The organism is Paenibacillus phyllosphaerae, from assembly GCF_014192105.1.
GTDB lineage: Bacteria > Bacillota > Bacilli > Paenibacillales > Paenibacillaceae > Paenibacillus_Z > Paenibacillus_Z phyllosphaerae.
The window spans coordinates 414,066-470,746 of sequence record NZ_JACHXK010000002.1; the positions used below are offsets into that span (position 1 = coordinate 414,066).

Consider the following 56,681-nt stretch of genomic DNA (forward strand, 5'->3'; position numbering starts at 1 on the left):
GTCTATTCGACTGACCCTCGCGTGGTCAAATGCGCTCGTAAACTGGATGAAATCTCTTACGATGAGATGCTGGAGCTGGCCAACCTCGGTGCGGCTGTCCTTCATCCGCGCGCGGTCGAATACGCCAAGCATTACAATGTACGCCTTGTAGTGCGTTCGAGCTTTACGCAAAACGAAGGTACGAGTGTGAAGGAGGAAGCAGTCATGGAGCAAGGAGTTGTCGTCCGCGGCATCGCATTTGACAAGAACGTAGCAAGAATCAGTATCCTTGGCGTCGAGGACGAGCCGGGCGTTCTGGCCAAAGTGTTCGGCGCGCTCGCGGATAACGGAATCGACGTCGATATTATCGTACAAAGCGGTGTTCAAGGCGGCAAAGCTGACTTCTCGTTCACCGTGTCGCTCGACGACGAAGAGAAAGCCAAACAGGTCGTGGAGAGTATCCGTGGTAACGTTCCTTACCGTGAAGTGACTTCTGAAGTCGGTCTCGTGAAAGTATCGATCGTAGGTGCCGGCATGGTCAGCAATCCAGGCGTAGCCGCGAAGATGTTCGACGTGATCTCGAAGCTCGGCGTCAGCATCAAGATGGTCAGCACATCGGAGATCAAAGTATCCTGTGTCATCGCTGCCGAACAAGTCCAAGACGTCATTCGCGGCTTGCACACGGCATACGGATTGGATACGGCTGAGCAAGTATTCGTTGGCGGACCGCAAGATCGCCGTTAATCCCTATCGTAACGCGTATTAGAAAAGCCGGTCTCGCTGGCAGTCCAATGAAGGGCTGCTAGAGACCGGCTTTTTTTGTGCTGCATGGTTACATCTTTCCTGCAATCATGGTGAAAATCTTGAACAATATGGCCGTAATGCCTGCTGCCATCAGGGGGCCGACCGGAATGCCGCGGAAGAAGACGATCCCGATGATCGAACCGACGACTAGACCGACGACAAGCTGGGGGTCCAGCCTTAACATTTCGAGTCCCTTGCCATTGACGTAGGTCGCGACCGCACCGCCGGTCAGCGCCAGAATGCCGGGCCAGGAGGTTAGCGCATTAACGATATCCTTCATCGTAATTCGGTCCGTAGCGAAAGGGACGAGTACGCTGAAGGTAAGGAACAGCAAGCCGAGCTCGAGGCCTCGCCGTTCGATCGTCGGCATGAACCGCTCAAGATGAATAAGCTTGACGATAAGCAGCACGCACGCTGCGGTTGATATGATAGGCGATCTGCCTATAAGACCGACGATGATAAGGATAACAAGAATGATTTGCCCATTCATACCCGTACGACCCCATCCCCCGAATACGTGTAACGCGTCTTGGCCGCAGGAAGCGGGAGAAAGTGGTCCTCGCGTTCACGGTCGACAGACCAGGTAGGGCTGCACTGTCCTCAAGGCTTGGCGCGTTCATAGCTTACTCTATGAAACAAGCCCTTCAGTTATGTCAGCTCAGCTGCAGCGTATCCCCTTGCAGGCGAGGAACGGCTTGACTGCAGTCAATCTGCGCGCAACGTTCCACATCGCGTGAACATCCCAGCTTAATGAGCCGCTTCCCGGTTGTTCCGGACAGCAAGGTTCCCACGACGTTGTGCTGGGCGTGTTGGTAGAACCCGTGCATCGCCGTTCCGAAGTCGTCGGTTTCGACGTTCTGGCCGCAGAATGATTTGATTTTTGAAATGATAAGTCCGGCGCACAACCCATCTTCCAACGCGAATTCGTCATGACTGCCGGCGCAGAGGAGGACGACATCACGTCTTAACTCTGCCGCGGCTTTGGCGCAGGCTGTTGCGTTCATGAGACAACCGGCCAGTACGTGATCTGCCCGAAGGGACTTGTGCAGCGCACGCGTGCCATTGGTAGTCGTAAGCACGACTCTGCGGTTCCTGACCACCTCTGGCGTAAATTCATATGGAGAATTGCCTAACTCGAAGCCGGCAATCTTCCGGCAAAAACGTTCTCCGGCGAGCAAATCGCCTGACCGTCCGAGCGCTCTTGCTTCCAGTACAGTCTCGACCGGAACGACGCCGCAAGCGCCAGCCTCAAGCGCCGTGACAATCGTGCTGGTCGCCCGGAGTACGTCAATGACGATAGCCGTCCGCTGAGCCAGCCGGCCTTCTCTGGCTTCGTTTACGGTGGATATGACTTCAATATGCATAGTCTTTCGACTCCGCCTTCCTTATTCGCTCTCGCTATAGGCCTTGGAGAGCGGCTAAATCATGTAATGTAGGGCTTCCGCCGATAACTCGCGAACCCCAAATTTGAATGTATCCGAGCGAAGTCCTCTCCGCATGGTCTCCAGAGCCAGCGCTTCGCCTGGCTGAATATTGCCCAGATGCACATTAGGGCCGAACTTCTGCAGCAGCAGCACCTGTTGCTGTTTAAGCGGCGCTTCCCACATCAGCATGTGCGTCTCCGGAAAAATCCGGCAAACCGACTCCAACGCATCTTGCCTGCAATCGCCCTGATTGTCGAACAGGCCAACCCCCACGCCAGATTCGCGGGCTTCGATCGTGACCAACGACGCGCCTGCCTCCAGATCGCTATCTGCCGTAACCGCCAGTTCCGAGGCATCGACAAGGGAGCCGGAGAGCTTCTTCCCGTACTCGGTCACAACGCGAAGGCCGTGCCGCAGACCTTCCTGAATTAATTCGGTCCGTTTCGCACGCGATAGTTCGATCGTCCCGTCCGAAACTTCAATCGCCGTAAATCCCAGCCGGCAGGCCGTCTCGAAGAACAACGGTACGATATCCTGCGAAACGGCTGTTTCAAGCAGTGTCCCGCCTGGCATGACGTGAAGACCGTGCCTTTTGGCCAGCTCGATTTTATACAGAAGCAGGTCCGTTTTATATAGAGGCGCCGTGCCGAAACCAAGTTTGATACAGTCCACGAAATCGGCGCTCGTCTCGATCAGATCATCGAAGGCATGGCGCCCCAAGCCTTTATCGATGATCATTGTCTGCCCGCGTTCGGTAGACCGATCCGCTTCACACTTTGGGCTGCGCTGCTCACTCGGGTCATGCAGCTGATTCGGCCATGCCGCACGTTGGAATGATTTCATTCACAATCTCCTCGCTTCTTGTCATCCTTTAGACAATGGTGGTCGTAACATGAGCATCATATGCACGGCGTACCGGGCATGTGCCCGCCCTGATTCCTACCGACAACCTTCTTTCATTTCGTCATGAACCATAGACAAGCTTGCATATGCTTATAGCAAAGCAAGGCATTCACAGGTTGGTTTGATAGAGTAGCTTGGCGATCAAGCGAAGAAAGGAGGGGGAGATGTGATTAATAAAATCGTGCTCAGCATGGCCACTTTGCGGATCCTTTCCGGTTCGATCGAAATCATAGCGGCGCTTATTATGTTAAGGCTTAATCAGATTGACAAGGCGCTAGTCGTGAATTCGTCGCTGGCTTTCGTCGGTCCGCTTATTCTGATTGCGACGACGACGATCGGTCTTGTCGGCATGTCGGATAAATTGTCCATGGGCAAACTGGCATGGATTATAGCGGGGATAACGTGCCTGATGGTCGGTATTCTTAAAAAATAGATTCGATATTGCGAGAAAAGGCAAGGAGCTTGTCATACTAGGCGGGTTGTCCGCATAGGATGGAGCAAGTTATCGATTCGCAACAGGCAAGACTTGGATGGATCAAAGGAGGGAACCGCAATGCTGACGCGCGTGGTACACCTGCTCCCGGCAGAACTAGCCGCCGTGCTTGAACGCATGCCGCAGCGGGTTAAGCTGACCGTTGAGGAGATTCGCGTAAGGGAGAATCGTGCGCTGGAGATTGGGTACGAAGGCAGCTTTCGTTTTGTCGGATCGGACGGAGTCCTCCATACACGTCCTGAAGCAGCGTACAAGCCCGGGACCGACATTTGCCGGAAGCTGCTGGAGCGAGTCACGAACCATTCGCTGTATGCGATGGAAGAGGAGCTGCGCCGCGGTTATATTACGGTCGGCGGCGGCCACCGAATCGGCATTGCGGGTAGAACCGTGCTTGAAGCAGGAAGCGTAAGAGGCATCCGTGAGGTAGGGGCGTTCAACGTGAGGATCGCGCGTGAGGTTGTCGGGTCAGCCGCAAAGGTGCTTCCGAAGCTGCTCGATTTCAGCCGACGATCGGTTCTCCCCACGTTAATCGTTGCTCCTCCGCAGCAAGGGAAGACCACGCTCGTTCGCGATCTGGCCCGGTCGGTCAGCTCTGGCGCTTGGGGTCATCCGGCGGCGGCAGGATGGGAAGGGAGAAAAGTCGGCATCGTGGACGAGCGCTCCGAGATCGCGGCATGCATCCGCGGCGTTCCTTCCTTCGATATCGGGCCTCGAACCGACGTCATGGACGCGTGTCCCAAAGCCGAAGGCATGATGATGATGCTTCGTTCGATGTCGCCGGAGGTACTCATTGTCGACGAAATTGGCCGTCCGGAAGATGCGGACGCCATCTTGGACGCCAGCTATGCCGGCATTGCTGTCGTCGCTACCGCACATGCCAAAGATTTGGAAGAGGCGCGCGGACGCCCGGCACTGCGCAGGCTGCTCGAAGCAGGAGCATTCGAGCTATGCGTTGAGCTGCAGCGAAGCGAAGAGGGGCTAATCAGCCGCGTAGTTCGTACAGGCCCTGCGGCACGATCGCCGGCGGCCAGAGAGCGCGCCCCAGCGACAGGAGGCAGTGTCCATGGTTAAGTTGATCGGCGCCGTGCTGATCTTGTTCGCCGGTACGATGATCGGCTTTCAGCAAGCGTCCAGATTCGCGGCCAGGCCGCGTCAGATCCGCCAGCTGATTCATGCGCTTCAGCGTCTCGAGACCGAGATCGGGTACGGCTACACGCCGCTTCCGGAGGCCATGTCCAATACAGCGATTCATCTTCCTGAGCCGATCAAGAGCATGTTCCATGAGGTGTGCCGATTGCTTGCTCAGGATAACGAATTAAGCTTTCGGGAGTGCTGGGAGCAAGCGGTCGTGAAGCACTGGCCGTCGACGGCGATGAAAAGCGCTGAACGCTCGGCGCTCATTCGGCTCGGCACGTCGCTTGGCATAAGTGACCGAGACGACCAAATCAAGCATCTGAAGCTTGCGGAGACACAGCTCGGTGCGGAAGAGGAGGCGGCAAGAGATGAACAAGCGCGCTATGAAAAAATGAGCAGAAGCCTTGGCGTTCTGGTTGCAGCGCTTGTCGTCATATTGATCGTTTAGTGGGGTGCCGGGTGAATGAACATAGATGTTAGCGCCATTTTTCAAATTGCCGGAATCGGTATTATTATCGCCATGATCCATACCGTTCTGAAGCAGATGGGCAAAGAAGATATGGCGCATTGGGTAACGCTCATCGGATTCGTTGTCGTGCTGTTCATGGTCGTCCGGTTGCTGAATGATCTGTTTCAGGAGATCAAAGCGATATTCCTATTCCAATGAATGAAAAAGGCAGGCGAGGTGAGGTGAAACCCGAATGGATATAATTCAAATCGTCGGACTTGGACTCATCGCAGCCGTGCTTACGCTCGTCGTTCGGGAACAAAAGCCGATGTTCGCCTTCCTGTTGGCCGCATTCACTGGATTATTCATCTTCCTATATATGATTGGCAAGATCGAGGCGGTGATCAGCGTGTTGGAGCAATTGGCCGACCGCTCGGGGATCCCTTCGATCTATCTCAAGACCATTCTTAAGATCATCGGCATCGCCTATATTGCCGAATTCGGCGCCCAGATCGTGCGGGATGCCGGGCAAGACAGCGTCGCTTCCAAGATCGAATTCGCTGGCAAAGTGCTCATTCTCGTAATGGCTGTCCCGATCATCGGCGTTATCGTGGAGACGGTAATCGGACTGCTCCCGGCAGGAGGTTGATCGGCGATGAAGCATACAAGGCTGATCTTCAAGGTCCAAGCGTGTCTCGTCGTTCTCTTGTTGGCCGTGCTTACTCTCATGCCGCTATCGGAATTCGTCTTCGCAGGAGAAGAGGGGGCGCCGCAAACGGAAGCTCAGCCAGCCAATCCGAATGCGATTGCGGACGAGCAGCTCAGCGGCATCGATACGGAAGCGGTGGAGTCCTATTGGAATAAGCTGATGGACGAGTATGGCGGGTTATTCCCGGACCGCGAAGTCCCGAGCTTCATGGAGATGATCCTCCCTGGCGGCGAAGGGCTGAAGCTGACCACGATTCTGCGCGGGCTGATGGAATACGTGCTCCATGAGATTCTCTACAACGGCAAACTTCTCGTCACGATCGTCATGCTCACGGTGTTCAGCATGATTCTGGAGACGCTGCAGACCGCATTCGAACGCAACACGGTCAGCAAGGTCGCCTACAGCATTACGTACATGGTCATGATCGTCATTGCCGTCAACAGTTTCAACGTCGCCATCGGGTATGCCAAGGATGCGATTGCAGGCATGATCGAGTTCATGATGGCGATGATCCCGCTGCTGCTCACGCTGCTGGCGAGCATGGGCAACGTGGTGACGGTTTCGGTCATGCATCCGCTGATCATCTTCATGATCCATGCGGTCGGAACGGTCATCTACACCATCGTGTTCCCGCTGTTGTTCTTCTCGGCCGTGTTGCATATCGCCAGCGCGATTACCGACAAGTTCAAAGTGACGCAGTTGGCAAATGTCTTGCGTAATTTCGCGATCGGACTCATGGGCGTCATGCTTACGATCTTCCTGGGCGTCATCTCCGTCCAAGGAGCAACCGGCTCGGTGACGGACGGCGTCACGATGCGCACCGCCAAATTCGTCGCCGGCAACTTCGTGCCTGTCATCGGACGAACCTTCTCCGATGCTGCCGATACCGTCATGTCCGCTTCCTTACTGGTGAAGAATGCGATCGGCCTTGCAGGCGTGATCATCCTGATTCTGCTCTGCGCCTTTCCCGCGGTCAAAATATTGACGCTGGCCTTGATCTACAACGTATCAGCTGCGGTTATGCAGCCGCTCGGCGACAGTCCGATCGTCGGCTGTCTACAGACCATCGGCAAAACGCTTATCTATGTATTCGCTGCTCTCGCTGCCGTCGGGCTGATGTTCTTCCTGGCCGTAACGATCATCCTGACGGCCGGTAATGCTGCGGTCATGATCAGATGACGTCACGCACAAGACAATGAAGTAGGTGATCCCATGCTGGACTGGCTCGCGGCTTGGCTTCGGCAGATAATCGCAGTCGTGCTGCTCGCTGGAATTGTAGACCTGCTGCTGCCGAACAAGTCCATGCAGCGATATGTCAGGCTGGTCGCGGGGCTGATCATCCTGCTGACCATTCTCTCGCCGGTCATGCGCGCGCTGCAAGGGGATTTCGGCACGAAGCTGCACGAGAGCTTCGACGCTTGGCTCGATTCTCCGAATCAGGTCAAATACAAGATGCCAACCTTGCAGGATATCCAGCGGGACGCGGAAGAGCTTAAGCGCAAACAGGACAAGGCAGCGGATGCCTTAACAGAAGCCAGGTTAGGCGAAGCGATGGTGCTCGAGATCGAGCAGCGGACCGGACTGGCGGTGCAGGCGGTGCAGGTGAATCTGGTGCGGGAAGACGGCGCTGCCGAACCGGCCATTGAACAGGTCGTCGTTACCTTAGCGACTTCCGAGGAGGAGTCGGATAAGCTGACGGCTGCAGACGATATCGGCGTCACGACGGAGGAGATCGCCGATGTGCCCGATATCGAGCCGATTACGATCGATGCAGAGGCGTCACAAGGAGATCAAGCCTCTGCGCCAGTTGATCAAGCCGAGGAAGCGATGGCTTCGGTCGAAGAGGGGAAAATGGTTGCCATTCGGTCCGTTCTGCAGGAGAGTTTCTCCATTAATCCTTCGCTCGTCGCAGTGCGTGGGTCGGCTGCGGAAGAGAGCTGAATATACAGACAGATTCCAAGAAAGGGGTGAATATAAGTGGCCAAATGGCTGGAGGGTTTCGAGAAGCTCATCGGCGGAGGGCCGGGGGGCGCGAAGCGGGTGAACACGATGAGATGGCTGCTGTTGATCGGCGCCATCGGCATAGGGCTTGTGTTGTTCAATTCCTTTCTAACCTTGCGGACCATTGACCCAGCCTCCGCGCAGACGCAGCAGCAGGAATCCCAGATTGAACCCTCCGATCAGGCGGCGTTCAAAGGCGGGGGCAGTGAGGAAACGCCATTCGATGTGATCGAACGGCCGCTCGAGAACCGGCTGAAGGACATACTGGAGAAGATCGTTGGGGTCGGCGAGGTCGATGTGTTCGTTACGATCGATTCGACGGAAGAGAAGATCCTCGGACGTAACGAGAAGGAGTCCCAACAGATCACGAACGAGAAGGATAAGAACGGCGGCAGCCGCAATACGACTTCGATTACGAAGGACGGTCAGATCGTGCTGTACCAGTCCGGAGGGGACGAGGAGCCGCTGGTGACCAAATATATCAAGCCGCAAATCCGCGGTGTCATGATCGTGGCCAAAGGGGCGGAGAATCAGACGGTAAGGCGCCTCTTGCTGGACGCGGTGCAAAAGGGGCTGAACGTCCCGATTACGAACATATCGGTTATTCCGCGCAAGCATGCTTCATAATCCGAGAAGAAGATAAGGGAGGCAATTATTCATGAATTCCAAAAGACAAACGGTATGGCTCGTTTCGATGCTCAGCTTGATGGTGATTCTGTCGGCGTACTACTTGTTCACCGAGGACGTCAATCCGTCTTCGAATCTGCTGACCGACGGCACGCAGCAGGAGCAGCAGCTGCAGGACGGCGCAACTGAAGTGACGGCAGACGGCGCCAAAGAAGAAGGCATCGTCGTGGACAAAGTCGAGCAAGCGGACGGAACGGCAACGGCAGAGGCAGGCACGACGGCTGAAGCCGAGCAAGCGGATCAAGAAACGTTGGAACAGATCGAAGCGCAAGGGCTGGCAAGCAATGCATTCGACGAACTGCAATACAAGCGCGATCAGAAGAACGCGGCAGAGAATGACCGTCTGATGTCCGCCCTCTCGGCGCAGGACGAAGAGACAGCGACCAAAGCCGTGGATGAGCTGGCGCAACTGGAAGACAAAACAGCGAAAATGACAAGCCTCGAAGAAGAGCTGGGCAAAGAGTTCAAAACGGTTCTGATTACTCCGCAAGCCGGGAACAAATACAAAGTCGTCGTGCAAAGCGAAAAGTTGGATAAGAGCCAAGCAGACAGCATCATCATTCGTGTAATGGATGAACTGGGCCTGAAGGCGGAACAAGTATCGGTACAGTTTATCTCGTAATACGAATAGCTGATGCAAGCCCTCTACTCGGCTGGTCCGGGCAGGGGGCTTGCTCTATTTCTCCGGAGTGAAACTTGTCTCGCCGCCATAGGACGGCGAAAGCCGTTTCACCTTGAAATATAAGCATTTATAAGTTTACTCTTTATAAATCGTCTTCCATTTCTCCGGAGTGAAACTTGTCCCGCCGCCATAGGACGGCGAAAGCCGTTTCACCTTGTTATGACCAACTACTAAATTTTTCAGTTCGTGTTCAGATGGGTTTGTGCTATAATAACTCTGTTATGTGCAAGTTTTGGCATTTGCAATCGTTTTATTAAGGTCTAGGACTAGCTGCTGCTTAATGGACAGCCTGTCGTGACTTTGCGCTTAGGCAGATGCAGCTTAATACCAATTTCCGCAAGTTATGGAAGCCGGTCGCAGCACAGAAACCTTTTAGGAGTGAAATCATGTTTAAGCTGAACGAAATTAAAGAATTGATCGAACTGGTCGATAAAACGTCCGTCCACGAGGTGGAAATCGAAAATGAAGGCGCCCGTTTATTGATCCGCAAGCCGGGCAAGACCGAAGTGGTTAATGTTCAGACAGCGCCTGCAATTCCTACATATACACAGGTTGCACCGGTTGCTACTGCACAGCCGGCCGCTACTGCGCAAGCGGCGCAGCCTGCTGCACAGCCTGCAGCGAAAGACGCGAATCTGCATACGATTACATCCCCGATGGTCGGGACATTCTACCGCGCTTCTTCGCCGGATAACCCGCCATTCGTCAGCGCAGGCGATCGCGTCAACGAGAAGACGGTCGTATGTATTCTTGAAGCGATGAAGCTGATGAACGAACTCGAAGCGGAAGTGCGCGGCGAGATCGTAGAGGTTCTGGTCGAGAACGGCCAGCTCATTGAGTTCGGGCAGCCATTGTTCCTGGTGAAGCCGGAGTAAGCTTGATTGCGTACAAGCTAAGCATTAGGCAGCCAAGATCGAGGCGTGAAAGGAGCTCATGAACGTGAAATTCAACAAAATATTGATCGCCAACCGCGGCGAGATTGCCGTTCGGATCATCCGCGCGGCTCGCGAGCGGGGGATCCAGACGGTAGCGGTATATTCCGAAGCCGATCGGGACTCGCTGCACGTGCGTTTGGCCGATGAAGCGTATTGCATCGGTCCGGTAGCGTCCAAGGACAGCTACTTGAACCTGACGAATATTATGAGCGTGGCTACGCTTACCGAATGCGACGCGATCCACCCGGGTTATGGTTTCCTGGCGGAGAATGCGGGATTTGCCGAAATTTGCGAGTCATGCAATGTCACATTCATTGGACCGTCCCCTGAAGCGATCAGCAAGATGGGCGATAAGGCCGTAGCTAAGAAAACCATGAAAGCAGCCGATGTGCCGGTCATTCCGGGTTCCGAAGGTTTGGTCGAAGATATGGATGAAGCGATTCGCGTTGCGCGCGAAATCGGTTATCCGGTCATTATCAAGGCAACTGCAGGCGGAGGCGGCAAAGGCATCCGGATTGCAGAGGACGAAGAATCGCTCGTATCCCAGATTACGACAGCACAGCAGGAAGCCCAGAAGGCTTTCGGCAATGCAGGGGTATATCTGGAGAAGTATCTGACCGGGATGAAGCACGTCGAGATCCAGATCATGGCCGACAAGCACGGCAATGCCGTCCATCTCTTCGAACGGGATTGCTCGGTACAGCGTCGCCGTCAGAAGCTGGTAGAGGAAGCGCCTTGTCCGGTGCTGTCGCCAACGCTTCGTGAGCGTATGGGGCAAGCGGCTGTTCGAGCGGCATTGGCCGTTAACTACGCAGGAGCAGGTACGTTGGAGTTCTTGCTTGGTCCGGACGGGAACTTCTACTTCATGGAGATGAACACCCGTATTCAGGTCGAACATCCAGTTACCGAGCTGATTACGAATGTCGATCTGATCAAGGAAATGATCTCCGTCGCCGAAGGCAATCCGCTTTCATTCAAGCAGGAGGATCTGAAGATCAATGGCTGGGCGATCGAATGCCGCATTAACGCCGAGGATTCGGATCGGAACTTCATGCCATCACCTGGCACCATCAACTTCTATCTCCCGCCGGGCGGACTTGGCGTTCGTGTCGACAGCGCGGCTTACCCTGGCTATACGATTTCGCCGCACTATGATTCCATGATTGCGAAGCTGATCGTATGGGGCGAGACGAGAGACGAGGCGATTGCCCGGATGAAGCGGGCGCTTGATGAATTTGCGATCGAAGGCATTCGCACGACGATCCCGTTCCATCAGAAGCTGCTGAATCATCCGATGTTCGTGAAAGGCAACTTCGATATCAAGTTCCTCGAAGAACACGACGTTAACAATCCGGGCCGAGACATCTAAATATCTTGCGCAATGAACGATAGCGACATCGTCAGAATGTCGCTTTTCGTTTGCTTGCCCGGATTATAAGATGATGGCGGACCTCACCTGAAGAATTGTACAGGTTTGTCATAATTCCCGCCGGATGCTATAGTATAGGAATAAGAAGCGGATGAGCCTTTCGGTTAACAGGCCGGAAGTTACGCTACTTTACGGGAGGTGTAAGAAGGACCATGAGCACACTTGCTGCGGACTATGAGAAGACAGACATGGGCACGATTCAGATTGCACCCGAAGTCATTGAGATCATCGCAGGACTTGCGACGATCGAGGTTCCAGGCGTCGCTGGCATGAGCGGCGGTTTTGCGGGCGGCATTACCGAGCTGCTGGGCAGGAAGAACCTGGCTAAAGGCGTTAAGGTAGAAGTCGGCCAGCGCGAAGCGGCTGTCGATGTCTCCATCATTGTGGAATACGGCAACCGTATCCCGGAGATCGCATCTGACATTCAACGCAATGTCAAACGTTCGATCGAGATGATGACAGGCTTGCATGTCGTAGAAGTGAACGTCCATATTCACGATGTTCATTTCAAGACGGCTGAGAAGCCGGAAGAGGAAGAAGCGACTCATCGCGTGAAGTAACACCCGGCGTCATGACAATTCATGTTAAGACCCCCTGGAGATCGGCTTGCCGCTCGGCACTAGGGGGTTTTGTTCAGTCCGGGCCAAGGAGGAAGGGCAATCGTGATCAGAGTATTGGACAAGCTTCTATTGTTTGTTTATAGCCTTGGTATCGGCACGCTTGCGGTGCTCGGCTTTTGCGCTGGCTTCGGATGGATTCCTGAAGATATGATGGAGCAATTCATTGGCGATCTGTATGGCGGCGTTGAATGGCTGCAGCCGACAGTGATTATCGTTTCGGCCATCGTGTTTCTCGTTAGCCTTCGTTTCTTCTATGTTTCATTGAGAAGAAGCAACGCGGCAGCGATGTCGATCGATCAGCGTACCGACTTCGGCGACATCCGTATTTCGCTCGAGACCGTAGAGAATCTTGCGCTTAAGGCTGCTGGCCGGCAACGCGGGGTCAAGGACCTGAAGGCAAGAATCCGAATGAATGAAGCGGGGATCACGGTAACGATTCGCGCGATCGTGGATGGAGAAACGTCCATTCCCGTATTAACGGAGGATATTCAGCGTTCGGTCAAGACTCATGTGGAGGAAATAACGGGTATACCAGTTGCGGATGTTTCGGTATTCGTGGCGAATATAATCCAGACGGCAAACTTTAAGAGTCGCGTAGAATAGGGGTGATGCCGATGTGGAGAGAAATATGGGAATCCTATGGGGGCCGGATCGTCGGCGTAGCCGCAGGCATTATACTCGGTATTTTATATTTTATTGTTGGCTTCTGGGATATGCTGTTTTTTGCGTTATTGCTTTGTATCGGTTACACCATCGGGAAGAGCAAGGACGAACGAACCGGCCCGATTATCCCTTGGGACAGGCTCACGGAATGGCTGATGCAGCGATGGAGGCCATTCAAGTAGCGGTATGATCTCCTCCGTACTCCGGACGAACGATGAAGCGGTACCGTTCGGGGCAGGGAGGAGATCATATTTTTGAGGCAAGGCTAAACGGTGCTTGTTAATGACTATGCTAGGGAGGACCTATGAAACGAAGGCTTGCACGGGAAATTGCGGTACAGAGCTTGTACCATATGGAAATGAATGAGGTAACGGCTGGAGATGCCGTCAATATGTTGTCCGACGAGGCGCAAAACGAAGAGAACGAGATCGGTGCGAACGCGGCCGATATGAAAAAGATCGACGAATATGTTCGCGAGCTTGTATCCGGCGTAACCGAGCGCAAGGCCGCGATTGACGATATGCTCCAGCATTATTTGACGGGCTGGCAGGTTGACCGTCTGTCGCGCGTAGACCGCCAGATTCTGCGTCTCGCTTGTTATGAGATGGTATTCCGCAGCGATGTGCCGCCCAAAGCGGCGATCAATGAAGCGATCGAGCTGGCGAAGCATTTTGGCACCGACGAGTCCGGCAAGTTTGTTAACGGCGTGCTAGGTAAGCTGCTTCAGGCATTGGACGAGCTTAAACCGAAAGCGTAGGGGATTTCCTTACGCTTTCGTTTCATACTTTTTTATCGATTGAATCTGGAAGAAGCGTTTCTCCCATGGGGAAGTAAAGTCGGTACATAAGGAGAGGTATGCATGGTCGCACAACGTATTGAAGGTAAACAAATCTCGGATGAAATCCGTTCCGAACTTATTCACAAGACGGCTGAATTGGCCAAACAAGGGGTTGTGCCAGGATTAGCCGTCGTCTTGGTCGGGGAAGATCGGGCTTCGCAAGTGTATGTGGCAAGCAAAGCGAAAGCATGCGAACAACTGGGGTTCTATTCTGAAGTACATCGCCTGGAAGCTTCGACCACGCAGGAGCAACTGCTGGCGCTGATCGACAAGCTGAACAACCAGTCGAATATCCATGGCATTCTCGTACAGTTGCCTTTGCCTTCGCATATTGAAGAGAAAGCTGTTATTGACGCAATCGACGTGAAGAAGGACGTTGACGGCTTCCACCCGATCAGCGTGGGCAACCTTGTGATCGGTGACGATAGCTTGCTGCCATGCACGCCGGCTGGCGTAATTGAGCTGATCAAGCGCAGCGGCAACACGATTGCCGGCAAACATGCGGTTGTCATCGGCCGGAGCAATATCGTCGGCAAACCTGTGTCGATGCTGCTGCTGCGTGAACACGCGACAGTGACGATCTGCCATTCGCGGACAGCGAATATGGAGGCGATTGCACAAACGGCCGATATCCTTGTCGTTGCGATCGGCAAGCCGCAAGCGATCGGCGCAAGCTTCGTGAAGCCGGGCGCAATCGTGATCGACGTAGGTATTAACCGTCTGGAAGATGGCAAGCTTGTTGGTGACGTGGATTATGAAGATGTACTCGACACAGCTGGTTTTATTACCCCAGTTCCCGGCGGCGTAGGTCCGATGACGATTACCATGCTGCTGGCCAATACGCTTAAGGCTGCGGAGCAAGCGAATCGAATCGGGGGGTAACCCGTTATGAAGCAAGATAAGAAGATATATTCCATTAAAGAAATAACCCGTTACATCAAAATGAAGCTGGAGTCGGATATCGTGCTTGGCGACGTATGGCTGAGGGGCGAAATCTCGAATTTCACCCACCACTCCAGCGGTCATATGTATTTTACATTGAAAGACGAAGGCAGCCGGTTAAAATGCATCATGTTTGCCTCGCACAATCAGCGCCTTCCTTTTAAGCCGAAGGAAGGGGCTAAGGTGCTGGCCAGAGGCAATTTTTCCGTCTACGAGCGAGATGGCAATTATCAATTCTATGTGACGCAGATGCAGCCGGACGGAATCGGAAGCCTCTACTTGGCTTACGAGCAGTTGAAGCAGAAGCTGGATCAAGAAGGGCTGTTCTCGCCAACTAGAAAACGGGCCATACCCAGGTTTCCCAAGGCGGTTGGCATCATTACATCCCCGACCGGTGCCGCTGTCCGGGACATCATCATCACACTGCAGCGCCGATACCCTTCCGTGCCGGTGCTGCTTTTTCCCGTTCTTGTCCAAGGGAGCGGAGCTGCGCCTGCAATCGTGAAGGCGATCGAAACAATGAACCGATTGGCTGAAGTCGACGTATTAATTGTTGGGCGGGGCGGAGGCTCGCTGGAAGAGCTTTGGGCATTTAATGAAGAAAGTGTTGCCCGCAGCATCGCTGCCTCCGAGATTCCAATTATTTCAGCCGTAGGACACGAAACCGATTTTACGATAGCAGATTTTGTAGCCGACCTGAGAGCGGCAACGCCAACGGCCGCAGCAGAGCTGGCAGTGCAGAACGTTCAAGAACTTAGGTCACAATTGGCTTCGCAGCAGGCTAGGCTGATTCAATCCCTTCGCGGCGCGGTTAGGTCAAGGAAGGAGAAGCTGGGGCGGTTGCAGCGTTCGCCAGTGTTCATCAACCCGAGAAGATATTTGCTTCAACAGGCAGAACGGCTGGACCGGCTGCAGGAACGGCTAGCCTCACGTACCCATAGACAGGCGGAACGCAGCCGGGATCGTCTGCTCCGGCTTCAGACGGCTTTGGCGGCGGCCTCTCCGCAGGAACGCGCCTTTCGTGAAGGCCGCCGAGTCGAACAGGCCGAGCGCAGGCTGCAATTGGCCATGACGGGCACGCTTAAGGCCCGCAAGCAGGAGCTTGGCGCAGTGCTGAAACAGCTGGATGCGCTTAGTCCGCTGAAGGTTATGGCGCGCGGCTATGGACTTGTCTACGACGAGCAGGAACAGCGGTTGATCAAGTCCATTGAGGACGTTCAGTTAGGCGATATGGTGAAGGTAAAGTTGGCCGATGGGCAGCTGGACTGTCAGGTTTGGTCAATGAAAGGGGAAGAATAGTAATTATGGAGCAGGAGCAGATCAGTTTTGAAGAGGCCATGGAACGGCTGGAGACGATCGTAGGAAAGCTTGAGAACGGCGATGTGCCGCTCGAAACTGCCATTGAGCTGTTCCAAGAGGGGATGAAGTTGTCCCAACTCTGCGGCGCCAAGCTCGAACAGGTGGAACGCAAAATCGAAGTGCTGATCGAGAATGAGAATGGCTTGCACAAAAAACCGTTTGCAGGCGCAAACGAAGATAGAGGAGAATAAGCTTGAACGTTTCAACATCGATTAAAGACTATCTGAAGTCTATAGTTGTGGAAGTTGAGGAAGCGCTCCAAGATTCATTCCCGTCTGAGCTTGGCGTTCCCGGCCAGCTTCAGGATGCGATGATGTATTCGCTGGAAGCAGGCGGCAAGCGGCTGCGCCCGGCGTTAGTGCTGACGGCTGCAGAAGCTGTCCGCGGCAATGCCGCAGCTCGTGAAGCAGCAATGCCTGTTGCTTGCGCGATCGAGATGATCCATACGTATTCGCTAATCCACGACGATTTGCCAGCGATGGATAACGATGATTTTCGCCGCGGCAAACCGACCAATCATAAAATCTTCGGCGAAGCGATGGCGATTCTTGCGGGCGACGGTTTGTTGACGCACGCATTTTATGCCGTCACGCAAGCTGCCAAACGAGGCGTTCCGGCGGAGACGGTGCTGGCGATCACTTCGGATTTGGCGATGCTGGCAGGCGCACCGGGGATGGTAGGCGGCCAGGCAGCCGATATTCTAGGCGAGCAGGGCATCACTTCGCTGGGAGAACTGGAATATATCCATTTGCGGAAGACAAGCGACCTGATGGTGTTCTCCGTGACCGCCGGTGCCCGTGTAGGAGGAGCGACTCCGATCCAACTTCTGGCCTTGGGGGAATTTGCCCGCAAGCTCGGTCTGGCCTTCCAGGTACAAGACGACATTCTCGATCTCGTAGGTGATGAAGCGAAGCTCGGGAAACCGGTCAAAAGCGACGTCACACAGCATAAAGTTACGTATCCTTATCTTATTGGGCTGGAACAAAGCAAGGAACTCGTAACGCGGCTGACCAATGAAGCGAAGCACGCATTGACGCGTGCGGATCTGGCAGCACCGGATCGTTTGTTGGAAATTGCCGATTATTTGATGGGGCGCGACCATTAGAGGAAAGGATTAGCGTCTTGGGCATTTGTGTAACACTATGCTATAATATGTCACAAAGTCAGACGTTCATCGGAATACGGTAGCCGCCTGCCATGAAAGCGAGGAATTTAATGTGTTGCTCGAACAGATCAACGAGCCGAAAGATTTGAAAACTTTATCAGTCCCGCAATTGGATGAGCTTGCAGCCGAGATCCGCGCATTCCTTATAGAGAAGCTGTCCGTTACGGGGGGACATCTTGCGCCGAATCTAGGGGTCGTCGAGTTAACGCTGGCCATGCATTATTTGTTCGACAGTCCTAAAGATAAGTTTATTTTCGATGTCGGGCATCAGTCGTATGTTCACAAAATATTAACCGGACGCAAAGATCAGTTCGATACTTTGCGTAAATATAAAGGGCTTTGCGGATTCGTCAAACGCTCGGAGAGCGAACATGACGTATGGGAGGCCGGTCATAGCAGTACGTCGCTGTCTGCAGCCATGGGCATGGCGCTTGCACGCGATCTGAAAGGCGAGACGAACAAAGTCGTTGCCGTTATCGGCGACGGTTCTCTAACGGGCGGTATGGCGCTTGAGGCGCTCAACCATATCGGTCACGAGAAGAAGAATCTGATGGTCATTCTCAACGATAACGAGATGTCGATCGCGCCGAACGTCGGTGCGCTGCATCACTATCTGTCCAAGATTCGGACGGATCGCCATTATCAGAAAGCCAAAGAAGAACTGAATCAGTTCTTGAACAAAATCCCGGCAATCGGCGGCAAGCTTGCCAAGACAGCGGAACGGCTTAAAGATAGCGTCAAATATTTGCTCGTTAGCGGCATTTTGTTCGAGCAGTTCGGCTTTAATTATTTTGGCCCGGTAGATGGCCACGATATGGAGCAGCTGCTGGAAGTGATGGAGCAAGCGAGCCATGTGCAAGGTCCGGTAATGATTCATGTCATTACGACCAAAGGCAAAGGATATTCGCCGGCTGAAGCTGATTCCCACAAGTGGCACGGGATCTCGCCATACAAGATTGAATCCGGCCAAGTCTTGAAGGCGGTCGGGCCTCCGATGTATACGGAGATCTTCAGCGACGCGCTGATCGAGCTCGCCAAGAAGGATGAGCGCATCGTGGCGGTTACGCCAGCTATGCCAGGCGGCTCTGGATTGATCAAATTCGGAGAGTTGTTCCCTGGCCGAATGATCGATGTCGGTATCGCGGAACAGCATGCCGCTACGTTATGCGCGGCAATGGCGATGGAAGGGATGAAGCCCGTCTATGCGGTCTATTCCACCTTCCTGCAGCGTGCCTATGATCAGGTCGTGCATGATATTTGCCGTCAGAATCTGAATGTCATCTTCGCAATCGACCGCGCAGGTTTCGTAGGACCGGACGGCGAGACGCATCATGGCGTCTATGACATCGCATATCTGCGCCATATACCGAACATGGTGCTCATGATGCCGAAGGATGAGAACGAACTTCGTCGGATGATGAAGACGGCGGTTGATTACAACGACGGGCCAATCGCAGTCCGTTACCCGCGGGTCAATGGCGTAGGCGTTGAGCTGGAGGCGGAGATGAGACCGATCCCGATCGGCAAGTGGGAGACGGTTCGCGAAGGAGATTCTTCCATCATCATCGCGGTCGGACCAATGGTGCAGGTTGCCGAGGAAGCGGCGGAACAGCTGAAGCGTGACGGACAGAACGTCCGTGTCATAAATGCTCGTTTCATCAAACCGTTGGATGAAGCGATGCTGCTGCAGTTGGCGAAGGATGGGCTGCAGATCATTGTGCTCGAAGAAGGCACCGAGCTTGGCGGCCTGGGAAGCGCAATCCTTGAGTTCTACTCCAAGCAAGGCATTAACGGCGTGCCGATTCGCATTATCGGGGTACCGGACAGATTTATCGAGCACGGTTCCATTAAGGAACAACGTCAAGAGACAGGACTTACGGCTGAACGCGTGGCGACGGAATTAAGAGCGCTCAGCGCCGGGTTTCGGCAGCGCGTGAACGGAACGGCTTAACAATTGGGAGATTAGGATGACCATTAGTAAAGAACGGATTGATGTGTTGCTCGTAGAGCAAGGCTTCTACGAAAGCCGAGAGAAGGCGAAGGCTGCACTCATGGCCGGCCTTGTCATCGTAGATGGGGAAAAAGTCGAGAAGAGCGGCATGAAGGTGCCGCGGACCGCTTCCATAACGGTCAAGGGTGCTCCGCATCCTTACGTTAGCCGGGGCGGGTTGAAGCTCGAGAAGGCGATCCGCGCGTTCGAGCTTCAGCTGCAGGATGTCGTTATGCTGGACATCGGTGCCTCGACGGGCGGATTTACCGACTGCGCACTGCAGAACGGGGCGAAGTATGTCTACGCCATTGATGTCGGCTATAATCAGTTGGACTGGTCGCTTCGTCAAGATGAGCGGGTGAATGTAATGGAACGAACGAATTTCCGTTATATGCAGCCGGAGGATCTGAAGGGACCGGCGCCTACCTTTGCGACGATTGACGTTTCATTCATCTCGCTGAAGCTGATACTGCCGACGCTTGGCACGTTGTTTGTGCCGGGCTCAACTGTTATGGCGCTCATAAAGCCGCAGTTCGAAGCAGGACGCGAGAAGGTTGGCAAGTCTGGTGTAGTGCGCGAGCCTGCGGTCCATCGTGAGGTTCTGCGCACGATCCTGGACTTTGCCGGGGAGATCGGATTCCTGACCAGGAATTTGACGTTCTCGCCGATTACCGGCGGGGAAGGCAATGTAGAATTCCTCGTCCATTGGGAATGGACGGGGCAGACTGGCCTTGCGGTGCCGAGCGACGAGCAGATTGCAGCGATCGTGCAAGAAGCCGGTTCCACCTTCAGCAGCGGCAAAGGCAGTTAAGATCAGCGTTTGCCTAGAAGAGTCTCTTAAGCGTGATTACGCTTGAGAGACTCTTTTTTGACTGTAATGGCGTGTTCCCCTTTGCAGAGACGGATATTTTTGTTACACTAGGCCTAAAGGCAAACAAGCGTTCGTGTTCATATAGATTGCAAGAGACTCGATGAAGATTTGAAGGAACGGATTTCATCCACAAGGAAACGAGCGTCCACAGCGCGAAGTTATGGGAAGACCAATGCATGTGGAGGTGCGTTCATGGCGAAGTACGGAGATTGGCTCGTAATGATTGCTGCTGGCATCCTGGCGGTCTATTGGATTTACCGCGGGTTTTATCGTTGGCTGCATGAACCGCCTGGCCTCCATTCGAACTTACTCCTTAGCCGCGCAGAGGCTGTTAACGAAGAGGATGAGAATGTTCAGCTGTTGGAGCAGAACGGGTATGAGGTTACGTATGGCAAGTATCGTCTACCGATTTCCATTGACTTGGATGGCGAGCGGCTGCAGAGCCGCTTGTTTATCGACATGATTGCCGAGAAAGACGGGAAACACTATATTGTGAAGACGGCGAGAGAACGGATGCCTATTGATTGGACAGGCAGCGGCGTACGGGACAAGCTGATGATCTATGCTTTATTGCTTCCGGAGGCGGAAGGGGTGCTGTTCGTCGATCATAAGGAACAGCTTATTCGGACGATCACCTTTCATTTTCCGGAGTAACGGCTGTATGAACCAAGGAGGAAGATTATGAAGAGCGTTAGACATATGAAGATAAGAGAGATTATTACGAGCCAGGTTGTGGAGACGCAGGAGGAGCTGGTCGAGTCATTGCGTTCAGCCGGGCTCCAAGTTACTCAGGCAACCGTGTCGCGAGATATAAAGGAGCTGCAGCTCATTAAGGTGCCGGCTGAGGATGGCCGCTATAAGTATTCCTTGCCCCAAGAGCAGCGAATGAACCCGATTCATAAGCTGAAGCGGGCGCTGGCGGATCACTTCCTGCATATCGACTTTACGGACAATCTGGTCGTCATGAAGTGCCTTCCCGGTACTGCAAATGCGATCGGCGCCATGATTGACAACATGGAATGGTCGGAAGTGATGGGTACGATATGCGGCGATGACACGATTCTGATCATCTGCCGCTCCAAAGAACAGAGCAACGAGATCGTTGAACGTCTTCTGGCCTATATGAACTAACAGCCGCTAAGGCAACCTGTACATGATCAAGGAGGAATAGTCATGCTTCGCGAATTATCCATTCGAAATTTAGCTGTCATTGAGTCGGTTAGGGTGCGTTTTCATAATGGATTTCATGTCCTTACGGGGGAGACGGGCGCAGGGAAGTCGATTCTGATTGACGCCCTAAGCCTTATTGTAGGCGGCAGGGGTTCATCGGATATGGTCCGATACGGCTGTGACAAAGCAGAGATCGAAGCGATGTTCGAGCTGCCTGACATCCATCCCGTATGGAATACGCTTCACGCGTTCGGTATCGAAGTTGCGCCTGATGAGGGTCTTCTCGTCAGACGAGAGCTGTCGGCGCAAGGGAAGAATGTGAGCCGGATTAATGGACGGATCGTAACAATGTCCATGCTTCGCGAAGTAGGCGAGTATCTGGTGAATATACATGGCCAGCATGAGCACCAATCCTTATTCAAGTCGGAACGCCATCTGGAATGGCTGGATCTGTATGCGGGTGATCTGGTTTCCCAGCTGATAGCTCGTTATAAGGAAACCCATCGCCGATACGATGACGCCCGTCATAAACTAAGGGAGCTCGAGGATTCCTCCAGACAGAACATGCAGATGCTCGACCTGTACCGCTTCCAGATCGAAGAGATTTCGAATGCGCGTCTGAAGATAGGCGAGGATGAATTACTCCAAGAAGAGAAGCAGAAACTAATGTATGCCGTGAAACGCCGGGACTCTGCATCCGAGGCGTATGCACTACTGTACGGAAACAAAGGATTGGACGCGATTAGCCGTTCGATCTCGAGACTGGACGATATTCGGGATTATGATCCTGCAGTGCTCAATCCGTTGCTGGAGCAGGTCCAGTCCGCTTTTTATCAGCTTGAAGACGCTGCTTTCCAGCTGCGAGATTACCGCGATAGCGTGGAATCCGATCCGGAACGGCTTGCCGAGATTGACGATCGGCTTGATATGATCCACAGCTTGAAGCGTAAGTACGGCGAGAATATCGCCGACATTCTGGCATATCTTGATAAGATTCAACGTGAAGCCGACAAAATCGAGAATCGTGACGAACATATCGAGCGGCTGCGCAAAGATGAAGCACGGCTTTATGAAGAGGCTGTGCAGATTGCGATGTCCTTATCGGAACTGCGGCGCGGTGCGGCGCATAAGCTTGCCGCTGCGATCGAATCCGAGCTGAAGCAGTTGCAGATGGAAAGGACCACATTCCGCGTAGAACTGCTGATGCACAAGGTCGGTGACAAATATAAGTTGCTTGCCAACGGCATCGACGAAGCGGTGTTCCTGATCGCGCCGAACCCGGGCGAGCCGCTGAAGCCGCTTAATAAGATCGCGTCAGGCGGTGAGATGTCCAGAATCATGCTGGCGCTCAAGACGATTTTCGCTTCCATTGATAAAGTGCCTACGCTCATCTTCGACGAGGTGGATACGGGTGTCAGCGGTCGGGCTGCGCAAGCCATCGCGGAGAAGATGTCGCGCTTATCGCGGCAATGCCAAGTGTTCTCGATTACGCATTTGCCTCAGGTTGCATGCATGGCCGATCATCATTACGAAATCCGCAAGTCCATCGTATCGGAACGCACATCCACGAATGTAACGGAGTTGGACCATACGCCTCGCGTAGAGGAATTGGCCCGTATGCTCGGCGGTGTCGAGGTAACTGAAAAAACCCGGCATCATGCACAAGAAATGCTTGACTTGGCGGAACAACAGAAGGGGGCGTAATGGAAGGCTTTCAGGGAATGTTTTTGGCGACATAAAACGTAAGGGGCAAGGTTACCTTATAGGTACGCAAATGGCGAACGCCTTTCTCGTCAAGCGAAAGTATGCACAGGGAGCGTGAAGTCATTGAATGCCAATCAGCGTAAGCGGTGGCTCGGTCTTGTTCTCGTATTCTTCGTTTGCGTGCTTGGTCTTTCCTCCCCTTTTCAACATTTTGCCGCCTTCCCGAACGAACTTCGTTTGTTCTCCGGCCAGTTGAAGCAATTAGACTATGGCATGCCCGTTCATGCGCAAGTAACGGTTGACCCCACGATTCTCCATGTGAACGGTTCTAAGGATCGCTCATTGTCCATTGATCTGAACAAGCCAATCTCGCTTCAGACGGAGCAGATCGGTGAGACGACAATGAAGTTGAAACTCTTCGGCAAAATACCGTTCAAAACCGTTAAAGTAAATGTAGTGCCTGATTTAAGGGTTGTCCCTGGTGGGCAGACCATTGGCGTTAAAGTGAAATCCGCCGGTATTATGATTGTCGGGCATCATCAGGTCAAGACAGCACAGGGAACGAAAGTGTCTCCAGGGGAAGTCGCAAATCTTCAGCTTGGCGATTTGATTACCCATATTAATGGCAAGTTCATTAATGAGGTACGCAAAGTCGCAGATCTAGCCGAGCAAGCCGGAGCCTCCAAGAAACCGCTCCAACTGAAAGTGAAACGCGGTGACCAATCTTTCGAAACGAAGCTGAACCCCGTATTTGATGCAGAAGATCAAGCTTGGCGTCTGGGACTATATATTCGCGATTCCGCGGCTGGTGTCGGCACGTTAACGTTCTATGCACCAGACCAAGGCGTATATGGAGCACTTGGCCACGTCATTACTGACATGGACACGCAGACCCCGATTGAAGTTGGTGAAGGCCAGATTCTTCAATCTCATGTCACCTCGATTAATAAGAGCCAGAATGGCGAACCAGGGGAGAAGCGCGCCCAATTCGTCAAAGAAGGCAAGGTGCTGGGGAATATTGAACGAAATACATCGTTTGGCATCTTCGGCAAGATGGACGAATTGCCGACACACAGTTATAATGAACAAGCACTCCCTGTGGCTTTCGCGGAAGAGGTGAAGGAAGGTCCAGCTGAACTTCTCACCGTTGTGAATGGACAGAAGGTCGAGCGATTCTCGGTTGAAGTCGTTCATGTTACCAAGCAATCTTCACCCGCAACCAAAGGGATGGTTATTAAAATTACGGATCCACGCTTAATCGAGCAGACAGGCGGTATCGTTCAAGGCATGTCAGGCAGTCCGATTATACAGGACGGCAAAATCATTGGCGCCGTAACCCATGTGTTCGTCAACGATCCTACATCTGGCTATGGATGTTTCATTGAATGGATGTTGCAAGATGCTGGCATCCTGCTCAAGACAGAAGGTCGAAATCTTAAGGCTGCTTAATGCGCCTTAAGATTTTGCTTTGTCAGGTGATTGTAAGAATAGCTTGCACTTCTGTAATGTTTGTCGAACGGCTACGAAAAAGCATGGTTTATGTTGTAAATTTTCCATTATAATTCATCGTAAAATAAAAATAAACAAAAATATTATTCGACAGAAGGAATTTACTGTTAGGTGTCGAAAACTTTAGTCAGCAGAGAAAGATTCACTTGGATAATGAATGTAAGATAGTAGCATACATGCTATTAACTCTAAGGAGGATGTCACCTTGCAAAAGATCGAAGTTCTGCTCGCTGATGATAACCGCGAATTTACTAACCTTTTATCCGAGTATATTTCCGAACAAAGCGATATGGTTGTTACCGGAATTGCTTATAATGGTGAAGAAGTTCTCCGTGCGCTGGAAGAAAACCGTAAAGCGCCAGATGTACTCATATTGGATATTATTATGCCTCATCTCGATGGTCTTGGTGTACTCGAACGTCTGCGTGAGATGAATTTGAATCCGATGCCGAAGATCATTATGCTTACGGCATTCGGCCAAGAGAATATCACACAAAAAGCTGTTCAGCTCGGCGCCTCCTATTACATATTGAAGCCATTCGATATGGAAATTCTTGCTAATCGTATTCGCCAGCTGGTTGGCAACACGACCGTCGTGTCGGGCTCCAGCTCAAGTTCCGCTTTTAGCAATACGGTATCGAAGTCGAATGTCGTACCGCTTGGGAAAGGCAAGAATCTGGATGCGAACATTACGAGCATCATTCATGAGATTGGCGTTCCGGCACATATTAAAGGCTATCAGTACCTGCGTGAAGCGATCACGATGGTGTACAACAACATTGAGATTCTCGGTGCGATTACGAAGACGTTGTACCCAGCAATCGCCGAGAAATTCAAAACAACGCCTTCCCGCGTTGAGCGTGCGATTCGTCACGCAATCGAAGTGGCATGGACGCGCGGCAACATCGACAGCATCAGCCACCTGTTCGGCTATACGATCAACATCAGCAAGTCGAAGCCGACCAACAGCGAATTCATCGCGATGGTCGCCGATAAGCTGCGCATCGAGCACAAAGTGAGCTAGTGAATTCGACGACAACCCAATAAGGGCGAGATGCTCGCCCAATAACGAAGAAGCCGATCCTTGAAGTGAAGGAAAGGCTTCTTTTGTGTTTGATGAAGGTTTTATGGTTTTGGAGCTGCGTTGTTGGCGCCAAATTTTTTTGCGCAGGCCGTATCTTGTGTACGTCCTTATTCGTTTACAATGTAAGTGTATGGATGAAGGGAGGTTCGGGAGTTCCGATGGTGAACGGAATAGCAGAGCAAGACTTCGAACAGAGTCGACAGGTGCTGTACCGGTATTGCATGAAGCTGACGGAATCGACCTGGGAAGCGGATGACTTGGTCCAGGAAAGTTGCGCAAAGGCGCTCGCATATCTGAGAGATGGCCGTACCCATGCGAATCTATCTGCTCTACTCATGCGTACAGCGCGTAATCTATGGGTCGATCAGAAGCGGCGTGAGCGGACAATGAAGCTCATCATGAACGAGAAGCAGTTGTATGAGCTCGCAACTTCTAATGAGCAATCTGCAATTTCTGATGCCGAATGGTGGATTCGCCACTTGGTGACGGTGCTTTCTCCACTCCAACTAACCGTATTTATGATGAGGGAAATTTTCCAATATAAGGCGCATGAGACGGCCAATCTGCTGCTCATAAGCGAAGGTGCGGTAAAGGCGGCATTGTTCCGGGCTAGACGCAATATTGAACGCGAACGTGGATCGTGGATGGATGACGCGCTCGATAAGCCTGTGGATGAATGGACGCACGATCTAGCCCTTGCTTATAGCCAGGCGTTCGAACGGTCGGATGTGACCGCCATGATTCAGCTTGCAATGACCTATAGCCAAGCTGCGAGCGGTATACGAGCAGTCGGGCAATACCAGGTGACGCAACAAGCGGAACAACACGGTTCGCTTAAAGCGGGTAACCCGGCGATACAGATGTGTTTTGCCGCTTAAGATGATTACGCATAAGAGGAGGCCATACGATGAATCTTGTTCCTTATGTCGTTGAACAATCCGGCCGCGGAGGAGAACGGAGCTACGATATTTATTCCCGGCTGCTAAAAGACCGCGTCATTATGGTCAGTGGCGAGATCGAAGACACGATGGCCAATTCCATCGTTGCTCAGCTCTTGTTTCTGGCTGCCGATCAGCCGGAAAAAGACATTCAAATGTACATCAATTCTCCGGGCGGATCCGTGACTGCGGGCTTCTCGATCTATGATACGATGCAGCATATCGCGCCTGATGTATCGACGATCTGCACCGGTTTCGCCGCCAGCTTCGGGGCAATCCTGCTTGCAGGCGGAGCAAAAGGGAAACGATTCGCCCTTCCGAACAGCGAGATTATGATCCATCAGCCATTAGGCGGCGCGCGTGGGCAGGCGTCCGATATCCAAATTCATGCGAACTGGATCCTGCGAACGCGTCAGAAAATTAACGAGTTACTAGCGGGTCATACCGGGCAATCGGTAGATCGAATCGAGCGGGATTCCGACCGTGACCGATTCATGGACGCGGAGGAGGCGCAAGCTTACGGGCTTATCGACGGTGTTATTCGACGTGCCTGAATGCTGTGCGGCTGATCGCGGCTATGCTTCGCTTTCCCACTAAGTCCCAGTATATTTCCTTCCATACGCAGTCGATATAGACTGTAAGGAGGAATGATCATGGGCAAGCTTGGCAGGAAGTTAAATTCATTGCGAGTAAAAGTAATCGTGCTGCTGCTGATCGTTTCTTTGTTACCGTTATTGAGCATAACCGCCATTCAATATAACCGTTCGAGCTCGGCTCTGAACGATAAGACGGTCGATGAATTGCAACAGCGCGCTGAATTGAATGCGATTATTATGAATAACTGGGTAACGGCGAAGATTAGTTCGCTACAGACGTTGTTGTCCGAGACGCCGGTCATGAAAGAAGGCCGATATGAGGATATCATGCCGTTGTTGAAGACCCTCGATGCAAGCGATGCAGAAATCATTAAAGCCTCCTTCATCGATAGCAGCGGATTGCTGCATAATACGCTCGATCAGACCATCGATGCGTCGAAGTTCGGCAATTTTGTATCGATGAAAGAGAATAAAAAGGTTAATGTGTCGAGTATCAAGAAAGATTCGATTACAGGTAGCGACATCGTCATTCTCGATGTACCGGTTCTGAATGACAACCAGCAGTTCGTCGGCCTGATCCAATCGGTTCTCGATCCGAAACTTATTAGCGATGTGGTAGCTCGGATTCAGTTTGAAACTTCCGGTTATGGTTTGCTGCTTGATACCGAAGGGACCATTATCGCCTCGAAGAATAAAGATAGTCTGGGAACGAACATTTTTGACACCTATGCGGAAGATACGCGCGATGCGGCTAAGCAACTATTTAGTTCGAAGGCAACTTCGCAAGAATCGATCCGGGACGTCAATGGCGTGATGCATGCAATCGCTTATGCGACCGTGGACAGCGCAGGCTGGCGCTTGCTCGTAAGCGCTCCGGACAGCGAGGTCTATGAAGAGGTTAATGCGCTTCGGCAAAACGCAATGTATCTTATTCTCATCTCCGTTATTCTCGTCATAATCATCGCCGTTATCGTCGCCAGAGTGATGATTAAACCGATTCTCGCGCTGTCTGACGTAATGAAGCGTATCGCAACCGGCGATTTGACGGACCGTATGCAAGAGAAGGGCAACGATGAGATTGGCGAGTTGAGACGCAATGTCAATTACATGCTCGATTCGTTCAGTCATATTCTGAACAAGATGAAAAACTCGATCGAAGTGGTAGCCGCTTCGTCTGAGCAATTAACCGCAACGGCTATTGAGTCGTCGGCGACAGCCGAGCATGTAACGGGCGCGGTCGAGAAAGTCGTCAATGGTGCCAAGGCGCAGCACGAGGCTGCCGGGCAAACGTCCACTGCGACGGAAGAGATGGCGCAAGGCGTCACGCGCATCGCACATTCCTCGTCGGATGTCGCGGAGTCTGCGCAAGGCGTTACGATTGAGGTACAGCGCGGTCGCGACGGGGTGCAGCAGGCGATCAGCCAAATCCAGGCGGCCAGTCATTCGGTGGAGGCTTCGGCACAAACCGTCAGCACGCTGCAACAGAAATCGATGCTCATTAAGCAAATTGTGGGCGTTATCTCGGAGATCTCGTCGCAGACGAATATGCTGGCGCTCAATGCTTCCATCGAAGCGGCGCGTGCGGGCGAACATGGCCGCGGGTTTGCGGTAGTTGCCGGGGAGGTGAAGAAACTCGCCGATCAAACGAGTCGTTCCGCCGTCGAGATCGAGAGCATCATCAAGGATATGCTGGAGGCGGTCTCTTCTGCGGACCAGACGATGCATGTCGGGCTCTCGGAAGTCTCGCAAGGCGAGCAGCTTGTGCTGCAGGTTGGCCAGACGTTTGACAAAATTCTGTCCGAGGTTCAAGCGGTTAACGAACAGATTCAAGAGGTATCCGCCGCAGCGCAGCAAATTTCGGCCGGAACCGAAGAAGTTGCCGCTTCCGCGCATGATGTGTACACGATCGCGCAAGATACGTCGGGGCAGCTGCAAACGGTCAGCAAACGGATGGAGGATCAGCTGCAGTCGATGAAGGAGATTAACGGTTCATCGGAGGCGCTGAGCAGGATGGCGATTGAGCTTCAGGAAGCAGCTTCCAAGTTCATCGTGAAATAACGGATGCGCTAGCCGCAAAAAATAAGCCATGTCGGCCTTCTTAAGGCAGACATGGCTTTGCTGTGTTTATTGGGCGCCGGGACGCGGCGGCCGAGGACGCTTCTGGCGGAACCGTGGAGCGACGTAATTGCGTTTGCGGTCACGGAAGAAGGTCCATCCCCCGATGAAACCAACCCCCACGCCGAACAGCAGGAAGCCCGCTATAAAGCGGCCGATTTCAAAACGTTGAACGACATCTTCATTGCCGAATGAGGAGAAGTAATGGAATACGGCATCTTTCATAAGCAGAAAGCCGTAAGTGGCGCCTATTCCTGGAATAACGAGCAGCAGTATAGCAATAAAACGTGCGACGACCGGTTTCATATACGTGTAGATCCTCCTGTTAGTACCAAGCATAACGGTAAGATACGCTCCTATCATACCGTTTTCAGCCAGACCTGTCTATTTGCAATCCGAACTGATGTTTTTCATGACGTAGAAAAAAAGGTACAATAGGAAGCGGGAAGGTAAAATCGGCGGTAAGGAGCGAAAGGTCATTTATGACGATTCAATGTGATATTGCTGTCCTGGGAGGCGGCATTGCAGGATATACAGCTGCGATTCGCGCAGCGCAGCATGGCAAGCAGGTAGTCTTGATCGAGAAGGAGAAGCTGGGCGGTACATGTCTGCACAAAGGGTGTATCCCGAGCAAGTCTCTTTTGCGCAGCGCCGAGATCTACGCAACGGTGAAGAAAGCAGGCAGCTATGGCATTAAAGTAGCTGAAGGGGCGATTGAGCTCGACTTTGAGGGCGTGCAACAGCGCAAGGAGCAGACGGTCGACCAGCTGTATCGGGGACTTCAGCACCTAATGAAGAAGAACGGCATTACCGTCATCAACGGCAGCGGCCGTGTCATCGGCCCGTCGATCTTCTCGCCGAAGAGCGGCAGCGTGGCGGTAGAGCTCGCCGATGGCGAGATGGAGACCGTCGTTTCGAAGAACCTCATTATTGCGACGGGTTCCAGACCCCGCCGGCTGAATGGTCTTCCTGCGGATGGCGTACATATTATGACGAGCGACGATGCGCTGCGAATGGAGCAGCTGCCCGCATCCATTCTTATTGTGGGAGGCGGAGTTATTGGCGTGGAGTGGGCTTCCTTGCTGTCTGATTTCGGCGTCCAAGTTACGATCGTCGAGACGGCGCCGCGTCTGCTCGCGGGCGAGGACCCTGAGGTCTCGGCAGAACTGACGAAGCAGCTGAAGCGCAGATCGGTTCAAGTCCATACTGGCGTCCAGCTGAAGCTCGAAAGCTACAAGCAGGCTAACGGGGAGATTTCGCTTGAAGCAGAGACAGCGAACGGTTCGGTTACGCTGCGTGCAGAACGAATGCTCGTATCGGTTGGCAGACAGGCGAACGCAGAGTCGATCGGGCTGGAGAATACCGACGTACAGGTGAAAGACGGCTTTATCCGCGTGAATGGCTACTACCAGACGACAGAGCCTCACATCTATGCGGTAGGCGACGTCAATGGCGGCTTGCAATTGGCCCATGCAGCGGCGCATGAAGCGCTATTGGCGGTTGATCACATCTTAGGCGGCAAGGAGCAAGCCGGCGACAGCAGTCTAGTGCCGCGCTGCATTTATTCAAGACCGGAGATCGCTTCGGTGGGAATCACGGAAGACGAAGCGAAGAGACGCGGCCGTCAGGTGAAGGTGGGCAAGATTCCATTCCAAGCCATCGGCAAAGCATTGGTGCTCGGGGATACGGACGGGTTCGCCAAAGTGATCGCGGATGCCGAGACGAATGACATTCTTGGCGTTCATCTGATCGGCGCGCACGCAACGGATCTCATCTCCGAAGCGTCGATCGCGATGCTGCTCGATGCCACGCCTTGGGAGGTCGGGGAAGTCATTCACCCGCATCCGACACTGTCCGAGATTATGGGCGAGGCGATGCTGGCTGTAGACGGGAAAGCCATCGCGTTCTAACGAATGGGACAAGCCAATCGTTGCGGGTACGTTTCCTTTTTTGCTGCATTCAGGTATAATGAAAGCAAGTATTAGTACCAGGTTTTAAGAGTAGCTAAAAGGAGGGGTACCCTCATGACACAGAATGGGTCCACCCAGCAAACGTTAAGACATGTAGAGCTCGGACTAACTGATGACCAAGCCATTGATATGTATGTCAAAATGCTAACCGCACGCCGCTTCGACGAACGGAATCTGCTTCTTCAACGGGCCGGCAAAATTAACTTCCACGTCTCGGGAATCGGCCAGGAGGCCGCCCAAGTCGCAGCTGCTTTCGCGCTTGACCGGGAGCAGGATTATTTCCTGCCGTATTACCGCGATTATGCCTTCGTGCTGTCCGTCGGGATGACGGTCCGCGAGCTGATGCTATCGGTATTCGCTAAGGCGGAGGACCCGAACAGCGGCGGCCGTCAGATGCCAGGCCACTTCGGCTCCAAGCGACTGCGTATCGTGACCGGATCGAGTCCGGTGACGACGCAAGTTCCGCATGCCGTCGGCATCGCGCTGGCAGCTAAGATGAAGAACAAGCCATTCGTCTCTTTCGTCACGTTCGGGGAAGGATCGAGCAATCAAGGCGACTTCCATGAAGGCTGTAACTTCGCAGGGGTACATAAGCTCCCGGTTATATTCATGTGCGAGAACAATCGTTACGCGATTTCGACGCCGCTGCACAAGTCCATCTCGGGTAATGTCTACGAACGTGCCATTGGCTACGGCTTCCCGGGCGTCCGAGTGGACGGCAATGACGTGCTCGAGGTGTACCGCGTCATGAAGGAAGCTCGTGCGCGTGCCGTTGCCGGCGAAGGACCGACGCTGATCGAGGCGATGATGTATCGCGTGTCGCCGCATTCGACATCGGATAACGATCTTGCGTATCGGACGAAGGAAGAGGTCGACGAGCATCGCGCGAAGGATGGCATGATTGCATACAAGCAGTATTTGACCGAAGCCGGTCTCTGGAATGACGAGAAGGATGCCGAACTCGAGAAGACGATTCGTGCGGTTATCGACGATGCAACGGAATACGGAGATAAGGCGCCGTTCCCTCCGGCTGACGACATTCTGCGCCATGTTTATGCAGGCGATGATCGTGAAGGAGGCAACTGACGATGGCGATAATGGAATATATTGATGCCATTCGATTGGCGATGAAAGAAGAGATGGAGCGGGACGAGGACGTATTCGTTCTTGGCGAGGACGTTGGGGTTAAGGGCGGCGTGTTCACGACGACCAAAGGCCTTCAGCAGCAATTCGGCGAGATGCGCGTGCTCGATACGCCGCTCGCGGAGTCGGTGATCGCGGGCGCCGCGATTGGTGCGGCGATGTATGGGATGAAGCCGATCGCTGAGATGCAGTATTCGGACTTCATGTTCCCGGCCACGAACCAGATCATCAGCGAAGCGGCCAAGATTCGTTACCGTTCCAATAACGACTGGTCCTGTCCGCTCGTTATCCGTGCACCGATCGGTGGCGGCATCTTCGGCGGATTGTACCACTCGCAGTGTCCGGAATCGGTGTTCTTCGGGACACCGGGACTTAAGATCGTCGCGCCGTTCACCGCTTACGATGCCAAGGGGCTGCTCAAAGCCGCGGTGCGCGATCCGGATCCAGTGCTTTATTTCGAGAATAAGAAGTGCTATAAGCTGGTTACCGGCGACGTGCCGGAGACTGACTACGTGGTGCCGATCGGTAAGGCGAATGTGCTGCGCGAAGGCGACGATATTACGGTAATCAGCTACAGCCTGCCACTGCATTTTGCGCTGGAAGCCGCGGAAGAACTGGCCCAAGAAGGCATCTCCGCCCATATTCTCGACTTGCGTACGCTGCAGCCGCTCGACAAGGAAGGTATTCTTGAAGCAGCCCGCAAGACAGGTAAAGTTCTCATCATTCATGAAGATAATAAGTTCGGCGGCATTGGCGGCGAAGTCTCCGCGATTCTGGCCGAAGAGATGCTCTATGAGCTGGATGCGCCGATTATGCGGCTGTGCGGTCCGGATGTGCCGGCGATGCCGATCAATCCGCCGGGCGAGAAATTTTTTATGCTGAATAAAGAGAAGGTCAAGGAAGCAATGCGGCACTTGGCGCTCTACTAATTAACGGTATGGGATGCAACTACCTGCTATTGAAGCAGGCGAGGCAGTCCATTAGTGCTTAAGGCAAGTGCAGGGCAGATTATTGTCCTGCACTATTGCACGTAGTATTGATGATTGACTTGAGCAGTCGCTAGGCTGGTCATCATTCATCAGAGAATCCATTTTACGTTCAGGATGTAGAATGTTCGGGAGTTGATACGATGAAGACGATTACGGAAGTCGTCATGCCGCAGCTGGCCGAATCGCTGGTCTCGGCGACGATTGATAAATGGTTGAAGGCCCCTGGCGATCAGATCGATATGTATGAGCCGATCGCGGAGCTCATTACCGATAAAGTGACGGCTGAGCTGCCTTCGACATTGAAGGGAACGTTGGTCAAGATATTGGCAGGGGCAGGAGAGACGGTAGCGGTAGGCGCGCCGATCTGCCTTATTGAAGTGGAGGATAGCTCGGCAGGCGGCCAAGGTCCGAGCACGGAGTTCCATGCAGGTCAACCTTCGGCCCAGCCGCAAAGTCAGGTTGCCTCATCCGGCGATCAGTCGATGCGTCACCGCTATTCGCCGGCCGTGCAGCAGCTAGCGGCCGAGCACAACATCACGCTGTCGCTTGTACCAGGTACAGGGCTTGGCGGACGGATTACGCGCAAGGACGTGCTGGCCTATATCGCGGCAGGGGGCAAGAACGAACAGGCTGCACCGGCAGTTGCCAAGGCGCAGGTACAGCCTAGCCCGGTACAACCGCTTAATATGGATCCGCAAGTAGCCGTCCGTACGACGGGCCTTCACTTGTCGGAGACGCCGCGGATACCGCAAGTTGAAGTGGAAGGCCAAGCGATCCCTGGCCGCGGCGAGACGTTCATTGACGTTACTCCGATCCGGAATACCATTGCGCAGAAGATGCGCCAGAGCGTTACCGAGATTCCGCACGGCTGGATGATGATCGAGGTTGACGTCACGAACTTGGTTGTACTGCGCAACAAGCTCAAAGACGAGTTCATGAAGCGTGAAGGCGTCAATTTGACATATCTGGCCTTCTTCATTAAAGCGGTCGTGAACGCCATCAAGGAATACCCGATTATCAATTCCGTCTGGGCGGTCGACAAAATTATCGTGAAACGGGATATTAACATCTCGCTGTCCGTCGGTACCGAGGACTCGGTCATTACGCCCGTCATCAAGAACGCCGACCAGAAAAATATTGCCGGCCTCGCCCGCGAGATCGACGTATTGGCGAAGAAAACGCGCGACGGCAAGCTGAAGCTCGATGACGTGCAGGGCGGTACCTTTACCGTCAATAATACCGGTTCCTTCGGTTCCATTCTGACGCAGCCGATCATTAACTATCCGCAAGCCGCCATTATTACTTTCGAATCGATCGTGAAACGTCCGGTCGTCATCAACGACATGTTGGCCGTCCGCTCCATGGCGAATGTCTGTCTGTCGCTCGATCATCGCATTCTGGACGGCGTCATTTGCGGCCGGTTCCTGCAGCGCGTGAAGGATACGCTGGAGAATTTCGATGCCGAGACGAAATTGTATTGAAACGAGGCGATCAGCCCATGACGACAAATAACGCCTTGAAGCTCGATGTTAGCTATACGCCGATGATCGGCTATGCGGAGGCATGGGAGCTTCAGAAATCCATAGTAAAAGAAATCGATACGCAGGAGCGGCATGAATCGCTGCTCCTGCTGCAGCATCCGCCTACGTATACGATCGGATCCCAGCGTCACCCGGAGCATTTGCTTTACTCCAAGGAGCAGCTGCAAGAGCTGGGCATCGAACTATTCGAGATTGACCGGGGCGGGGATATTACGTATCATGGACCTGGACAGCTGGTCGGTTACCCGCTTATTTATTTGGATGCGGTAGGGCTTGATTTGCATGGCTTCTTGCGGCAGCTGGAGCAGGTGATTATCGATTGGTTGGCGGATTACGGCATCGTCGGCGGAAGAAAACCGGAGTATACCGGCGTATGGGTCGGCGATGCGAAGATTGCTGCTATCGGCGTCAAATTCAATAAGTGCCGCACCCGCCGCGGCTTCGTCACGAGCCACGGCTTTGCCTTGAATCTTAAGGCGGGCATCGGCAATGAAGGATTTAAGGGGATCATTCCGTGTGGCATATCCGAATATCAAGTGACATCGTTTGAAGATTTGACCGGCAAACCGATGACTGTCGAGCAAGCGGCCAGCGAGATCATCCCGCATTTCTGCCGTCTATTCGGATTTACGCCCTCTGGTTCAGTTGCGTTATTCGAACATCCAGCCGATGCTGAATAACAAAGTGGACAGCAGGATCGAGACGATCAGAAACCAGACGAAGATTTTGACGAAACGGTTGGGACGCATTGTTACGGGCTCCTTTCAGCAAACCTAGACTTGTACATATGTATTGTAAACGATTGAGACGGATGGAGGAAAGCCAATGGTACAACAAGACCGTTTGGTAGAGCATTTTATCTCGCTGGTCCGCGTGGACAGCGAAACGAAGAATGAGCGCGAGATTTGCGATGTATTGACTGCGCAGTTCGAGGCGCTTGGGCTTTCCGTTGAAGAAGACGACGCAGCGGCTAAGACGGGGCACGGCGCAGGCAACTTGATCGTGAAGCTTCCGGCGAATGGCGCCGAAGATGCGGTAACGATCTTCTTCACGTCCCATATGGACACCGTTACGCCAGGGCAAGGCATTAAGCCGCAGATCGATGCAGACGGCTACATCCGCAGCGATGGCACGACGATCCTGGGCAGCGACGATAAGGCGGGCCTTGCGGCGATCTTCGAAGCTATCCGCGTATTGAAGGAACAAAATATCGCGCACGGACCGATTCAGTTCATCATCACGGTCGGCGAAGAGTCCGGTCTTGTAGGCGCGCGGGCGTTCGATGGTTCCAAGCTGGAGGCGAAGTTCGGTTACGCGCTCGATTCCAACGGCGAGATCGGATCCATTGCGGTAGCGGCGCCTACCCAAGCGAAGATCCAGATCGAGCTGTTCGGCAAATCCGCGCATGCCGGGGTTAATCCGGAAGCGGGGATCAGCGCGATTCAGGTCGCGGCGAAGGCGATCTCCCGCATGCCGCTTGGTCGTATTGACCACGAGACGACGGCGAACATCGGCAAGTTCGAAGGCGGCGGCGCAACGAATATCGTATGCGATTACGTGAAGCTCGACGCGGAAGCCCGCAGTATCGTCCAGCACAAAGTCGATGCGCAGGTTGAAGCGATGAAGCAGGCGGTAGAGGCGGTAGCGGCGGAGTACGGCGCGCGAGCCAATTTCGAGAGCACGATTATCTATCCGGCTTACAGCTACGCGGATGGCGATCCGGTCGTGGAGCTGGCGAAGACGGCGATTTCGAATATCGGCGGAACGCCGCGCCTGTTCCATTCGGGCGGCGGCAGCGACGCGAATATTTTCAACGGGTTCGGCGTCCCGACGGTCAACCTCGCAGTCGGATATGAAGAGATTCATACGACGAAGGAGCGGATCAAGGTGGAGGATCTCGTGAAGACGACGGAGCTTGTCTTGGAGATCATGAAGCTGGCGGCCGCTCAGAAGGCTTAAGCCAAGGGCAGGTCAAGCTGATCCTTACAAACAGACGGACAAAAAAAGCCGGACGTGCGTTGCGCGTCCGGCTTTTGCTTATGCTATATATGAGAGGTTGTGCAAGTGCGACCACACTAGCGGGAATTCAATTCGCCCCGCTGTTCAAGGTATTCGCCTAGCGTCCGGTTCTGGATCATTAACTGCTTCAGCTGGTAACGAATCTCCCAGGCTTTGCCGACAAGCGTAAGTTGATTGGAGACGGAAAACTGTTTCATGGGCATTCCCTCCTTAAGGGTTATTAATCGTTTCCTGTCCGTTAGAAGCAGGTTTATTTGGTATAATGATGCATATGTGGAATAAGGACGGGTTATGCCTGTCCATGGTCAATCGCGTTCAAGGGATGTCGTAAGACTTGCAATTCAGCATGGACCGAACGTTGCTTGAAGCTGTGCCATAATAGGAGATGTAGAGAGGAAGGATTTAGCATGTTGAAGAAAACCGATGAATTCCGGGAACTGACCGTAAGCACGAAACCGATTTTTGAAGGGAAGATTATCTCGCTTCAGGTAGATACCGTGAAGCTGCCTGACGGGGGAACGGCTACGCGGGAGATCGTCAGACATCCAGGGGCAGCGGCCGTGCTCGCTTTGATCGACGATAAAATGCTGGTCGTGGAGCAATATCGGAAACCGATGGAGAAGTTCCAGATCGAAATTCCTGCGGGCAAGCTCGATGCAGGCGAAGATCCAAGGGTGGCTGCTGCGCGGGAGCTCGAGGAAGAGACCGGCTACAGTGCAGGCAAGCTGCGCCCGTTAAGCGCGTTCTACACCTCGCCTGGCTTCGCGGATGAGAAGCTGTACGTGTATATCGCCGAAGAGTTGGTGCAGGGCGAGAGCAGACCGGACGCGGACGAATACTTGAACGTGAGCGCCATTACGTTCGAGGAGGCGCAGCAGTTCATCAAGGAAGAGCGGATCAGCGATGCCAAGACGATTCTAGCGGTGTACGCTTGGCAGATTTACCGTCTGACCGGAGAGATCTAATCATGATCCCGGCATCGGCACCTGAACTTAAACGTGTATTCGCAGACCTACATATTCATATTGGCAGCACGGAGCGGAATGAAGCGGTCAAGATCAGCGCTAGCCGGGATCTGACCTTTGCCCGGATCGCCCATGAAGCGGCGGAGCGCAAAGGAATCGGGCTCTTGGGCATCATCGACTGCCATTCGCCAGGCGTGCAGCGCGATATTGCCGAATTGCTCGATAACGGCCAGATGGAAGAGGCGGCAGGGGGCGGAATTCGCTACCGGAATACGACGATTCTTCTTGGTTCGGAGATTGAGGTGAAAGAGCCAGGGAGAGGCGCTGCGCATTATTTGGCGTTTATGCCTGATTTTGAGCGGATGCGGGATTTCACGGGATGGATGTCCAAGCATATGCGCAATGTGCAGCTTAGCTCGCAGCGCATCTATGTGAGCGGCCATGTGCTTCAGCAGGAGGTAAAGGCAAGGGGAGGTCTGTTCATTCCGGCACACGTCTTCACCCCCCACAAAAGCCTCTTCGGCAGCTGCTCGGATCATCTGGCCGACACGCTCGACCCCGAGATGGTGGACGCTGTGGAGCTTGGCCTGAGCGCGGACAGCGAGATGGCCGGCTTGCTGCCTGACCTGGATAACCTGCCGTTCCTGACGAATTCCGATGCGCATTCGCTCTCGAAGATCGGCCGTGAATACAATAAGCTTCAGCTTGCGGAGCCTTCCTTCACCGAATTCGTGCTCGCCCTGCAAGGCAAGGAGGGACGTTCGATTGCCGCCAACTACGGGCTGAATCCGAGGCTGGGCAAATATCATCGCACCTACTGCTTGAATTGCGGGGAGCTCGCGGCGGATCTGACGATCGAGCGCTGCAAGGAGTGCGGCAGTCCGAAGCTTGTCCGCGGCGTCATGGACCGGATCGAGCATCTGGCCAAGATTAACGGGCGGACAGTGCCTTACATGCCGGAGGGAAGGCCCCCTTACATCAATCAAGTGCCGCTCGAATTCGTGCCCGGCATCGGCAAGGTAGCGCTGAACAAGCTTCTGTCCGCATTCGGCACCGAGATGAACGTACTGCACGACGCTTCGCTTGAAGCGTTGACCGAAATTGTAGGCGAGTCGTCCGCAGCCATGATCGCTGCGGCGCGAATCGGCGGCTTGACGCTCGAGACAGGCGGCGGAGGCCGGTACGGGAAGGTGCTCAAATAGCGGCTGTTCCTTAACATCTTGCGACATACTGAAGCAGGCTTGGTCATATAATGCAAGACAAGCCTTGAGGAGGTCGTCTAAGATGGGAACTTCATTACGCGGGTCGCTGCTGCGCGACCAGTTGACGTTATATGTATTCGTCTCGGTGTTATTCGTCGTCGGTGTGGTGTTCGGTTCGCTGCTCGTGAGCGCGCTGACGCTCGATCAACAGCAGAACCTGGCGAAGGATGTGGAGCAGTTCGTGCTCCGCATTCAGGACGGGAGCAGCGTAGAGGGCAGCGGGGCTTTCTGGGAACGGGTATTGTTCCATGCCAAATGGCTTATGCTCATCTGGGTGCTCGGCATTACCGTTATCGGAGTCCCTCTCGTGCTCGCGCTCGATTTCTTGAAGGGCGTCCTGGTCGGCTTCGCGATCGGCACGCTAGTCAGCCAGCATGATTGGAAAGGGCTGCTCTTCGCGCTTACGTCGGTCGCGCCGCCGAACTTGATTGTGGTGCCTGCTATCCTGATTGCCAGCGTATCTGCCCTGTCGTTCGCGTTATCGATCGTCAAAGGCAGATTGCTGGGTAAGGCGGGGCCGCTCGCAGAACCGTTCATAAGCCATACATCGACGCTTGTGCTCATGGTCATGATAACTGGACTCGCAGCGCTTCTTGAAGCGTTCGTTACGCCGGAGCTGCTGCGGTGGGCAGCGCCGCTTCTGACTGATGCAAGTTCAGGTTTGTAATCATTCTAAAAAAAATTGACTTTCCTCGTAATGCACGCCTATAATGAAAGCAAATGTTCCGGCGATGGGTACTAGCCATGCGAGGGGGGAAACCATGGAATCCCGGATTGATAAGATCAAACAGCAGCTGCAATCGCAAGGGTACAAGCTTACTCCTCAGCGTGAAGCAACTGTACGCGTCCTGCTCGAGAATGAGGAAGATCACTTGAGCGCCGAGGACGTCTTTATGCTTGTTAAGGATAAAGCGCCTGAGATCGGACTGGCGACAGTCTATCGGACGCTTGAATTGTTAAGCGAATTACACGTCGTAGAGAAGATGAACTTCGGTGACGGCGTTGCCCGATATGATTTAAGGACGGACAACAACAAGCATCACCATCATCATTTGATTTGCGTCCAATGCGGTACAATGACTGAAATTTTGGAAGACTGGCTTGGACCGCTGGAAGAGCGGCTCGAGAAGGAATATGGCTTTCAAGTCATCGATCACCGCCTCGACTTTCAAGGCGTGTGCAGACGATGCCGTCATAAGAACGAGCAACAGCAGTCCGAACAAAAGTAACTCCCTCGTGCAGCGTAAGTCCGATGTGACCTACTGCCGCACGCAAGGGAGTTTTTCATTTTGCGCTGGTTTTCCGGGATTTCCGAGCGCGGGCCGATACGATAGAGGTGCCGGTAACTGTCGCCGCTCGCTTGAGCTGGATCAGGCCGCTGCCTTGCGAGCGAGCGCTGAATCCAACCAGGTGTCGGGCAGACTTCTTGAGCCGGCTTGCTACCTCTGCGGGGGTTAGATGCGCGAATCGGCTGCGCAGCAGGGCGGCTCCTCCGGTGACGTGCGGCGAAGCCATGCTGGTGCCGCTGAGCAGCTTAAAACCGCCGCCTATCCACGTGGACCGGATGTTCGTACCAGGGGCTGCCACATCCACACCGCTGCCGCGGCTGCTGTAAGAAGCGATTTTGTACGTACGTGTCGAGGCAGCTACGGCGATCGTCTCGGGATATCGCGCTGGCGCATCGAGTGCCGCGTTGTTCGGCCCGCTGTTCCCGGCAGAGGCGACTAGTACGATCCCGCTTCGGTAGGCAAGTTTGATCGCAGCATGCAAGATGGTGCTGTTGGCCTGCAGGCCGAAGCTCATGTTGATGACTTTGATTTTATGGCGGATACACCAATGAATCCCTTCTACAATGTCCGATATATAACCAGTTCCGTTGCTATCGAGCACTTTCACCGCATACAACGACACATTCGGCGCCACGCCTAACTGCTGCCCGTTGGTTCCCAGGCCCGCTACCGTACCGGCGATATGCGTGCCGTGGCCATTATTGTCGCGATAGCTGCCGCCGGTTATCGTATTCACGCCTCCGGCTACACGAAGATCCGGGTGAGGACCGATACCGGTATCGAGAATGGCCACACGTACGCCCGATCCGCGCGTTATCGGCCATAGGCTAGGGGCTTGCACCTGGCATACATCCCAAGGCGCGTTGGCGGGGCAAGCGGCATTGATGGCGGCTTGTCTCTGACCGCGCTTGTTCGAATTCGGCACATGGCGAGCGGCAGGAACTCCCGGATGCGCGCTGACCGTACGATCCCGCTCGATGGCATGGACGTCCGGGTGGGCTAGGAGCGCACGGAACCGCTTCATATGCGCCGTATTCAGATGGAAAGCGATCAGCTTGTGATGAGCGACCGATTTGGCGGGCTGGATGCCGGCCTTCTTTAATTCCTGCAGGCAGCGATCATAGATACCGGCATTGCGGAACATGATGAGGTGCCGCGAGGCGCGGCATGCCGTACCGCCTGTTGCGCATTTCCGCAGCAGCCTTTCTATTGAGGGCACGAATGTCTTTCCTCCTTCGTTGTACGACCGTCTTTCCGACCGTTTGGCTGTTAAGCGGCCGGCAATCCGGTTTATTCATTGTATGAGCGATGTAATAGGGCGACTTGTGCTTGCGTGTACCAGGTACATAAATTTGGCTGGCCAAGGAGATTGTAACGAAAAGGATAGAACCTTTCGTTCCAGTTTGCATAGGTAGGTAAAATAAGCCTCATACTTGGAGCGCTTTTAGGAGGACGAGACGAATGATAATCGGCGTGCCAAAAGAAATTAAGGCGAACGAATACCGTGTCGCGCTGACGCCTGCAGGTGCAAGCATGCTGCGCGCGGCCGGACACGAAGTCATCGTACAGGCTGGAGCGGGCGAGGGCAGCGGGTTTCCCGATGATTACTATGAATCGGAAGGGGCCGCGATTCTAGCAACGGCGGAAGAGGTTTGGGCAAGGGCGGACATGATTATGAAGGTGAAAGAGCCGCTTCCGGCGGAGTTCGCCTATTTTAAGGAAGGGCTGTTGCTCTTCACTTATTTGCATCTGGCCGCGGCGCCTGAACTGACTCGTGCGCTTGCGGAGAAGAAGGTCACCGGGGTTGCTTACGAGACGATTCAGCTGCCAGGCGGAAGTCTGCCGCTGTTGACGCCGATGAGCGAAGTTGCGGGACGGATGGCCGTTCAGGTAGGCGCGCACTACTTGGAGGCTTATTTTGGCGGAAGGGGTATTCTGTTAGGCGGCGTTCCCGGCGTGCCTCCCGCTGAAGTCATCGTGCTCGGCGGCGGGATCGTCGGTCTGAATGCGGCGAGAATAGCGCTCGGCATGGGCGCAAGCGTCACCATTCTGGAGCGGAGCGCGGATCGGATGCGTTATATCGACGAAGTGTTCAGCGGACGGATTAGCACGCTGATGTCCAATCCCTACAACATCGCCAATGCGGTCAAGAAAGCGGATCTGCTTATCGGCGCCGTGCTCATTCCGGGGGCCAAAGCGCCGCATCTGGTGACCGAAGAGATGGTGCAGACGATGAAGAAAGGGGCCGTTATCGTCGATGTGGCAGTCGATCAAGGCGGTACGATCGCTACGATCGATCGCGTGACGACGCATAGCGACCCGGTCTACGAGAAACACGGCGTCATCCATTATGCAGTTGCGAATATGCCGGGCGCCGTGCCGCGGACGTCGACGTTTGCGCTAACGAACGTTACGCTGCCTTATGCCTTGGAGCTCGCGGGCAAAGGGTTCGAGCAAGCGGTGAAGCTTAGCGAGCCGCTTAGCAAAGGGGTTAACACGTACAAAGGGCATGTGACGTACGCGAAAGTAGCGGAAGCCGTCGATCTGCCCTTTACGCCGCTTTCGCAGCTGCTGTAACCGCCGCATCTGGCATTGCCGTCTCGTGTTATACACGAACGAGCCTGACATGATTCCTGCATCCGCCTCATAGATTGTGAAAAGGACAACCGCCCGCTAGATGCCATGGCGGCTGTTCTTTTCATGAGAGAGGGGCGTATGAAGGATGGTATTGTCCGCGCGAAAATGGTTCCGAAGAGCGGCCTTTACGTTGATTCTTGTATTGTGCACGACGATCATGTATAATGGCTGCCGCATCCTGGGTGATTGGATCACACCGGAGAATCCCTACCGCGTTCCGCAAGGGGCAGCGCTCAAAGTATTCGGCAACGAACAAGCCATTGAGGCGAATAGCACGTTCTCGGAACGGCTGCGTCTTTTTTATTGGTACGGAGAATGAGGTCCCGTTGGCGTCAGTAAGCGATTACCTTTCATTTGCGCTTCGTCTTGGTCTGCTGCTTTTCTTCGTGCGGCAGGAGAAAAGCAGGCTGCTGTGGAATACATGGTACGTGAAGCAGCGATGAAAAGTCAGATTGCTGGCAGTACGGCACAGGATAGCGTGACAGCGGTAATGTGCAAGTCGAAGCGGCGCTGTACTTTTCGGAAAGGAACGTTACATGAAAGCGCATTTGCAAAAGTTTATGGCCTATTTGACGTCTCAGCGCGGCTTATCCCGTAATACGCTTGATTCGTATGAGCGGGATTTGGCTGCCTTTATCGAATACGCGGAAGATGCGGGCCTGCGCACTTTGGATGAAGTGCAGAAGCACCATCTTTCTCTCTATATCCAGCAGTTAAGAGATCAGGGACGCAAGACGGCCACGATTTCGCGGCATATGGTCTCGATTCGTTCGTTCTTTCAATACCTGACCGAAGAGAGGCAGCTCATCTACGATCCATCCGTCCATCTGACTACGCCGAAGCAAGAGAAACGGACGCCGCATATTATGTCGGTCGACGACATTGAATTGCTGTTGGCCGCACCGAACGCGTCGATGCCCGCAGGTCTGAGGGATAAAGCGATGCTGGAGGTTCTCTATGCGACGGGCATTCGGGTGAGCGAGCTGATCTCCTTGTCGATGGACGATCTCAACATCTCGCTGGGCTTCATCCGCTGCGTAAGCTCCGGCGTGAAGGAACGGATCATCCCGCTTGGGAAGCTGGCCTGCGACGCGCTGTCGGTCTATCTGGCGCATGGCCGTCCGCATCTGATGAAGGCGGAGCAGCAAGACCCGGCTTTGTTCCTCAATCAGCAAGGGACAGGGATGACGCGGCAAGGCTTCTGGAAAATTATTAAGAAATACGCCAAGGAAGCGGGTATCGCGGGCGAGATTACGCCGCATACGCTGCGCCATTCTTTTGCCGCCCATCTGCTGGAGAACGGTGCGGACTTGCGTTCCGTGCAAGAGATGCTCGGCCATGCGGATATTTCGACCACTCAGATTTATATTCAGATGGCAAAGCCGCGCATTAAGGATGTATACAATCAGGCACACCCAAGAGCGAAGGCCAAGTGAGACGGCCTTTCGCCATGTAAGGACAAGCCTTAGGAGCGATGAACATGACATTCAAACGAATTACGGTAATCGTGCTGGACAGCGTCGGAATCGGCGAGCTTCCCGACAGCGCTGCATTCGGCGATGAGGGCTCCCATACGATCGGCCATATTCTGGAGCGTATGCCCGAGCTTGCTTTGCCGCATATGCGCAGCTGGGGGTTAGACCGGATCGCGCCGCTTGGCGATTGGAAGACGGAATCGCCCCCAAGAGCGTATTATGGCAAAATGGCCGAGGTATCGGTCGGAAAAGATACTATGACCGGACATTGGGAGCTGGCGGGGCTTAAAGTGACCGTCCCGTTCCGCACGTTCGAGCGAGGCTTCCCGGAAGAATTGCTGGCCGAGTTCGAAGCCAGGACCGGACGCGGCGTGCTCGGCAACAAAGCGGCAAGCGGCACCGAAATCTTGGACGAGCTGGGCGAGGAGCAGATGAAGACGGGCAAATGGATCGTCTACACCTCCGCGGACAGCGTATTCCAGATTGCAGCGCATGAGGGGATCATTCCTCTGGAGGAGTTATATGCGGCTTGCAAAATCGCCCGCGAATTAACGCTGGACGACCGCTATGCGGTAGGACGCGTTATCGCCAGACCCTACGTCGGCGAGCCAGGCGCCTTCAAGCGGACGCCTAACCGGCATGACTATGCGGTGGATCCGCCGGAGCCAACCGTACTCAATGCGCTGCAGGATGGCGGTCTGGACGTTATTTCCGTCGGCAAGATCAACGATATCTTCAGCGGCCACGGTATTACGGAATCGTTGCCGACCAAGAGTAATGCTGACGGCATCCAGAAGACGATCGACTCGCTCGGCAAGCCGTTCAACGGATTGTTGTTCACGAATTTGGTGGACTTCGATTCCTTGTATGGCCACCGCAGAGATCCGATCGGTTATGGCAAAGCGCTCGAGGAATTCGACCAGGCGATTCCGGCGCTGGAGAGCAAGCTAAACGAAGAGGATCTGCTCATCATCACGGCGGATCATGGCAATGACCCGATCCATCCAGGGACAGACCATACGCGCGAATACGTGCCGCTGCTCGTCTACAGCCCGAAGCTGACCAATCCTGGTTCGCTTGGGATCCGGGCTACGTTCGCGGATGTCGCCGCAACCATCGCCGATAACTTCGGAGTGAAGAAGCCGGCGAACGGCACTTCTTTCCTGAACGAACTTCATTAGTACATATATTAACAAGCTGCAGCCAAGGCGCGGAATACTAGTTCCGAAGACATCCTTGTTCTGCAGTGAGGAGGAGCTTGTTTATGAATACATTAACAAATGCGCAAATTCAAGAGGCGGCAGCTTACATTCAATCCCTTACCGCCATTCGTCCTGAGGTAGGCCTGATTATGGGTTCTGGTCTCGGCGTGCTGGGCGACCATATTACCGATGCGGTCGTTATCCCATACCACGATATTCCGCACTTCCCGATCTCCACGGTAGAAGGACATGCCGGCGAACTATTGATCGGCTATCTGTCCGATCGCCCGGTCGTCCTGATGCGCGGACGTTTCCATATGTACGAAGGCTATGGCCCGGAGCTGACGGCGTTCCCGGTTCGCGTCATGAAAGCCATCGGCGCCAGCAAACTCGTCGTGACGAACGCAGCCGGCGGCATTAATACCAACTTCCAGGCTGGCGATCTGATGATCATCAGCGACCAGATCAACCTGACGGGACGTAACCCGCTCATCGGACCGAACGATAACGAGCTCGGCGTTCGTTTCCCGGATATGTCGGAGGCCTACAGCCGCAGATTGCGCGCGCTTGCCCATGACACAGCCAAAGCACAAGGTTTCACCCTGCAAGAAGGTGTATATTTAAGCGTTCTAGGACCTTCGTATGAGACGCCTGCAGAAATCCGGATGATGCGCACGTTAGGGGCAGATGCCGTCGGCATGTCGACGGTTGCCGAAGTCATTGCCGCTCGTCATGCAGGTCTGGAAGTCCTTGGGATTTCCTGTATCAGTAACATGGCCTCGGGTATATTGGATCAGCCGTTATCCCATGATGAAGTCATGGAAACGACAGAGCGCGTCAAATCCAGATTCCTCGGGCTGGTTAAGGGCGTAGTTCCTTCGCTCTAGATTAATTACGTAACAAAAATGTAACATTTGTCTCGACCGATTGTGACATTCTTTGTCCATTTCTTCGTCGTATAATGTCCTTGTAATTATTATAAAGAAGGATGAAGTGGGGATAGTTATGGACCAAGACACATATAGACTCGAGACACTTCGGGGTGAATTGGTGGCAGTGGCAAATCGACAGCAGGATTTACTGCATCACGACGTGCTGCTGCTTAGCCAGTCGCTTGATCTGTTAATCGTCAAAGCGCAAACTAAGAAGCGCAAGTTGCTTGAGGAAGCCAAGGCAACACGCGGTTAACGGCGGACGAACAAGGATTTTTTAAGGAGGCTTCTTAGATGCGCGCAGTAGACTTAATTCATAAGAAACGTAACGGGGGAGAGCTGGATTCGGCCGAACTCTCGTATATCATAGAAGGCTATTGCAATGGTGACGTTCCCGACTACCAGATGTCAGCTTTTGCGATGGCTGTTTTTTTTCGTGGCATGACCGCTCGGGAAACGGCAGAAATGACGCTCGCAATGGCGCGTTCCGGCGATCAGATCGATTTGTCCCCGATCAGCGGCGTCAAAGCGGACAAGCATAGCACAGGCGGCGTAGGCGACAAAACAACGCTGATCATCGGACCGCTAGTCGCATCCTGCGGTGTACCTGTCGCTAAGATGTCTGGTCGCGGACTCGGTCATACGGGCGGCACGATCGACAAGCTAGAGTCGATCGCCGGCTTCCAGACGGAACTGACGCGTGAACAATTCTTCGCGCAAGTGAATGAGATTGGCCTTGCGGTAATTGGCCAGACAGGCAATATTACGCCTGCCGACAAGAAGCTCTACGCGCTGCGCGACGTGACGGCAACGGTGGAGTCGATCCCATTGATCGCAAGCTCTGTAATGAGCAAGAAGATCGCTGCAGGTGCGGATGCGATCGTGCTTGACGTTAAGACCGGCAGTGGCGCATTCATGAAGTCGGTCGACGACGCAGAGGCGCTGGCGAAGGCGATGGTCGAGATCGGCACCGAAGTCGGTCGCCAGACATCGGCGCTCATCAGCGATATGGATCAGCCGTTAGGTTATGCAATCGGCAATGCATTGGAAGTTCGCGAGGCGCTCGATACGCTGCGCGGCCATGGTCCTGCCGATCTGACGGATCTGTGTATCGCGCTTAGCTCGCATATGGTGCTGCACGGCGGACAAGCGGGCAGCCTCGAGGAAGCGGAAGTATTGCTGCGTGACCGATTGGCATCGGGTGCAGCGCTTGCCAAATTCCGCGAGTTCGTCGCCGCTCAAGGCGGCGACCCGAATGTTGTCGATAAGCCGGAACTGATGCCGCAGGCTGCAGCCGTGATCGATGTGCTCGCACCCGCGGACGGCTTCGTCCAGAAGATCGATGCGGAAGAGCTCGGTCTCGCCGCGATGTTGCTTGGCGCAGGCCGCGCGACGAAAGAAGCGGCGATCGACCATGCCGTCGGCGTCGTGCTGAAGCGCAAAGTCGGCGAACGCGTCCAAGCCGGCGAACCAATCGCCGTCCTTCATGTCAAGCAAGACGAGCAAGCCGCAACGGAAGTCGCGCAGCGCGTACAGCAGGCATACACAATCGGCGCAGAAGCACCAGTAGTATCGCCGCTCCTACTCTCGGTCGTGACAGCGGAAGGCGTCAAGCGCTACGTGTAATTCAATCCTTAATACTCACAGCCACTCAGGATTTCCTGAGTGGCTTTTTTGCGCTTTGCGCAAGAAAAATACGGTAAGCGTGTCCACAAAGTGGACGTCAAGCGAGGTATTGCTGATTAGGTGCATCAAGCGCCCAAGTACCAGGTCTACACCCCAAGGCAACGCAGCCGCGAACGAAGCTCGAACCATAGCTTTGTCCATAAGAGCAGAATGGGGTTATGTAACCCATTCTGCTCGGACAATAGCGAGCTCCGCTCGAAAGGACAGATCGAAGACGGCCGCGTATTGAGTTACGCCGATTCCGGGTATCCAAAGGGCCGGGGCCCTTGGAATCCCCTCGGCGGAGGGGACTTAGGGGAGGCGGTAATTAAAGGAAGGGGCTAGGGGTAGGGGAAGCGGGAGATGGTGTCCTGAAGTGAAAGGAAAAGGTCTAATGTTTGAAAAAAGGAGCCAGAGGGCAACGCCCTCGGAGTCCCACAGGGAATTAGGGGAATCCTTGGAATAAATTAACGCACATCGGTCCACACTAAGAATGAGATTTTAGCAAAGCTGCGGCTTATCCCGCATGATCATGCGAGCTTAGAGCCAGACATTCAGGAGGGGACCGATTGGAATGAAAAGCATTAGACAAAGACTGTTCATCGCGCTCAGTGCGGTCATGCTGCTGACGATGATGCCAGCTGCGGTATTCGCCGAGGAGCAAGCGCCGGCCAAGCCGGAGGCGGTGACACAGGCAAGCCTTGCGCCATCTTCACGTTCGGCCATTTTGATGGATGCCGACAGCGGCACCATTATTTTCGAGAAGAACAGCCACGATCGTCTTCCGCCGGCGAGCATTACGAAGGTCATGACCATGCTGCTCATCATGGAAGCGCTCGATGAAGGCGTCATCAAGCTGACGGACAAAGTGCCGACAAGCGAATATGCGGCTTCGATGGGCGGTTCGCAGATCTTCCTGGAGCCGGGCGAAGAGATGTCGGTCGACGAGATGCTCAAAGGCATTGCCCTTGCATCCGGGAACGACGCCTCGGTAGCGATGGCGGAGAAGTTGGCCGGGACGGAAGCCGAATTCGTCAATATGATGAACAAGCGCGCGGAGGAGCTGGGGCTGAAGAATACCCACTTCGCGAACTGCAACGGTCTGCCGGTAGCCAACCACTATACATCGGCGCATGATATCGCGGTCATGTCGAGGGAATTGCTGAAACATCCGGAAATTACGAAATATACAGGCCTCTATCAGGACCATCTGCGCAAGGACAGCGAGAAACCGTTCTGGTTGGTCAACACGAACAAGCTGGTCCGTTTCTATAACGGGGCTGACGGTCTGAAGACGGGCTTCACGACGGAAGCGAAATTCTGTCTGACGGCGACTGCCCGCCGCGACGGCCTGCGTGTCGTCGCAGTCGTTATGGGCGAGCCGAATACCAAGACGCGCAATGCCGAAGTCTCGCAAATGCTCGATTATTCCTTCGCGCAGTACATGAACCATTCCATCTTCAAGAAGGGCGATGTAATGGGTACCGTGAAGGTCGAGAAGGGCGACCTGCCTGAACTGAAGCTGACAGCGAAGCATAACTACAGCGTGCTGCTCAAAAAAGGAAGTTCCGTGAAGGACATCCGTTACGAGCTGCAAATGCCGAAGCTGAAAGCGCCGATCAAGATCAACGAGCCGATCGGCAAGCTCATCGTCTACCAAGGCGATCAAGTGTTGACCGAGTTCGATGTCGACGCTCCGGCCACGATCGAACGTGCCGGTTGGTGGAAATTGTTCAAGCGCGCTTGCGGAAGTTTGTTCTAATTTACCGACGCGGACAAGCGGAATTTGTCACCTCGTAGCGCTATGCTTCTAGTTTTGTCGTGAGGAAGGAAACGCCAATCCGTACGTAGAAATGCTAGTTCAAGCCCAAAGCGCTTAAGCTCTTCGCCCTGTTCGAAGAGGGAAGCGACGCAACTAGGCCGATGCTTCTTTGAGAAATGATTGTGAGGAGTGAACAGGCAATGAGTTTGCAGGTTGAACTAGAGCACTACCGTGATGTACTGATTGTCAGGCTGCACGGCGAACTCGACCATCATACGGCCGATGTTGTCCGGTTCAAGATGGAAGAAGCCATTCTGAGGGGCGGCAGCGCTCACGTCATTCTAAGCCTGAAGGATCTGGCTTTCATGGACAGCTCCGGACTTGGTGTCATTCTTGGACGGTACAAGCAGCTGAAGGCGAAGGACGGGAAGATGATCGTCTGCGATGTGAATCCGGGCGTCTACCGGCTGTTCGAGCTTTCGGGCTTGTTCAAAATTTTGCCGATTTTCGAGAATGAGCGCTCGGCGCTAACCAGTCTGGAGGTGGTCTCATGAGTGGAACGAACGAAATGAGGCTCTCCTTCTCCGCTCGCTCCGAGAACGAAGGCTTCGCACGGATTGCGGTGGCCGCATTCGTCTCCCAGCTTGACCCGACGATGGAGGAGCTTAACGATCTGAAGACAGTCGTGTCCGAGGCCGTTACGAACGCGATCATTCACGGCTACGACAGCAATCCGAATGGAATGGTGTCGATCGAAGCGACCATTGCCGGGGATACCGTCTCGCTTGCGATCAAGGATGAGGGCAACGGCATTGAGGATCTGGATCTGGCGCGTCAGCCGCTCTTTACGTCCAAGCCGGAGCTCGAGCGTTCCGGAATGGGATTTACGATTATGGAAAATTTTATGGATGGCTTCGAAGTGATCAGCGAACCAGGCAAAGGTACATCAATTGCAATGACGAAGCGCATCGAATCGAAAAAAGCGCTGTTCAATTAAGCGCGTAGGGGTTGGACCTCATGGAAGTCGATTTGAAACAATCAGCGCAGCCTTACTTGGACGATTCAGAAGTAAAACGGCTCATTGCGCTTAGTCAATCCGGCGACACAATTGCACGCGATACGCTCGTGCATTGCAACATTCGCCTCGTCTGGTCGGTCGTTCAGCGGTTTATCGGTCGCGGCTATGAGCCGGAGGATTTGTTCCAGATCGGATGCATCGGCCTGCTCAAGTCCGTCGACAAGTTCGACCTCTCGTATGAGGTGAAATTCTCGACGTACGCGGTTCCGATGATCATCGGCGAAATCCAACGGTTCCTGCGTGACGATGGAACGCTTAAGGTCAGCCGTTCGCTCAAAGAAACGGCGAACAAAGTACGCAAAACGAAGGACGAGCTGTCCAAGGTGCTCGGACGCTTGCCTACGATTAAGGAAGTCGCCGAGAAGCTTGGCATTAGTCCCGAGGATGTCGTGTTCGCGCAAGAGGCCAACAAGCCTCCGACCTCGATTCACGAGACCGTCTTCGAGAACGATGGCGATCCGATCACGCTGATGGATCAGATTGCCGACGATACGCAGGAGCGATGGTTCGACAAGCTCGCGCTATCCGAAGCGATCGGCGGGCTGACCGAAAGGGAGCGCCTCATCGTTTTCTTGCGCTACTATCGGGATCAGACGCAGTCCGAGGTGGCCTCAAGGCTCGGCATTTCCCAAGTTCAGGTATCCAGACTCGAGAAAAAAATATTGCAGTCGATCAAAGACCAAATCGCCCAATAACGGCGATTTGGTCTTTTTGCATGAGATTGGAGTATGGAGGCGGCAGATTCCTCATACTAGCTAAGAAGCAACAGGTGAATGTCTTGGTAACGGAGGGATGTGCGTTGACAACAAAAGCGCCGCCGATCCTATATTTGCGTTTGCGCCGGAGGATTGGCATCAAACCAGGCGATGTCGTCACGCTGGGCATGGCGGCAAGGCTGTTTGCTGCGGATCCGAAGCTGGAGCAGCGGCTGCAATCGCTCGTGCTGCACCGGCATAGCGAGAAAGATGGCAATCGAGTCGTCATTGACCTGCTCCAGATTGTCAAAGCCATTCAGGATGAAGAGCCGCTTACGGAAGTGGAGCCATTCGGCGATCCGCAGGTACTTGTCACCGTCGCCGACAAGGTGCCGAAGCCGAACCGTTTCCTGCTGGTCGTGGCGTGGCTGCTCCTTTTCTTCGGCTCCGGGCTTGCGATTATGAACTTCCATACCGACGTCAGCATGAAGGAGGTTCATGAGCGGATTACGGAACTAGTCACAGGTACGAAGACGGAGCACCCGCTGTGGCTACAGATTCCCTACTCCCTCGGAATCGGGATCGGAATGGTGTTGTTCTTCAATCACTTGTTCCGTAAACGATTCAACGAAGAGCCCAATCCGCTTGAGGTTGAGCTGTATTTGTACGAGGAGAACGTGAACAGTTACGTCATCGCCGACGAGATGCGAAGGAAGAACGAGCATGGAGCGGTACAATCGATTGAGCCTACCGGGGAAATTGAGGAGGACAAGGGGGGGAGCGGATGAGCCATCTGGCGGCAAACCTATTCGTGGCCGTGCTAGGACTGGCAGGCGGACTGGCTGTCGGAAGCGGCCTTGTCTCGCTCCTTATCGTGCTTGATCTCATTCCTCGTCTCGCCCAGCTCGCCGGCGCATACCGCCAATCATTGGTATTCGAGACGGCCGTGCTGGCTGGGGCCATGTATTGGTCGCTTACGGACATGCTCGACGTCAAGCTGATGCTGCCGTGGAAGATCGTGCTCATGCCCATAGGGCTCTTGACCGGCATTTTCGTCGGTATGCTGGCCGCCGCGTTGACCGAGGTGATGAACGTGCTGCCGATTCTGGCCAAGCGTCTCCATCTCCATGATTATATGGTTGCGCTTGTGATGGCCATGGTGCTCGGCAAGATTATCGGCTCGTTGTTTGATTGGCTTGTGTTTCAGTGGATGGTCTGATTAAACCTACTTACAGCAAGGAGTTGTGAGACACATGAGCGATTACGAACAAGAGAACGGCCATCAGGAAGGCGAAGGCAAACGCAGGACGGTGCATCCGATTTGGCTGGACGAATTCGAATTCGATTTTGACAAAGAAGAGCAAGAGCAGCATCGAAGTCATGAGGGGGACAAGGATCGGGAGAAGGAGGAGACTAAAGTTCATCTCTCGACGTTCAGCATCCCGATGGCCGGACGCAGGAAGCGCTCCGAACGTGGGCAGCAGAAGCCGGAACCCGTTCCGATTCCCGAACATATTGATGATTATATCGACTTGTTGGAGCAGGAAGTGGGCTACAAGAAGAGCTTCGACGTCGTCGTCCGCGAGATGACTTTCGCCGACAAGAAGACCGCGCTGTTCTTCATGAACGGATTCGGGAAAGACGTCATTCTTCAAGATGTGCTCAAGCGCCTGACCTATTTGCAAGCAGATGATCTGAATACGCATGCGCTTGAGTCTTTCCTGGTGAATTACATTCCCGCGGTCCAGGTCGTGAAGGAAAGCGATTGGAACACGATGATGACCAACGTGCTTGCCGGAGCGAGCGCCTTCTACGTAGACGGCGAGAAAGAAGTGCTCCTGATCGACGCCAAGTCCTTCCCGGCACGCGGTCCGGAGGAGCCGACCTTGGAGCGCGTCGTCCGCGGCAGCCGCGACGGCTTCGTGGAGACGCTGATGACGAACGTCACCCTCGTCCGCCGTCGTCTGCGCGACAAAAATTTGCGGTATGAGATCATGCGGGTCGGCGAGCGGACGCAGACGGACGTCTGTATTGCCTATATCGATGACATCGTGGACAAAGAACTGGTCGAGTCGATTCGCGATAAAATACAACAGGTGAAGCTCGATGGCCTGCCGCTAGCCGATAAGCAGCTGGAGGAGGCGACCGTAAAGCGGGGCTGGAGCCCGTTCCCGCTCGTGCGGTATTCGGAACGTCCGGATACCGTGGCGTCCCATTTGCTTGAAGGGAACGTAGCGGTGTTCGTGGACACGACGCCGAGCGTCATGATTCTGCCGACGACCTTCTTCGATCATATTCAGCATGCGGAGGAGAACCGTCAGGCGCCATTTATCGGAACGTACTTGCGATGGGTCAGATTCATCGGCATATTCGCTTCCCTGTTCTTGCTGCCGATCTGGTTCTTGTACGCGCTTGACCCGGGATTGAAGCCCGCCGGGCTCGAATTTCTCGGCGCGGAAAAAGCAGGCCGCCTGCCGCTCGTTGTGCAATTCCTGATGGCTGAGCTGGGGATCGACTTGCTGCGGATGGCCGCGGTTCATACGCCGACGCCGCTGGCTACTGCGATGTCTCTTATATCTGCGATACTCATCGGGGATATTGCCGTCTCGACGGGGTTGTTCATTAATGAGGTCATTCTCTACATGGCGATTGCCGGAATAGGGATGTTCGCTACTCCGAGCTATGAGCTAGGGCTTGCCAACCGGATCGTGCGGCTCGTGCTGATTGTGGCCGTCGCTACCTTCAAGGTTCCCGGGCTTGTGCTTGCTTCCGCGGGGATCATCATCATGCTTGTCATGGAACGTTCGTTCAATCGGCCTTACATGTGGCCGTTCATCCCGTTCGATGCAAAAGGGCTGTGGAATATCATTCTGCGTCCGCCCGTTCTGCACAACCGTACGCGTCCGAATCTGCTGAAGCCGCAGCAGAGGGATAAAATGCCAAGCGGGAATAACGGCGGAACGCATTAGTTTGTAGTAGCGTATATACTTTACGTTTAACCTTCAGATTTGTAGTGTACCCGGATGGAATGCGCTGCGCCGTTTAGGGCGGCGGCAGCCGTTTCACCTACGGCACGCAAATAGTGCAAATCAAATGCGGAATTATCCATTTTACGCTTTGGCGGGGGTGCGGTATACTGGCGTTAAATGATGCAAGTTTAAGTCATGGGTGAACAAGGAGAATTCGGAGGGGAAATCATGTATCTACACGGAACAAGTTCTATTAACGCACAAGGACACTTGGAGATTGGCGGCTGTGACGTCACCGATCTTGCTAAACAATATGGCACCCCGCTTTATATCGTAGATGAGACGCTCGTTCGTCAGCGTGCTCGTGAATATGTGGAGGCATTCCGCACTTCCGGCTTGAAATTCCAGGTTGCTTACGCAAGCAAAGCGTTCAGCACAATGGCGATGTGCGCTATTGCCGAACAAGAAGATATGTCGCTGGACGTCGTATCCGACGGCGAACTGTACACGGCGCTTAAGGCAGGCTTCCCGGCTGCCCGTATCCATTTCCACGGCAACAACAAGACGCCGGACGAGATCAACATGGCGCTCGACGCGAACATCGGCTGCTTCGTGGTGGACAACTTTATCGAGCTGCAGCTGCTTAATGCCCTTGCCGGCGACAAAGGCAAGAAGGTAAACGTTCTGCTGCGCGTAACGCCAGGCGTTGAAGCGCACACGCATGACTACATCTCTACGGGCCAGCAAGATTCCAAATTCGGCTTTGACGTAAGCAACGGCGCAGCATTCCGTGCTGTCCAAGAAGCTGCGGGTCTGGCTAATCTTGAACTGCTCGGCGTTCACTCGCATATCGGCTCGCAAATCTTCGAGGTGGACGGCTTCCAGATGGCTGCCGGCAAAGTAGCGCAATTCGCTGTTAACGTCCGCGACGAGCTGAACGTAACATTCCGCGTTATTAACCTGGGCGGAGGCTTCGGGATCCGTTATGTTGAAGGCGACACGCCGTTGCCGATCGCAACGTATGTGAAAGCGATCACGGACGCGATCAAATCGAACTTCGGAGAAGCGAACTATCCGCTGCCGGAAATTTGGGTTGAGCCGGGCCGCAGCATCGTCGGCGATGCCGGAACTACATTGTATACGATCGGTACAAGCAAGGACATTCCGGGCGTTCGCAAATATATCGCTGTTGACGGCGGTATGACGGACAACCCGCGCCCAGCGCTGTACGAGTCCAAGTATGAAGCCGTGATCGCGAACCGTGCGAACCAAGCGGCCGATGAGACGGTAACCGTTGCGGGCAAGTGCTGCGAGAGCGGCGACAAGCTGATCATCGACTGCGAACTGTCGAAGCCGGAAGTCGGCGATCTGCTCGCTGTATTCTGCACCGGCGCGTACAACTACGCGATGGCAAGCAACTACAACCGGATTCGCCGTCCGAGCGTAGTCTTCGTTAAGGACGGCCAGGCTGATCTGGTCGTTAAGCGCGAATCGCTTGACGATATCGTCGGCAACGATGTTATTCCTGAACGTATGAAGCGTACTTCCGCTGCGAAGTAATAACAATCCATAGGCTACCATCCTTGTCCCCCGAATATCGACGCCGTCGTTGATATTCGGGGGACAAGCTTTTGCTTGGCGTTTGTTTCTGCTATAATGGCAATGTTTATCAGGTAGTGAGCAAGACGAATACAGTTCGTTTATGAGACCGAAAGGATTGATTACATTGGCTAAACAAGCAAAGATTACAATGGCTGACGGAGCGGAAGTAACGCTCGACCTGTTCGACCAAGACGCGCCGAATACGGTTGCGAATTTCGAGAAGCTCGCGAATGAAGGCTTCTACAACGGCCTTACGTTCCACCGCGTTATCCCTGGCTTCGTCGCACAAGGCGG

The 56,681-nt window shown here is 54.0% G+C and carries 62 protein-coding genes (2 of these 62 cut by a window edge); 56 read left to right on the top strand and 6 right to left on the bottom strand.

Features of this window, described 5'->3' with window-relative positions; translation table 11 throughout:
* On the top strand, positions 1–723 hold the 3' portion of the coding sequence (locus tag FHS18_RS05960; protein ID WP_183597980.1) for an aspartate kinase. The gene continues 531 nt to the left of window position 1, outside the view; the window shows 723 of its 1,254 coding nt (coding positions 532–1,254); its start codon lies beyond the left edge, outside the window; its stop codon occupies positions 721–723.
* Between the two features lie 88 nt (positions 724–811).
* Here the strand turns inward: FHS18_RS05960 and FHS18_RS05965 are convergent, their stop codons facing one another.
* From FHS18_RS05965 to comA, 3 genes are all read right to left on the bottom strand, one after another.
* Positions 812–1,273, bottom strand: coding sequence for a DUF441 domain-containing protein (locus FHS18_RS05965; protein ID WP_183597982.1), 462 nt, complete (start codon positions 1,271–1,273; stop codon positions 812–814).
* Positions 1,274–1,436: 163 nt separating this feature from the next.
* Complete coding sequence (locus FHS18_RS05970) at positions 1,437–2,147, bottom strand: 2-phosphosulfolactate phosphatase (protein WP_183597984.1); 711 nt, start codon at positions 2,145–2,147, stop codon at positions 1,437–1,439.
* 54 nt (positions 2,148–2,201) lie between these two features.
* On the bottom strand, positions 2,202–3,050 hold the full coding sequence (gene comA / locus FHS18_RS05975; protein ID WP_183597986.1) for a phosphosulfolactate synthase: 849 nt from the start codon (positions 3,048–3,050) through the stop codon (positions 2,202–2,204).
* Between the two features lie 226 nt (positions 3,051–3,276).
* On the opposite strand from comA, the gene FHS18_RS05980 reads away from it, so the two are divergent.
* The 29 genes from FHS18_RS05980 (at position 3,277) to FHS18_RS06120 (ending at position 29,135) form a co-directional block, all read left to right on the top strand.
* Complete coding sequence (locus FHS18_RS05980) at positions 3,277–3,543, top strand: DUF2619 domain-containing protein (protein WP_183597988.1); 267 nt, start codon at positions 3,277–3,279, stop codon at positions 3,541–3,543.
* 120 nt (positions 3,544–3,663) lie between these two features.
* Positions 3,664–4,674 (top strand): stage III sporulation protein AA, encoded by a 1,011-nt coding sequence (spoIIIAA, locus tag FHS18_RS05985; RefSeq protein WP_183597990.1) that lies wholly within the window; start codon positions 3,664–3,666, stop codon positions 4,672–4,674.
* Positions 4,667–5,185, top strand: coding sequence for a stage III sporulation protein SpoIIIAB (gene spoIIIAB, locus FHS18_RS05990; RefSeq protein WP_183597992.1), 519 nt, complete (start codon positions 4,667–4,669; stop codon positions 5,183–5,185). Before spoIIIAA ends, spoIIIAB begins: the two co-directional genes overlap by 8 nt.
* Before the next feature lie 15 nt (positions 5,186–5,200).
* Positions 5,201–5,404, top strand: a complete 204-nt coding sequence (gene spoIIIAC / locus FHS18_RS05995; RefSeq protein ID WP_183597994.1) for a stage III sporulation protein AC — start codon at positions 5,201–5,203, stop codon at positions 5,402–5,404.
* A 34-nt stretch (positions 5,405–5,438) separates the two neighbouring features.
* The gene (gene spoIIIAD, locus FHS18_RS06000; protein WP_183597996.1) at positions 5,439–5,834 is read left to right on the top strand and encodes a stage III sporulation protein AD; all 396 of its coding nucleotides are present in this window, start codon (positions 5,439–5,441) and stop codon (positions 5,832–5,834) included.
* 6 nt (positions 5,835–5,840) lie between these two features.
* Positions 5,841–7,073: a stage III sporulation protein AE gene (gene spoIIIAE, locus FHS18_RS06005; RefSeq protein WP_183597998.1), complete on the top strand. Its 1,233-nt coding sequence runs from the start codon at positions 5,841–5,843 to the stop codon at positions 7,071–7,073.
* Positions 7,074–7,106: 33 nt separating this feature from the next.
* Positions 7,107–7,835 (top strand): stage III sporulation protein AF, encoded by a 729-nt coding sequence (spoIIIAF, locus tag FHS18_RS06010; RefSeq protein ID WP_183598000.1) that lies wholly within the window; start codon positions 7,107–7,109, stop codon positions 7,833–7,835.
* 36 nt (positions 7,836–7,871) lie between these two features.
* Positions 7,872–8,522 carry a stage III sporulation protein AG gene (gene spoIIIAG / locus FHS18_RS06015; RefSeq protein ID WP_183598002.1) on the top strand — a complete coding sequence of 217 codons (651 nt, stop codon included), beginning with the start codon at positions 7,872–7,874 and terminating at the stop codon, positions 8,520–8,522.
* Positions 8,523–8,553: 31 nt separating this feature from the next.
* Positions 8,554–9,204 (top strand): SpoIIIAH-like family protein, encoded by a 651-nt coding sequence (locus FHS18_RS06020; protein ID WP_183598004.1) that lies wholly within the window; start codon positions 8,554–8,556, stop codon positions 9,202–9,204.
* A gap of 446 nt (positions 9,205–9,650) precedes the next feature.
* Positions 9,651–10,139, top strand: coding sequence for an acetyl-CoA carboxylase biotin carboxyl carrier protein (gene accB / locus FHS18_RS06025; RefSeq protein WP_183598006.1), 489 nt, complete (start codon positions 9,651–9,653; stop codon positions 10,137–10,139).
* 64 nt (positions 10,140–10,203) lie between these two features.
* On the top strand, positions 10,204–11,568 hold the full coding sequence (gene accC, locus FHS18_RS06030) for an acetyl-CoA carboxylase biotin carboxylase subunit (protein WP_183598008.1): 1,365 nt from the start codon (positions 10,204–10,206) through the stop codon (positions 11,566–11,568).
* Between the two features lie 212 nt (positions 11,569–11,780).
* Positions 11,781–12,188, top strand: a complete 408-nt coding sequence (locus FHS18_RS06035) for an Asp23/Gls24 family envelope stress response protein (RefSeq protein WP_183598010.1) — start codon at positions 11,781–11,783, stop codon at positions 12,186–12,188.
* Positions 12,189–12,290: 102 nt separating this feature from the next.
* Complete coding sequence (gene amaP, locus FHS18_RS06040; protein WP_183598012.1) at positions 12,291–12,851, top strand: alkaline shock response membrane anchor protein AmaP; 561 nt, start codon at positions 12,291–12,293, stop codon at positions 12,849–12,851.
* Positions 12,852–12,862: 11 nt separating this feature from the next.
* Complete coding sequence (locus FHS18_RS06045) at positions 12,863–13,093, top strand: DUF2273 domain-containing protein (RefSeq protein ID WP_409348535.1); 231 nt, start codon at positions 12,863–12,865, stop codon at positions 13,091–13,093.
* A 122-nt stretch (positions 13,094–13,215) separates the two neighbouring features.
* Positions 13,216–13,668: a transcription antitermination factor NusB gene (gene nusB, locus FHS18_RS06050; RefSeq protein ID WP_183598016.1), complete on the top strand. Its 453-nt coding sequence runs from the start codon at positions 13,216–13,218 to the stop codon at positions 13,666–13,668.
* Positions 13,669–13,770: 102 nt separating this feature from the next.
* The gene (folD, locus tag FHS18_RS06055) at positions 13,771–14,631 is read left to right on the top strand and encodes a bifunctional methylenetetrahydrofolate dehydrogenase/methenyltetrahydrofolate cyclohydrolase FolD (RefSeq protein WP_183598018.1); all 861 of its coding nucleotides are present in this window, start codon (positions 13,771–13,773) and stop codon (positions 14,629–14,631) included.
* A gap of 6 nt (positions 14,632–14,637) precedes the next feature.
* The gene (gene xseA, locus FHS18_RS06060; protein WP_183598020.1) at positions 14,638–15,990 is read left to right on the top strand and encodes an exodeoxyribonuclease VII large subunit; all 1,353 of its coding nucleotides are present in this window, start codon (positions 14,638–14,640) and stop codon (positions 15,988–15,990) included.
* 5 nt (positions 15,991–15,995) lie between these two features.
* On the top strand, positions 15,996–16,241 hold the full coding sequence (gene xseB / locus FHS18_RS06065; RefSeq protein WP_183598022.1) for an exodeoxyribonuclease VII small subunit: 246 nt from the start codon (positions 15,996–15,998) through the stop codon (positions 16,239–16,241).
* 2 nt (positions 16,242–16,243) lie between these two features.
* Positions 16,244–17,155 carry a polyprenyl synthetase family protein gene (locus FHS18_RS06070; RefSeq protein ID WP_183598024.1) on the top strand — a complete coding sequence of 304 codons (912 nt, stop codon included), beginning with the start codon at positions 16,244–16,246 and terminating at the stop codon, positions 17,153–17,155.
* A gap of 112 nt (positions 17,156–17,267) precedes the next feature.
* Positions 17,268–19,166 (top strand): 1-deoxy-D-xylulose-5-phosphate synthase, encoded by a 1,899-nt coding sequence (dxs, locus tag FHS18_RS06075; RefSeq protein WP_183598026.1) that lies wholly within the window; start codon positions 17,268–17,270, stop codon positions 19,164–19,166.
* 16 nt (positions 19,167–19,182) lie between these two features.
* Positions 19,183–20,016: a TlyA family RNA methyltransferase gene (locus FHS18_RS06080; protein WP_183598028.1), complete on the top strand. Its 834-nt coding sequence runs from the start codon at positions 19,183–19,185 to the stop codon at positions 20,014–20,016.
* 252 nt (positions 20,017–20,268) lie between these two features.
* Positions 20,269–20,730 carry a hypothetical protein gene (locus FHS18_RS06085; RefSeq protein ID WP_183598030.1) on the top strand — a complete coding sequence of 154 codons (462 nt, stop codon included), beginning with the start codon at positions 20,269–20,271 and terminating at the stop codon, positions 20,728–20,730.
* A 27-nt stretch (positions 20,731–20,757) separates the two neighbouring features.
* Entirely contained in the window at positions 20,758–21,207 is a 450-nt protein-coding gene (gene ahrC, locus FHS18_RS06090; protein ID WP_221401208.1) for a transcriptional regulator AhrC/ArgR, read from the top strand.
* A 42-nt stretch (positions 21,208–21,249) separates the two neighbouring features.
* Positions 21,250–22,950: a DNA repair protein RecN gene (gene recN / locus FHS18_RS06095; protein WP_183598032.1), complete on the top strand. Its 1,701-nt coding sequence runs from the start codon at positions 21,250–21,252 to the stop codon at positions 22,948–22,950.
* Positions 22,951–23,073: 123 nt separating this feature from the next.
* Entirely contained in the window at positions 23,074–24,399 is a 1,326-nt protein-coding gene (gene spoIVB, locus FHS18_RS06100; RefSeq protein ID WP_183598033.1) for a SpoIVB peptidase, read from the top strand.
* 265 nt (positions 24,400–24,664) lie between these two features.
* Positions 24,665–25,483, top strand: a complete 819-nt coding sequence (gene spo0A / locus FHS18_RS06105) for a sporulation transcription factor Spo0A (protein WP_183598035.1) — start codon at positions 24,665–24,667, stop codon at positions 25,481–25,483.
* Between the two features lie 218 nt (positions 25,484–25,701).
* Positions 25,702–26,421 (top strand): RNA polymerase sigma factor, encoded by a 720-nt coding sequence (locus FHS18_RS06110; RefSeq protein WP_183598037.1) that lies wholly within the window; start codon positions 25,702–25,704, stop codon positions 26,419–26,421.
* A 29-nt stretch (positions 26,422–26,450) separates the two neighbouring features.
* A complete protein-coding gene (clpP, locus tag FHS18_RS06115; protein ID WP_183598039.1) occupies positions 26,451–27,035 on the top strand; it encodes an ATP-dependent Clp endopeptidase proteolytic subunit ClpP in 585 nt (194 codons plus the stop codon).
* Between the two features lie 129 nt (positions 27,036–27,164).
* On the top strand, positions 27,165–29,135 hold the full coding sequence (locus FHS18_RS06120) for a methyl-accepting chemotaxis protein (protein WP_183598041.1): 1,971 nt from the start codon (positions 27,165–27,167) through the stop codon (positions 29,133–29,135).
* A 66-nt stretch (positions 29,136–29,201) separates the two neighbouring features.
* Here FHS18_RS06120 and FHS18_RS06125 read toward each other — a convergent pair whose 3' ends face one another.
* On the bottom strand, positions 29,202–29,498 hold the full coding sequence (locus FHS18_RS06125; RefSeq protein ID WP_183598043.1) for a DUF2627 family protein: 297 nt from the start codon (positions 29,496–29,498) through the stop codon (positions 29,202–29,204).
* Positions 29,499–29,674: 176 nt separating this feature from the next.
* Between FHS18_RS06125 and lpdA the strand changes: the two genes are divergently transcribed.
* The 6 genes from lpdA to FHS18_RS06155 all read left to right on the top strand — a co-directional run bounded on the left by lpdA (position 29,675) and on the right by FHS18_RS06155 (position 36,794).
* Entirely contained in the window at positions 29,675–31,102 is a 1,428-nt protein-coding gene (gene lpdA / locus FHS18_RS06130; RefSeq protein ID WP_183598045.1) for a dihydrolipoyl dehydrogenase, read from the top strand.
* 114 nt (positions 31,103–31,216) lie between these two features.
* Positions 31,217–32,248 carry a thiamine pyrophosphate-dependent dehydrogenase E1 component subunit alpha gene (locus FHS18_RS06135; protein ID WP_183598047.1) on the top strand — a complete coding sequence of 344 codons (1,032 nt, stop codon included), beginning with the start codon at positions 31,217–31,219 and terminating at the stop codon, positions 32,246–32,248.
* Between the two features lie 2 nt (positions 32,249–32,250).
* Positions 32,251–33,234, top strand: coding sequence for an alpha-ketoacid dehydrogenase subunit beta (locus FHS18_RS06140; protein WP_183598049.1), 984 nt, complete (start codon positions 32,251–32,253; stop codon positions 33,232–33,234).
* Positions 33,235–33,434: 200 nt separating this feature from the next.
* Positions 33,435–34,775 carry a dihydrolipoamide acetyltransferase family protein gene (locus tag FHS18_RS06145; protein WP_183598051.1) on the top strand — a complete coding sequence of 447 codons (1,341 nt, stop codon included), beginning with the start codon at positions 33,435–33,437 and terminating at the stop codon, positions 34,773–34,775.
* 17 nt (positions 34,776–34,792) lie between these two features.
* Positions 34,793–35,515 carry a lipoyl(octanoyl) transferase LipB gene (lipB, locus tag FHS18_RS06150; protein ID WP_183598053.1) on the top strand — a complete coding sequence of 241 codons (723 nt, stop codon included), beginning with the start codon at positions 34,793–34,795 and terminating at the stop codon, positions 35,513–35,515.
* Between the two features lie 145 nt (positions 35,516–35,660).
* Complete coding sequence (locus FHS18_RS06155) at positions 35,661–36,794, top strand: M20/M25/M40 family metallo-hydrolase (RefSeq protein ID WP_183598055.1); 1,134 nt, start codon at positions 35,661–35,663, stop codon at positions 36,792–36,794.
* Between the two features lie 116 nt (positions 36,795–36,910).
* Here FHS18_RS06155 and mciZ read toward each other — a convergent pair whose 3' ends face one another.
* Entirely contained in the window at positions 36,911–37,051 is a 141-nt protein-coding gene (gene mciZ, locus FHS18_RS06160) for a Z-ring formation inhibitor MciZ (RefSeq protein WP_183598057.1), read from the bottom strand.
* Positions 37,052–37,261: 210 nt separating this feature from the next.
* Between mciZ and FHS18_RS06165 the strand changes: the two genes are divergently transcribed.
* The 4 genes from FHS18_RS06165 (at position 37,262) to fur (ending at position 40,310) form a co-directional block, all read left to right on the top strand.
* Positions 37,262–37,819 carry an NUDIX hydrolase gene (locus FHS18_RS06165; protein WP_183598059.1) on the top strand — a complete coding sequence of 186 codons (558 nt, stop codon included), beginning with the start codon at positions 37,262–37,264 and terminating at the stop codon, positions 37,817–37,819.
* A gap of 2 nt (positions 37,820–37,821) precedes the next feature.
* Positions 37,822–39,021: an endonuclease Q family protein gene (locus FHS18_RS06170; RefSeq protein WP_183598061.1), complete on the top strand. Its 1,200-nt coding sequence runs from the start codon at positions 37,822–37,824 to the stop codon at positions 39,019–39,021.
* Between the two features lie 82 nt (positions 39,022–39,103).
* Positions 39,104–39,748, top strand: a complete 645-nt coding sequence (spoIIM, locus tag FHS18_RS06175) for a stage II sporulation protein M (RefSeq protein WP_183598063.1) — start codon at positions 39,104–39,106, stop codon at positions 39,746–39,748.
* A gap of 94 nt (positions 39,749–39,842) precedes the next feature.
* Positions 39,843–40,310, top strand: a complete 468-nt coding sequence (gene fur, locus FHS18_RS06180) for a ferric iron uptake transcriptional regulator (RefSeq protein ID WP_183598065.1) — start codon at positions 39,843–39,845, stop codon at positions 40,308–40,310.
* Between the two features lie 55 nt (positions 40,311–40,365).
* Here the strand turns inward: fur and FHS18_RS06185 are convergent, their stop codons facing one another.
* Entirely contained in the window at positions 40,366–41,589 is a 1,224-nt protein-coding gene (locus tag FHS18_RS06185; RefSeq protein WP_183598068.1) for a S8 family serine peptidase, read from the bottom strand.
* A gap of 242 nt (positions 41,590–41,831) precedes the next feature.
* Here FHS18_RS06185 and ald point away from each other — a divergent pair, with 242 nt between their 5' ends.
* The 16 genes from ald to FHS18_RS06265 all read left to right on the top strand — a co-directional run.
* Positions 41,832–42,947: an alanine dehydrogenase gene (gene ald / locus FHS18_RS06190; protein WP_183598070.1), complete on the top strand. Its 1,116-nt coding sequence runs from the start codon at positions 41,832–41,834 to the stop codon at positions 42,945–42,947.
* A gap of 145 nt (positions 42,948–43,092) precedes the next feature.
* Positions 43,093–43,326, top strand: a complete 234-nt coding sequence (locus FHS18_RS06195) for a DUF4227 family protein (RefSeq protein WP_183598071.1) — start codon at positions 43,093–43,095, stop codon at positions 43,324–43,326.
* 217 nt (positions 43,327–43,543) lie between these two features.
* On the top strand, positions 43,544–44,443 hold the full coding sequence (xerD, locus tag FHS18_RS06200) for a site-specific tyrosine recombinase XerD (protein ID WP_183598073.1): 900 nt from the start codon (positions 43,544–43,546) through the stop codon (positions 44,441–44,443).
* Between the two features lie 44 nt (positions 44,444–44,487).
* Positions 44,488–45,663 carry a phosphopentomutase gene (locus FHS18_RS06205; RefSeq protein ID WP_183598075.1) on the top strand — a complete coding sequence of 392 codons (1,176 nt, stop codon included), beginning with the start codon at positions 44,488–44,490 and terminating at the stop codon, positions 45,661–45,663.
* 83 nt (positions 45,664–45,746) lie between these two features.
* Complete coding sequence (locus tag FHS18_RS06210; protein ID WP_183598077.1) at positions 45,747–46,571, top strand: purine-nucleoside phosphorylase; 825 nt, start codon at positions 45,747–45,749, stop codon at positions 46,569–46,571.
* A gap of 118 nt (positions 46,572–46,689) precedes the next feature.
* Complete coding sequence (locus FHS18_RS06215) at positions 46,690–46,872, top strand: Spo0E family sporulation regulatory protein-aspartic acid phosphatase (RefSeq protein ID WP_246427481.1); 183 nt, start codon at positions 46,690–46,692, stop codon at positions 46,870–46,872.
* A 38-nt stretch (positions 46,873–46,910) separates the two neighbouring features.
* On the top strand, positions 46,911–48,242 hold the full coding sequence (locus FHS18_RS06220) for a pyrimidine-nucleoside phosphorylase (RefSeq protein ID WP_183598081.1): 1,332 nt from the start codon (positions 46,911–46,913) through the stop codon (positions 48,240–48,242).
* A gap of 670 nt (positions 48,243–48,912) precedes the next feature.
* The gene (locus FHS18_RS06225; protein ID WP_409348539.1) at positions 48,913–50,043 is read left to right on the top strand and encodes a D-alanyl-D-alanine carboxypeptidase family protein; all 1,131 of its coding nucleotides are present in this window, start codon (positions 48,913–48,915) and stop codon (positions 50,041–50,043) included.
* A 200-nt stretch (positions 50,044–50,243) separates the two neighbouring features.
* On the top strand, positions 50,244–50,597 hold the full coding sequence (spoIIAA, locus tag FHS18_RS06230; RefSeq protein ID WP_183598085.1) for an anti-sigma F factor antagonist: 354 nt from the start codon (positions 50,244–50,246) through the stop codon (positions 50,595–50,597).
* Positions 50,594–51,040 carry an anti-sigma F factor gene (gene spoIIAB, locus FHS18_RS06235; protein WP_183598087.1) on the top strand — a complete coding sequence of 149 codons (447 nt, stop codon included), beginning with the start codon at positions 50,594–50,596 and terminating at the stop codon, positions 51,038–51,040. The genes spoIIAA and spoIIAB overlap by 4 nt, the downstream gene beginning before the upstream one ends.
* A 20-nt stretch (positions 51,041–51,060) precedes the next feature.
* Positions 51,061–51,816 carry an RNA polymerase sporulation sigma factor SigF gene (gene sigF / locus FHS18_RS06240; RefSeq protein ID WP_183598089.1) on the top strand — a complete coding sequence of 252 codons (756 nt, stop codon included), beginning with the start codon at positions 51,061–51,063 and terminating at the stop codon, positions 51,814–51,816.
* 104 nt (positions 51,817–51,920) lie between these two features.
* A complete protein-coding gene (locus FHS18_RS06245) occupies positions 51,921–52,604 on the top strand; it encodes a stage V sporulation protein AA (RefSeq protein WP_246427482.1) in 684 nt (227 codons plus the stop codon).
* Positions 52,601–53,035, top strand: coding sequence for a stage V sporulation protein AB (locus FHS18_RS06250; RefSeq protein ID WP_183598093.1), 435 nt, complete (start codon positions 52,601–52,603; stop codon positions 53,033–53,035). The genes FHS18_RS06245 and FHS18_RS06250 overlap by 4 nt, the downstream gene beginning before the upstream one ends.
* Positions 53,036–53,069: 34 nt before the next feature.
* Complete coding sequence (locus tag FHS18_RS06255) at positions 53,070–54,785, top strand: spore germination protein (RefSeq protein ID WP_246427483.1); 1,716 nt, start codon at positions 53,070–53,072, stop codon at positions 54,783–54,785.
* A gap of 228 nt (positions 54,786–55,013) precedes the next feature.
* Positions 55,014–56,345 (top strand): diaminopimelate decarboxylase, encoded by a 1,332-nt coding sequence (lysA, locus tag FHS18_RS06260; protein WP_183598095.1) that lies wholly within the window; start codon positions 55,014–55,016, stop codon positions 56,343–56,345.
* Between the two features lie 166 nt (positions 56,346–56,511).
* On the top strand, positions 56,512–56,681 hold the 5' portion of the coding sequence (locus FHS18_RS06265; protein WP_183598097.1) for a peptidylprolyl isomerase. The gene runs 262 nt beyond the window's last position; 170 of the gene's 432 nt are visible here — the first part of the coding sequence; the start codon lies at positions 56,512–56,514; its stop codon lies beyond the right edge, outside the window.

What these genes read in the sequence shown, in the direction of transcription:
- sigF (WP_183598089.1), top strand. Translation starts at nt 51,061, where the DNA reads ATGGAAGTCGATTTGAAACAATCAGCGCAGCCTTACTTGGACGATTCA.
- ald (WP_183598070.1), top strand. Translation starts at nt 41,832, where the DNA reads ATGATAATCGGCGTGCCAAAAGAAATTAAGGCGAACGAATACCGTGTC.
- lpdA (WP_183598045.1), top strand. Translation starts at nt 29,675, where the DNA reads ATGACGATTCAATGTGATATTGCTGTCCTGGGAGGCGGCATTGCAGGA.
- FHS18_RS06195 (WP_183598071.1), top strand. Translation starts at nt 43,093, where the DNA reads ATGGTATTGTCCGCGCGAAAATGGTTCCGAAGAGCGGCCTTTACGTTG.
- folD (WP_183598018.1), top strand. Translation starts at nt 13,771, where the DNA reads ATGGTCGCACAACGTATTGAAGGTAAACAAATCTCGGATGAAATCCGT.
- FHS18_RS06155 (WP_183598055.1), top strand. Translation starts at nt 35,661, where the DNA reads ATGGTACAACAAGACCGTTTGGTAGAGCATTTTATCTCGCTGGTCCGC.
- FHS18_RS06110 (WP_183598037.1), top strand. Translation starts at nt 25,702, where the DNA reads ATGGTGAACGGAATAGCAGAGCAAGACTTCGAACAGAGTCGACAGGTG.
- FHS18_RS06085 (WP_183598030.1), top strand. Translation starts at nt 20,269, where the DNA reads ATGGCGAAGTACGGAGATTGGCTCGTAATGATTGCTGCTGGCATCCTG.
- FHS18_RS06205 (WP_183598075.1), top strand. Translation starts at nt 44,488, where the DNA reads ATGACATTCAAACGAATTACGGTAATCGTGCTGGACAGCGTCGGAATC.
- xseA (WP_183598020.1), top strand. Translation starts at nt 14,638, where the DNA reads ATGAAGCAAGATAAGAAGATATATTCCATTAAAGAAATAACCCGTTAC.
- comA (WP_183597986.1), bottom strand. Translation starts at nt 3,050, where the DNA reads ATGAAATCATTCCAACGTGCGGCATGGCCGAATCAGCTGCATGACCCG.
- recN (WP_183598032.1), top strand. Translation starts at nt 21,250, where the DNA reads ATGCTTCGCGAATTATCCATTCGAAATTTAGCTGTCATTGAGTCGGTT.
- FHS18_RS05965 (WP_183597982.1), bottom strand. Translation starts at nt 1,273, where the DNA reads ATGAATGGGCAAATCATTCTTGTTATCCTTATCATCGTCGGTCTTATA.
- FHS18_RS06215 (WP_246427481.1), top strand. Translation starts at nt 46,690, where the DNA reads ATGGACCAAGACACATATAGACTCGAGACACTTCGGGGTGAATTGGTG.
- spoIIIAC (WP_183597994.1), top strand. Translation starts at nt 5,201, where the DNA reads ATGAACATAGATGTTAGCGCCATTTTTCAAATTGCCGGAATCGGTATT.
- spoIIIAE (WP_183597998.1), top strand. Translation starts at nt 5,841, where the DNA reads ATGAAGCATACAAGGCTGATCTTCAAGGTCCAAGCGTGTCTCGTCGTT.
- spoIIIAB (WP_183597992.1), top strand. Translation starts at nt 4,667, where the DNA reads ATGGTTAAGTTGATCGGCGCCGTGCTGATCTTGTTCGCCGGTACGATG.
- FHS18_RS06255 (WP_246427483.1), top strand. Translation starts at nt 53,070, where the DNA reads ATGAGCGATTACGAACAAGAGAACGGCCATCAGGAAGGCGAAGGCAAA.
- mciZ (WP_183598057.1), bottom strand. Translation starts at nt 37,051, where the DNA reads ATGAAACAGTTTTCCGTCTCCAATCAACTTACGCTTGTCGGCAAAGCC.
- FHS18_RS06135 (WP_183598047.1), top strand. Translation starts at nt 31,217, where the DNA reads ATGACACAGAATGGGTCCACCCAGCAAACGTTAAGACATGTAGAGCTC.
- xerD (WP_183598073.1), top strand. Translation starts at nt 43,544, where the DNA reads ATGAAAGCGCATTTGCAAAAGTTTATGGCCTATTTGACGTCTCAGCGC.
- FHS18_RS06220 (WP_183598081.1), top strand. Translation starts at nt 46,911, where the DNA reads ATGCGCGCAGTAGACTTAATTCATAAGAAACGTAACGGGGGAGAGCTG.
- ahrC (WP_221401208.1), top strand. Translation starts at nt 20,758, where the DNA reads ATGAAGAGCGTTAGACATATGAAGATAAGAGAGATTATTACGAGCCAG.
- spoIIM (WP_183598063.1), top strand. Translation starts at nt 39,104, where the DNA reads ATGGGAACTTCATTACGCGGGTCGCTGCTGCGCGACCAGTTGACGTTA.
- FHS18_RS06145 (WP_183598051.1), top strand. Translation starts at nt 33,435, where the DNA reads ATGAAGACGATTACGGAAGTCGTCATGCCGCAGCTGGCCGAATCGCTG.
- FHS18_RS06080 (WP_183598028.1), top strand. Translation starts at nt 19,183, where the DNA reads ATGACCATTAGTAAAGAACGGATTGATGTGTTGCTCGTAGAGCAAGGC.
- FHS18_RS06125 (WP_183598043.1), bottom strand. Translation starts at nt 29,498, where the DNA reads ATGAAACCGGTCGTCGCACGTTTTATTGCTATACTGCTGCTCGTTATT.
- FHS18_RS06140 (WP_183598049.1), top strand. Translation starts at nt 32,251, where the DNA reads ATGGCGATAATGGAATATATTGATGCCATTCGATTGGCGATGAAAGAA.
- accB (WP_183598006.1), top strand. Translation starts at nt 9,651, where the DNA reads ATGTTTAAGCTGAACGAAATTAAAGAATTGATCGAACTGGTCGATAAA.
- spoIIAA (WP_183598085.1), top strand. Translation starts at nt 50,244, where the DNA reads ATGAGTTTGCAGGTTGAACTAGAGCACTACCGTGATGTACTGATTGTC.
- FHS18_RS06020 (WP_183598004.1), top strand. Translation starts at nt 8,554, where the DNA reads ATGAATTCCAAAAGACAAACGGTATGGCTCGTTTCGATGCTCAGCTTG.
- lipB (WP_183598053.1), top strand. Translation starts at nt 34,793, where the DNA reads ATGACGACAAATAACGCCTTGAAGCTCGATGTTAGCTATACGCCGATG.
- clpP (WP_183598039.1), top strand. Translation starts at nt 26,451, where the DNA reads ATGAATCTTGTTCCTTATGTCGTTGAACAATCCGGCCGCGGAGGAGAA.
- FHS18_RS06045 (WP_409348535.1), top strand. Translation starts at nt 12,863, where the DNA reads ATGTGGAGAGAAATATGGGAATCCTATGGGGGCCGGATCGTCGGCGTA.
- FHS18_RS06165 (WP_183598059.1), top strand. Translation starts at nt 37,262, where the DNA reads ATGTTGAAGAAAACCGATGAATTCCGGGAACTGACCGTAAGCACGAAA.
- spoIIIAD (WP_183597996.1), top strand. Translation starts at nt 5,439, where the DNA reads ATGGATATAATTCAAATCGTCGGACTTGGACTCATCGCAGCCGTGCTT.
- FHS18_RS05970 (WP_183597984.1), bottom strand. Translation starts at nt 2,147, where the DNA reads ATGCATATTGAAGTCATATCCACCGTAAACGAAGCCAGAGAAGGCCGG.
- xseB (WP_183598022.1), top strand. Translation starts at nt 15,996, where the DNA reads ATGGAGCAGGAGCAGATCAGTTTTGAAGAGGCCATGGAACGGCTGGAG.
- FHS18_RS06035 (WP_183598010.1), top strand. Translation starts at nt 11,781, where the DNA reads ATGAGCACACTTGCTGCGGACTATGAGAAGACAGACATGGGCACGATT.
- spoIIIAA (WP_183597990.1), top strand. Translation starts at nt 3,664, where the DNA reads ATGCTGACGCGCGTGGTACACCTGCTCCCGGCAGAACTAGCCGCCGTG.
- lysA (WP_183598095.1), top strand. Translation starts at nt 55,014, where the DNA reads ATGTATCTACACGGAACAAGTTCTATTAACGCACAAGGACACTTGGAG.
- spoIIIAF (WP_183598000.1), top strand. Translation starts at nt 7,107, where the DNA reads ATGCTGGACTGGCTCGCGGCTTGGCTTCGGCAGATAATCGCAGTCGTG.
- fur (WP_183598065.1), top strand. Translation starts at nt 39,843, where the DNA reads ATGGAATCCCGGATTGATAAGATCAAACAGCAGCTGCAATCGCAAGGG.
- FHS18_RS06210 (WP_183598077.1), top strand. Translation starts at nt 45,747, where the DNA reads ATGAATACATTAACAAATGCGCAAATTCAAGAGGCGGCAGCTTACATT.
- spoIIAB (WP_183598087.1), top strand. Translation starts at nt 50,594, where the DNA reads ATGAGTGGAACGAACGAAATGAGGCTCTCCTTCTCCGCTCGCTCCGAG.
- nusB (WP_183598016.1), top strand. Translation starts at nt 13,216, where the DNA reads ATGAAACGAAGGCTTGCACGGGAAATTGCGGTACAGAGCTTGTACCAT.
- FHS18_RS06250 (WP_183598093.1), top strand. Translation starts at nt 52,601, where the DNA reads ATGAGCCATCTGGCGGCAAACCTATTCGTGGCCGTGCTAGGACTGGCA.
- FHS18_RS06225 (WP_409348539.1), top strand. Translation starts at nt 48,913, where the DNA reads ATGATGCCAGCTGCGGTATTCGCCGAGGAGCAAGCGCCGGCCAAGCCG.
- FHS18_RS06170 (WP_183598061.1), top strand. Translation starts at nt 37,822, where the DNA reads ATGATCCCGGCATCGGCACCTGAACTTAAACGTGTATTCGCAGACCTA.